This is a genomic window from Streptomyces sp. NPDC046859 (genome assembly GCF_040645135.1).
Lineage (GTDB): Bacteria > Actinomycetota > Actinomycetes > Streptomycetales > Streptomycetaceae > Streptomyces.
Map to the genome: position 1 here is coordinate 279,727 of NZ_JBEYXR010000008.1, position 48,178 is coordinate 327,904.

A 48,178-nucleotide genomic window follows, 5' to 3' on the forward strand; every position below is an offset into this window, starting at 1 on the left:
TAGTAGTGGAGGAGAAGGGGGATGCGCAGCCGTTCCGGCAGGGACTGCACCAGCAGCCGGACCGAGGGGTCGGCCTGTTCGGGGTGCGGGGCGACGGCCGCCTCGGTGGTCGCGCGGCGCACGGCCCGGCGTTCCCGCTCCAGCTTGCGCCAGTGGTCGCGGACCAGGTTGGCCGCGGTGACGTAGAGGAAGCCACGCGGCTCCTCCACCCGGCTCCAGCGGGCCCAGAGCCGTGTGAAGGACTCCGACGCGATCTCGTGCGCCGTCTCGTCGTCGTCGACCAGCCGGCGGCACCAGCCGGCCAGACGGGGGTAGAGGGCGGCGAACAACTCGGACGCCGCCTCGTCTCGGGACCGTTTCAACGCTCTCCATGGTCGGGCCGGCGACCTGGTCCGGTGGCCGGGGTGTCACGGGGGAGGATGCCGGTACGGCCGCGCGCGTTGCGCGTCCGTACCGGTGTCCCGCCGCGCCGGGTCAGGGGGACGTGGAGCTCAGCACCGCGAACACGATCACGTTGTCGCGGTACTCCTGTCCCTCCTTGGGCCCGCCGCAGGTGATCAGCCGCAACTCGGGCCGGTCGACGTCCCCGTAGACGTCGTCGGCGGGGAACCTGGCCTTGGCGACGGTGCGGACGGAGCTGACGGTGAACCGCGCGGTGCTGCCGTCCGCCCGGCGCGCCTCGATCCGGTCCCCCGTGCGCAGCCGCACGAGGTCGCGGAAGACGCCGTCGCCGTAGCCGCCCACGGTGACATGGCCGAGGACGACCGACGGGCCGACCTCACCGGGGGTGGGCGAGTGCCGGTACCAGCCCGCGCGGTCGTGGGCCGTGATGGGCGGCACCTCGACGGTGCCGTCCTGCTCCAGCCCCAGCCGGATCAGCGGGGTGTCGACGTCGATGGCGGGGATGCGCAGCCGGACGGGGGCCGAACGCCCCAGGGCGCGTGCGGGGTTCGCGGTCGCGTCGGCGGACCGGTCGCCGGTCTGCCGGGTGCCCCGCGTCCGGCGGGCGGGCGCGCTCGCGGGCTCCGGGGCCCCGCCGCCGCACCCCACCAGGACCGAGGCGAGCGCGGCCGTGCCGAACGCGCGCCGGGACAGCGGCGTCATGCGCCGTGCGTCCGCCGGCGCCGGACGACGAACGTCGCCGCGCCTCCGGCGAGGAGCACCGCGGCCGCGCCGCCTCCGACCAGGCCGCCGGTGGCGGTCCCGGACGACGTGCCGGCCACGCCCGTGTCGGGCGCTCCGGACGGGCGGACGGCGACCTGGCCGCGCTCCGCCGGCACCGCGGACGGTGCCCGGGTCGGTTCGGCGGTGGAGGGCACGGGGGAGGCCGCCTCGTCCGCGGGGCGGGTCGAGGGCACCGGCGAGGCGTCCTCCGACGCGCGGGTCGGCGCCGGGCTGGGGGTGGAGCTGTCGGCGAGGGCCGGGGCGGCGCTCGCCAGCAGGGCGGTGCAGGTGAGGGCCAGGGCACTGAACACGGTTCGGCGCATCGGGTCGCTCTCTTTCGTCGTTCGCCCGGCGGAACGTCGGGCGGGTGGTGACGGGTCGAGCGGAGAGACGACGCGGCCCCCGGCCGGGTTGTAAAGAGATGGCAAAGCCGCGCGGGAGGGGGTCTCCTGGAACCCGGTCCACCCGCACCCGGCCGGGCGGCAGGCGGCGGGCGCCGGGAATTCCCTTGCCGCACCCGGAGGTTGACCGGTCACGTCCGCCGACGAAGGAGAACGCCATGCCCGAGACCCCCGCCGAGCAGCCCGGCCGGGTGCGTGAACTCCGGCTCGTGGTCACGGCCGACGACTACGACGAGGCGCTGCGCTTCTACCGGGACGTGCTCGGCCTGCCCGAGCAGGCGGCGTTCTCGTCCCCGGACGGCCGGGTCACCATCCTGGACGCGGGCCGGGCCACCCTGGAGCTGACCGACCCGCACCACGCCGAGTACATCGACGAGGTCGAGGTGGGCCGGCGGGTCGCCGGACACGTCCGGGTCGCCTTCCAGGTGGACGACTCCCCGGCGGTCACCGCCCGGCTCGCCGCGGCCGGCGCCGAGGTGCTGGCCGAGCCGACCCGGACGCCGTGGAACTCCCTGAACTCCCGCCTCGAGGCACCGGGTGCCCTGCAGCTGACGTTGTTCACGGAGCTGGGCGCGGCGGCGGAGGGACCGGCAGAGGGTGATTCCTCCCAGCCGTAGCCCATTCGCCCGTTTTGGTGATAATTGAGGCATGGATACGGCGACGCTTGAACTGGCGGCCACCGGGACCGAGGTCCTGCGCTGGATCGCCGCTCTGGCAGGTGGGATTTTCATCTCCGGCGCACTGGTGTGGGCGGTGCAGTTCGGCATGCGGGTCCGCGACAAGGAGTCTCCGCGGCCCACCCCCGAGGAACAGACGCGCCTCCCCGAGACCGGTGCCGTCCACGAGATCCGTGAGGTGCGTGAGCCCGACGAGGTGCCGCACGCGCAGGACGCGACCCGTCTCCTGCCGCACGAGCTGCATGCCGCGAGCAGCAGGCGCAGCGAGGACCAGCACCGCAGGCGCTGGGATCCGGGCCACAGCGGGTCCTTCGGAGGCGGTGGCATCGGCCACCGCTGACCCCCCGCAGGTCAGGAGGGGTCCGGGGCGAGGGCCAGGGCCAGGACCACGAAGAAGTCCACGGCCACCATGATCACCGACCAGACCGGCGCGTACGGCAGGAACAGGAAGTGGGCGACCATGCCGAGCGACGCCAGGAAGATTCCGGTGATCCGGGCCCACCAGGCGCCCTTCAGGATGCCGTAGCCCACGCACACGGCGACCACGCCGAGGGCGAGCAGGACCCAGCCCCAGGTCGTGAGGTTCGCCTCGAAGACGTACTGGCCGACCTGGGTGTAGACGTCGTCGGCGGCGAGGGCGGAGATGCCCTGCAGGATGGCGAGCACGCCGTCGACCAGCATCAGCACACCGGCGAAGACCAGCCCGCCGGTGAACCAGTCGGACGCGCGGCCGGTCCCGGCCGCCGGGGCGGGCCGTGCCGTCCGGGGCGCGGACAGACCGGTGGAGCTGTGGGCCGCGTCGGTGGCGTGCGCCTGCGATGGCTGCTGCTGCTGGGTCATGGCTGCCGTACCCCACTTCTCGCGGTGTCCGCGATCGGTCGTCGAACGGGTGCTGCGGTCGGTACGACGATCCGGGCGCCCCGGGCCGCCCACCAGGGGGCACGGGCCGATCGGGTGACGGCCGGGGTGCGGGCGGACCCGTCCCGCCCTTCACTTGAGGAACCGACGGAATCCCCAGGAGTCGTCATGCACTCTCCCCGCACCCCGCGGACGCGGACCGCCGTCCTGCTGACGGCCGCCGCGCTCACCGCCGTGACCCTCACCTCGTGCTCGGACGACGGCACCCCCTCCTCGGTGGCCAGCAAGGCGGCGTCCGCGGTCGCCTCGGCGACCGCGGAGGCGGGCCGCGCGCTGGACGAGATCAAGGGCGGGGTGGACGCCAAGGACGCCGTACGGGTGGGCGACACCACGACGGACGCCGACGGCCGTGCGAAGGCCGAGATCACGGTGAAGAACACCACCGGTTCGACGAAGTCCTTCGCCGTGCAGGTCGACTTCGAGGACGAGGACGGCAAGCTGCTGGACGCGGCGGTGGTGACCGTGTCCGACGTGCCGGCGGGCGCGACGGGCAAGGGCACCGCTCGCAGCACCCGCGACCTCAGCGGCCAGGTGCGCGCGGAGGTGGCGCGGGCGGTGCGCTACTGAGCGATGCCCCGCACGGACGTCCGGGAGCCGGCGCCGTCAGCCGGCGACCATGATGTCGATCTGCTCGCTGGTCGCGGAGACCCCGTTCAGCGTGGCCGTGGCCTGGAGGCGGCCCGGCCCGGCGGGCAGGGCGACGCCCGGCACGCACGACCAGGTGCCGTCCGGCGCGGCGGTGGCCGAGCAGACCTCCTGCTCCAGCGCGTCCAGCACGGTGACCTGGGCGCCCGGGTAGGCGATGCCGGAGGTCTCGGGCGAGCCGACCAGTGCCACGCCGGAGTCGGGGCGGGACAGGGTGGGGGCGGGCAGGCCGACCGTCACGGCGCAGCCGCCGCGCTGGTGGACGGTCCCCTTGGCGTCCCGCAGGTCCAGCGTGCAGTCCGGGAGCCGGGTGCCGGGTTCGGCGTCCGGGGACACCGTCAGCACGAAGGGGAACGTACGGCCGTGCCAGGCGCCGGCGGCGGCCGCCCCCTCGAAGGCGTACGAGGCGCTGTGGCCCCCGGCGGCCACCGCGCCCCGGTAGCCGATGTCGGTGAACGGCACACCCGTCACCCGTGTGCCGGCCGGTGCCGTCAGCGTGAGCACGCTGCCCGCCCCGAGGGGCGCGCCCTCGTAGCCGCCGACGTGGACGATGCCCGCGTGGCTGGGCTCGATGGTGGCGCTCGCCCACAGTTCGTGGCCCACGGGGTCGGGCGAGCCGCCGGCCGCCTGCGCCGTGCCGGGCGGGCCGGACGCGAGCAGCGCGCCGGCGGCGGCCAGCGCGCCGAGGATCGTCGTCTTCCAGGTCCTGCTCATCGTCGGGGGAGCTCCTCACATACCTCGGCGGTACCCCGCCCTCGCCCGCGATTCTCGTGGCCGGGGCCCCGCCCGGCCCGCGCTCGGCGGCCGGACGGGGCCGGAGGGACGACAGCTACCACCCGTCCGGGCGCGGCGGGCGCTCCTACACGAGCCAGGCCGTCGTGTCCGGGGCGAGCCGGCCCGACTCCAGCGGGGCGCTGGTGAGCAGCACCTCCCCCGGCGGCAGGTCGATTGCCTCGGCGGAGAGGTTGGCGACGCAGCGCCAGCCGTCGGAGCGCGCGAAGTGCAGCACCCCGGCCGGGGCGTCCGGGAGCCACCGCAGCTCCTCGCCGTCCAGGAGCTTGCGGCGCAGCCGCAGGGCCCGGCGGTACAGCTCCAGGGTCGAGTCCTCCACCCCGTCCTGGGCCTCGACGGCGTAGGCGGCGAAGCACTGCGGCTGCGGCAGCCAGGCCCCGCCCGCGCCGAAGCCGTACGAGGGGCCGGTCGTCGTCCACGGCAGCGGCACCCGGCAGCCGTCGCGGCCCTTGCGCACCCGTCCGGTCTGCTCCCACACCGGGTCCTGGAGGACTTCGACGGGCAGGTCGGCCACCTCGGGCAGCCCGAGCTCCTCGCCCTGGTAGAGGTACGACGAACCGGGCAGCGCCAGCATGAGCAGAGTGGCGGCGCGGGCGCGGCGCAGGCCGGCCGCCTCGTCGACCTCGGGGGCGTGCCCACCGGACAGCAGCCAGGCGTTGTCGTCGGTGCCGGGCGGCAGCATCAGCCGGGAGGTGTGCCGGACGACGTCGTGGTTGGACAGCACCCAGGTGGCCGACGCGCCGGCCGAGCGGGCGGTGGCCAGCGAGTCGGTGATGATCCGGCGCAGCTCCTCGGCGTCCCAGCCGGCCTGGAGGTACTCGAAGTTGAACGCCTGGCCGAGCTCGTCCGGGCGGGCGTACAGGGCGCGGCGGGCGCTCGGGTTCACCCAGGCCTCGGCGACCGCCATGCGGGGCGGGCGGTAGGAGTCGAGGATCTTGCGCCAGTCGCGGTAGATCTCGTGGACCTCGTCGCGGTCGTAGAAGGGGTGGCTGCCGGGCGGCAGGTCGGGGAGCGCGTCCTCGCGGCTCAGCTGGGGCGTGCCGAGGTCGCGCAGCGGTTCGTCCAGGTCCTTGGCGAGGGCGTGGGCGACGTCGACGCGGAAACCGTCGACGCCCCGGTCGGACCAGAACCGCAAGGTGGTCCGGAAGTCGGCGCGGACCTCCTCGTTCTCCCAGTTGAGGTCCGGCTGCTGAGGGGTGAACAGGTGCAGGTACCACTGCCCGTCGGGCACCCGCTGCCAGGCGCTGCCGCCGAACACGGACTGCCAGTCGGTGGGCGGCAGTTCGCCGTGCGCGCCGCGTCCGTCGCGGAAGACGTAGCGTTCGCGGGCGGCCGAACCCGGTCCGGCGCGCAGGGCCTCCTGGAACCAGACGTGCTGGTGCGAGGTGTGGTTGGGGACCAGGTCGACGATGACCTTCAGGCTGAGGCGGTGGGCCTCGGCGACGAGGACGTCGAAGTCGTCCAGGGTGCCCAGGCGCGGGTCGACGTCCCGGTAGTCGGCGACGTCGTAGCCGCCGTCGGCCAGCTCGGACGGGTAGAAGGGGCTCAGCCACAGGGCGTCGGCGCCGAGGGCGGCGATGTGCCCGAGGCGCTGGGCGACGCCCTTCAGGTCCCCGAGCCCGTCGCCGTCGCCGTCGGCGAAGCTGCGCGGGTACACCTGGTAGATGACGGCCTGGCGCCACCAGTCGGGGTTGCTGGGCGAGAGGTCGGGCGTGGAGGTGCGGACGGTCACGCGGTCTCCTCGTGGACGGGTACGGCGACATCGCTAACACTGTCCACTTGGCCCGAAAAGCGAACACCGCGCAGAGCGGATCGAATCATTCCTCCTGTGACGAGATCGTGATGCCCGTTTGAACTTCCCTTGCGTTTCCGCAGGTTGACACGAGTGATCCGCCCCAAGACGATGTGCTCACGCTGTGGCGCATGTGACCAGTGGGCCCAGTGTTTTCTTCTTCGACCACTCTCCACCCCACGAGGGGATACGCATGTCCATAGCGAGACGTGTCACCGCACGGCGCCTGCTGGGGGCGGGCGCCGCGTCGCTCGCCCTGTGCGCCGCCACCGTCGCCTCCGCCTCCGGCGCCTGGGCCCACGGCACGGGCGGGGACGGCTGGAACTCCGGCGGCAGCTACCGGCCCGGCACCGGCGCCGGCACCCGGACCGCCACCGACCGCTGCGAGTTCTCGCTCGACGGCACGCACTTCACGGCCTCCGTGAAGGTCGACGACCAGAACCTGAAGGTCACCGGCGACGGCAAGGCCCACATCACCGTGCGCGCCGCCGCCGACGCCACGACCTGCACCGCCTCGCTCGCGTCCTACCTCGCCCACGGCTCGACCTTCGCCACCTCCGGCGAGCAGGTCTTCGTCGACTTCGACACGGTCACGGTGAAGCCGGGCGCCACCGACACCCTCGACATCGCCGTCCCGGACGCCGGCTGCTTCGCGCAGATCGACCTGTACCGCGGGGCGGTGAAGTTCGACGGGAAGCACGACGCGAACGACGGCTTCGAGCACGGGGACCTGCCCAAGGGCCCGGACCGCCCGGTCATCAAGGACAAGCTGATCGCGGCCTGGAACGGCGGCACGAAGGACTGCACGGCCGAACCGCCGGCCACCGAGGAGCCCCCCGCCACCGAGCCCCCGGCCACCGAGCCCGGCACGCCCTCCGAGCCGGCGCCGTCCACCCCGGCCGACGAGACGGCCCCGCCCGCCTCCGAGACGCCCGGTGACGAGTCGCCGGCCCCGGAGCCGTCCGGCTCGACCTCCGCTCCGGCGCCGAAGCCCCAGGGGGGCGGCGGTGACCTCGCGCAGACCGGTGGCAGCAGTGCGACCGGCCCGATCGCGCTCGGTGCCGTGGTGCTGGTCGCGGGCGGCGCGGCGTTCGTCGTCGCCTCCAAGCGGCGCCGCTCGGCCCGCTCCTGAGCGAGGACGCCGACGGGGGCCCGGGGTTCACCGCCTCGGGCCCCCGTGCAGGTGCGTGAGGGGGCGCCGACGGACCGTCAGGCGCCCGCGACCGTCTCCAGATAGAGCTTCACGAAGCGGTCCACGTCCACGTCGAGAGCCACGTCCACCAGGGACTGCTCGCGCAGCCCGGCGTGGATCTCGGACTCTCCGGGGCGGAGGCGCCGGTCCACCAGGGTCTGGCCGCGGGTGGGTCCGGGCGCCAGGGAGACCTCCACCGGGAGCAGCCGGCTGGTGAGGCCCGCCGGGTCCACGACCGTGCAGACCGCGCCCGCGTCCCCGATCCCGCCGGCCTCCGGGTCGCCGTCGACGTCCGGTGCGGCGGGCCGGTGCGCGAGCAGGTCCCCGGCGAGCCGGGCGCCCGGCTCCGCGCTCTCCCGCAGCCGGCGGACGTCGGCGCCCGGCACCACGACCCGCTGGAAGACGTCGAGGCCGTACATGGTGATCGGCACCCCGGCGGTGAGCAGGATCGCCGCGGCCTCCGGGTCGTGCCACACGTTGAACTCCGCCACCGGCGTGGCGTTTCCGCAGGCCACCGCGCCGCCCATGAACACGATCCGCTCGATGTTGTCCGTCACCCCGGGGTGGGTGCGCAGCAGCAGGGCGATGTTGGTGAGAGGCGCCGTCGGGATGAGGGTGACCGGGCGCGGGGACGCCAGGATCTCCCGGCGCAGCAGATCCACCGCGCCGATGCCGGCCGGGGCGCGGGTCGGGGCGGGCAGGTTCATGTCGCCCATGCCGTCGTCGCCGTGCACGTGCCGGGCCGAGCGGGACGGCTCGATCAGGGGGCGGGCGGCCCGCGGGCGACGGGGATCTCCGGGGCGCCGGCCACCTCCAGCACGGTCAGGGTGTTGCGCACGACGCCGTCCACGTCCGTGTTGCCGGCCACGCAGGTCACCGCGCGCAGGTCCAGCCCCGGATGGCGTACCGCGAACAGCAGCGCGAGGGCGTCGTCCACGCCCGTGTCACAGTCGATGATCACCGGGATCGGCCGGCCGTCGTTCGTCACGGCGGGTCTCCTTCTGGAGCAGTGCGGTGGCGGGCCCTACGAACCGACTTTACGGTGTCGTACAGGTGGAGTGCGTCGCCGTACGGCGTCGCCACGCGGACACGCGTGCGCGGCGTCGTACGGCTTCTCCGCTGTCCGGGACTCCTCCTCGGTCGTCCGGGACTCCCTCCTCGTTCTGCCGCCGGCGCCCGGGCACGCGCCGCGTCACCCGGACGGCCCGGCGCGCTGGTGGGACAGGGCCCGCGGTGGTGCTTTGGGAACACGTGCCGATCTTGAGCGCGTCCCTCACCCCAGCCCAGGGAGGCCCTGCGATGCCCCGTCCCCCGGCCCGTGCACTCGTCGCCCCGGCGCTCTCGGCCGCCGCCCTGCTGACCGCCTCCGCGTGCGCCCTCACCGGTCAGGAACAGGCCGCGCCCCCGCCCGTGAACGTCCCCGCCTCGCAGTCCCCGGCCGCCGCCCCGACTCTCACGGAGGCTCAGGCCAGAGCCGCGCTCGTCACCGAGGCCGACCTCGGGGCGCCGTGGGTGCCCACCCGGGGCTTCGCGACCTGGCGGGAGGCCATGCTGAAGGCGACGGCCGAGCCCGCGGCGTGCGGGGCCCTGCTCGACGCGCTGTACGCGGAGGATTTCTTCGGCCCCGACGCCCTCACGCGGGCGGCGGTCGCGCTGGACGACGAGTGGGGCGACGCCCAGCTGCGCTACCAGGTCGTCGTCCACCGCCCGGGCGCCCTGGACCAGGCGCTGCGCCGGCTCGGCGAGCTGCCGCGGCGGTGCGGGTCGTTCACCGCCACCGCGGCGGGCGGTCCGCTGTCCGTGGAGGTCAGGGCGGTCGGCCTGCCGGAGATGGGGGACGCCCGGCAGGCCCTGCGGATCGTCGTCGGCGCCGTCTCCGAGTACGAGGACGCGCCGCGGCTCACCCTGGACGTGGCCGCCGTCCGGGTGGGCGACGACGCGATCACCGTCACCAACGGCAGCCTCGGCGAGGTGCCGTCCGACGCCACCCTGACCGCCGTCGAGCTGGGCACGAGGCGCCTGGAGGAGGTCAGGAAGCGGGGCCGGGCCACGGTCTGAGCCGGACCGCGCACCCCCGAGGGGGTGTCTCGCCGCTCATGCCGGCTCCCGGCGCTCGCTGATCCGGCCTGATCGGGAGGACCCGACCTGGGCCATGCGCTCCACGGCGTCCTTGGCCTCCGCGAGACCCGCGCCGGTGATCTCCCGGTAGACCTTGATCGCCTGGATCTTCTTGTCGTCCCGGAGCAGCGCCGCCACCTCGGCCAGGCGCGGGTCCTCCTCCCGCAGCCCGAGGTGCCCGAGGACCAGGTCGAGCTTGTGCTCGATCCGGGCCGCGCGCCGCTCCGCCCGGGACATCCGGCTCTGCACGCTGAGCAGGAGCAGGACGCAGGCGGCCACCGCGAAGATCACAGCCATCGTCTCCATGCCGTGGAGGACGGCGCCGGGGCCGCCGGGGTTCACTCGGTGTCGAAGCGCAACCGGTGGGCCACCACGTCCTGGGAGACGTCGAGGGCGGTACGGCCCTGCGCGAACGCGTGCGCCCGCAGCCGGGCCAGTGCCTCGTCCGTTCCCACGGAGAGCTGGGCCATGATCATGCCGGTGGCCTGGTAGAGCGGGTCGTGGTCGGCGGCGAGGCCGCCCAGCCACACCTCCTCGCCCTGCTCGTCCGGGGTGTGCGGAAGCGCCATCAGGGCCAGCGTCAGCATTCCGGCGAGCAGCCGGGCCGTGCGCAGGTCCCGGCCGGACAGCTCGCCGGGGGTGTCGCCGTAGAGGTCGAGGGTGCCGACGCACACCTGGGCGTCGCCGAGCGGCAGGGAGTACACCGCCCGCACTCCGGCCGCCGTGGCCAGCTGGGCGAGGACCGGCCAGCGTGCCACGTCCCGCCCGGCGGTCAGATCGCCGGCGAGCACGGGGGCGCGGCTCCGCGCGGCCCACTGGCAGGGTCCGTCGCCCAAGGTGGCCTGGATCTCCGTCACATACGCGGCCCGCGGGCCGGTCGCGCCGAGCTGGACCGGCATCCCGTCGTTGTGCAGCGACACACTGGCGCCCGCCACGGGCAACAGGTCGACGGCGACCCGGCACAGCCGGACCGGCACCTCGCCGGGACCGGCACCGCGCAGGCTCTCGGCGATCGCGTCCGCGGGACGCCGGGGCTCCCGCCCCGGTCCACCACGGTGATCGTCTCTGCGCCGCACGGATGCCTCCCGGTGTGGCAGCGGGCAGCGGTCCGGTGGCTCCCGGCCGCCCACCCCGGACCAGCCCCGACTACCCGGCCCCCATCCCCCGAAACCCCGGACACGCCCGACCGCCCCGGCGGCTGCGAGCGCACCCCGGCCCTCACAACGGCGGCTGCGCCGGGGCCGGGCCCAAGGTGGTGGTGCCGGGGGCCGTGCGGTGGCCGAGGCCGGTGCGGTAGGCGTCCAGGGCCGCCTCGACGCGGCCGGTGCGGCGGAGCAGGTCGCCGAGCAGCCGGCACAGGTCGGCCAGGTCGCCGACCGCGCCCGCGCGTTCCAGCAGGCTCAGGGCGCGGACGTAGTGCTCCTCGGCGGCCTCGGTGTCCCGGGAGTCCTCGGCGATGATGCCGAGCAACCGGTGGGCGGCGGCGGAGTGCAGGGCGCCGCGCTCGGAGCTGAGGTCGCTGAGGACCTCGTGGAGCAGGGCGGCGGCCTCGGCGGACTTGCCGCGCCGGTGCAGCACGTCGGCGAGCTCGACGGCGACCTGGCTCGTGTAGAGGGCGGCGCGCTGGGCCGTCAGCATGGTCTGCGCCTCGCGCATCTCCGCCTCGGCGCGCTCCAGGTCGCCGTTCTGGGCGTAGACGTAGCCGCGCATCCAGTGGCAGTTGGCGAGTTCGGTGCGGATCTGGAGCTGCCGGTACAGCTCGGCGGCCTTCGCGAGGGAGGCGTCGGCCTCGGCGATCCGGCCCTCGGCGAGCAGGGTGCGGGCCACGGACCGGTGCATCCGGGCCACCAGCGCCGGGTCACCGGCCTGCGGGGCGAGGGCCAGGGCGTACTCGGCGGCCTGGGCGGCGCGGGCGTGGGCGCCCATGTCCATGTAGGGCCCGATGACGCTGGCGTACAGCAGCAGGAGGGCGTCCGGGTCGTGCAGTCCGCCGCGGTTGAGCTCGTCGAGCGCGGACTCCAGGAGGTAGACGGCGTAGCGGAGTTCACCGGCGAGGTAGTGGGAGACAGCCCTCCCGCGCACGGCCGGGGCCCGGGCGGGCAGCGGCGACCCGGCTGCCGTGAGCACCTGCTCGGCCTGCTCGAAGTGGCCGCGCGCGACGTCCAGTTCACCGGCGTCGAGGCCGCAGTCGCCGAGCCCGATCAGGGCGGCGGCCCGCTCCTCGGCGAGGCCGTGGCCCGTCGCCTCGGCGAGCAGGCCGGTGAACTGACCGGCCGCCGCGTCGGTGTCGCCGGTGGCGAGGACCCGCTGGGCCTCGGTGAGCCCCAGGCGCAGATCGGTGACGAGGTGGGCGGGGCGGCCGGTGGCCAGCTCCTCGAAGGCGATCCCGAGCCGGTCGGCGATGTGCCGCAGCGCCTCGTCGGAGGCGCGCACCCGTCCGGCCTCCAGGGTGGAGATGTAGGCGGGGCTGTACGCCGGTTCGGCCAACTGCCGCTGGGTCAGGCCCCGGTCGGCGCGCAGCTGCTGCACCCGGCGCCCGATGGTCCCCGGGTCATCACGGTCCGACACACTCAACTCCCCCTGGCGCCCTTGCCGTTCCACTCCCACAGCCCCTAGGTTAAACCGCGTATTAAACGTGGTTAACCCTTGGCTGTTGCGAGGTCGCCGTGCAGCAACGCACCAGCACCACCGAGCGCTACACCCGGGGCGTCGCCGCCGCCGTGGTCGCCGTGACGACCCTGATCCTGGCGGCCAACGCGGGCCCGGCGAGAGCGATGGAGCCGAAACCGGCACAGCAGCGCGATCAGCATGTCATTCCGCCGGCCCCCGTGCGGTAGGTCTCACGGAATCACCACCGGCCCGGCCCCCGGTTCTCACCCGCTGACCTGGAGCTGCCGCAGTTGCCGGTGCACGTTCTCCAAGGCGCCCTGCCGACGGCCCGGCACCCGGCTGCGCAGCTCCACCAGGACCGGGCCGAGTTCCCGGGCGAGCGCCGGGTCGTCGATCCGGTGCCACTGGTGGTGGGCGTGGTCGACCGCGGACTCCACCGCGGGCGCGTCCGGGGACTGTCCCGCGGCCAGCCGCGCCGAGGCGACCGTCAGCCAGGTACGGCAGCTGCGTACCGGGTCGCCCGCCAGCATCGCCAGGTCCGCGCGGACCTCGATCCAGTGCAGGGCCTGCTCGGAGACGGGGCCGTGGGTGTGCACGGCCGTCTGCTCGTGCCGGGCGGCCAGCGCGTCCGCCTCCGCGTGCCGCCCGGCCCGCACGGCCTCGGAGATCGCGGTGTGCGGGTCGCCCGGCGCGGGCGCAGACGCGGTCAGCACGATGTCGACGCCCACCCCGGCCTCCGGCGCGATCCGCTCCAGCGCCTGCTCGTGGAGCCGGTCCAGCGGCGGCCGGAGTCCGCTGCGCAGCAGCGTGGCCACCGCCTTCATGTACGCCGGACCGGCAGGTGCCCGGCGGCCGGGCGGCGGGGCGATCCGGCCGAGGACGGTGGTGCCGCGGCCGCAGTCCAGGGGGTGGGCGCGCAGCCACTCCCAGGTCTCGGCGTCGGCGTGCAGATCGAGGAGGAGGGACGTCGACCCCGGCGGGCGCAGGCGCAGTTCGTCCCGGAACCAGTGCCAGGGAAGCCCCGTGTAGCGGACCGTGGCCGGTGTCGAGCGGGCCAGCGCGAGGTGCGGCAGGCGCTGGCGCCGGTCCAGGTGCAGCTGGCCGGTGACGAACACGGTGAGCGGGCCGGGGGAGACGGCGGCGGCCCGCAGCCGGGTCAGGACGGCCTGCGGCTCCAGCGGGTCGGCGAGCTCGACGACGTTCGCGGTGCCGGTGCCGGACAGCACGGGGGGCGGCACGGCGGCCAGGACCGGGAGCACGGTGGCGGCGTCCACCAGACGCCCCCGGCCGGCCGGAGCGGCGGCGAGCAGCAGCACTGTTCCGGGCATCGGTCCCTCCCCGTCCCCCGTCGATCACGTACGGCAGCACCGTAACCGCTCTGCGTGTGTGAAGGGGATCTCAGGGTGGCGAACGTCCGTCCCCCGGCTGCTCCTTCCCTGCCGGGGGGAGACGCCGGACCGCGAACACCGTGGTGTCGTCGCCGAGATGCCCGCCGCTGTGCCGCAGCGTGCTCTCCCGGACGAAGTCGACCAGCCGTCCCGGCTGTGCCAGCCCGGGGTCGGCGGCGACGGCCTCGGCGACCGTGCCGGCCAGCGGGAAGAAGGCGCCGCGCCCGTCCCGTGCCTCGGTGACCCCGTCGGTCGTCATCAGCAAGGTCTCGCCGTACCGCAGGGGCGCCCGCAGTACCGGCGGCGGCCCGGCGGCCGGGTCGAGTTCGCTCAGGCCGACCGGGAGGCGGGCGTGCGGCCGCAGCGCCCGTACCCCGTCGGGGCCGACGACGAGGGGGCTGTCGTGCCCGAGCACGAGGGCCTCGATGGTCTCCGGCTCCGCGTCGGGGAAGCCCACCAGGACGACCGTCGCGAACCGGTCGCCGTCCGCCCGGCCGAGCGCGGCCCTCATCCGCACGTGCCGCTGGAGGCGCACCTCCAGCCGGGTGGCGATCGTCGGCAGGTCCGGCTCGTGGTAGCCGGCCTCCCGGAACGTGCTGAGCAGCGCGGCGGCCACCTCCACCGCGCCGAGCCCCTTGCCCTGGACGTCGCCGAGGATCACGCGCGTGCCGTGCAGCCCGGTCTGGATGTCGTAGAAGTCGCCGCCGACCCGGGCCTCGCTGTCGGAGGCGAGATAGACGGCCGCGTGCTCCAGCCCGCCCCAGCCGGGCGGCAGCGGGCGCAGCACGGTGCGCCGGATGGTGGCCGCCACGTCCTCGATGTGCAGCATCCGCTCCTCGCCGCGCACCCGCACCACACAGGCCAGCGTGGCGAGGACACCGCCGAGGGCGGCGAGGATCAGGTCGGGCAGATCGGCCTGGAACTGGTGCGGCAGCAGCGCGTCGGCGGCGATGTACGTCAGGGGCGCGAGCACGGCGTACACGGCCGTCCCCCACACCCCGCAGATCGCGGCCGCGGTGCCGGGCACCAGCACGATCCAGGACAGGATGCGGAAGTCGCTGCTCGTGCGGAAGTCGACGGCGACGATGCCGACGAGCAGCAGCAGCGGCGGCACCCAGGCCACGCTCCTGCCCCGCACACGAAGGGGCCGCGCCCGGTGCGTGTCACCCAGCGGGCTGACCTCACCGTCGCTGACGGCCCTCATGCGCCTCAGCGAAACACGACGTCCGGCGTGCCGCATCCGGTACCCGGCCGGGTGGCATCGGGCCGGCGCGCGACGCCGACTTGCCAGGCCGGCGCCCCAGGTGTGCTCTGGAGGACGGGGGCGGAGAGGAAGGAGTGCTCTCATGGCTCATGCGGCACCCGCGTCCCGGCGGCGCACGACGAGCACACGCCCGTCCACCGATGTCCTCAGCCCGCGCGCGCACCGCGTCGCGAGCGTGGCCGTCCCGGTCGGCCTCGGTCTGATCTACGGCTACTGGGTCGCGGCGGACCGCCGTGCCGGCGGCGAGATCACCGGCTGGAACCTGCTCCTGGGCTTCGTCTCCGCGGTGGTGTTCATTCTGTTGTTCGTCGTCATCCGGGCCGTCTCCGGCCAGATGCGGCGCGAGATGCACGCGATCATGTGGGCCGCCTTCACCGGCTGCGCGGTCGGCTTCCTGTACAGCCAGACCGGCCACAGCGTCGTCAGGTCGTCCCTGATGGGGCTCGCGTTGGGCGCCGCCTGCTTCGTCGTGCTGTTCTACCGCTACTACACGCACGAGGACGCCGAGGGCAGGCGGACCTCCTGAGCGCGCACCCGGTGCGGCCCCGGCCGCGCGCCGGGGCCGCACCGCTTCCCCGACCCGTGAGACACCCGTTCGGGTGAACGCTCCGCCGGAGAGGGGAACCCTGCGCCCGGATGCAGGCGCCCGGCGGGCGCCCCGGGTCGCGCGGCCTTTCGCTTGAGGGGTGTCCACCCGGCTGCGCGACGGTCTGTCGGCAGCGCTGATCGCGCTGTCGTGCCTCCTCCTGCCGTTCGGCGCGTCCGCGGCCTGGGCCGCGTACGGGCTCGCCGACACCGGCCGCTACGTCACGGCCATGGCGCCGCTCGCCTCCGACCCGGCCGTGCGCGGCGCGGTCGCCGACGCCCTGGGCACCGGGATCATGCGCGAGGTCGACCGGCGGCTGGCCGGCGCGCCCGCGGCGCCCGCGCCCGGCACGGTCCGCCCCTTCGTCCGGGACGCGGCGGACTCCTTCACCCGCACCTCGGCCTTCCGTGCCGCCTGGGACGCCGGAAACCGGGCCGTGCACGACGCCGTCCTGGACGCCCTGCGCGACGGCCGCCCGGGCCCCGTCACCGTCGATCTGGCGCCGATCACCGCCCAGGTCAAACAGCGGCTGCTGGACGACCACGTGACCGTCGCCCGGCACATCCCGGTCGAGCACACCGAGGTGCCCGTGCTCGGCGCCGACGAGCTGGCACGCCTGAGGAAGGGGTACGACGTGCTGGAGGTCGCCGGGTTCTGGCTCCCCGTCGCCGCCGCGGTCCTCGCGGTGGCCGGGATCGCCGTCGCCGCCTGCCGCCGCCGCGCGCTCACCGCGGCCGCGCTCGGTTCGGCGCTGGGCGGCGCGCTCCTGGTCCTCGCCGTGGCCCTCGGCCGCCGGCTCACGCTCGCCGACCTGCCCGAGGCCGCCCACCGTCCGGCCGCCGAAGCCGTGTACGACGCGCTGACCCAGCCGCTGCGCTCGGTGTCCTGGTCACTGGTCGCCCTGGGCCTGGCCGTGGCCCTCGCGGCCCGGCTCACCGGCTACCTGGCCCGGCGCCGCCGGGTGGCCGCCCGGCCCGCCACCGACCCCGCCCGCCCGCCGGCCCGCGCCCGGATCTGACGGGACCCCGGGGACACCCGGTGCTCCTGGCACACCGGCATCCCACCTCGTAACGTCGTCGCTGTGACAGAGCGGGGGAACCAGAACGGACGCGGACGCCACACGGCCGGACGGTGGCCCGCCGCCCTGCTCCTGCTCGGCGTCAGCGTCGTCGTCGCCTGCCGGGCCGCCGACGCCGACGCCCTGACCCCCCTCCCGCAGCTGCTGGCCTTCCTCCCGTGGCTGCTCGTGCCCACCGTGACCGCTCTGCTGCTCGCCCTGCTCGCCCGCTGGTGGACCGGCCTGGTCGGGGCGGTCGCGCTGCTCGGCCTGCTGGCCTGGTTCATCGAGCCGTACGGCAGGAGCCACCGGCCGGACGGCCCGCCGCTCGCCTCCGTGCGCGTCCTGACCTCGAACGTCGAGTTCGGGCAGGCGGCCGACGCGCTCGCCGCCGCCGTCCGCCGCGAGAAACCGGACGTCGTGTTCGTCCAGGAGTGCGAGCAGACCTGCGACGCCGTCCTCCGCCGGGAACTCGCCTCCGCCTATCCGCACCGGGTGGCGGAGGTGGCCGCCGGGTCCCACGGCTCGGTGCTGCTCAGCCGTTTCCCGCTCGCCCCCGCCGGGGGCGTCGACGGCACCATGGCCATGCCGGGCGCCGTCGCCGACGTCCGCGGGCAGCCGGTACGGCTCCAGCTCGCGCACCCCATGCCGCCGCTGCCCGGCCGGATCGGGCCCTGGCGCCGCGAACTCGGGCGGCTGCGCGACCTCGCCGAAGGACGCGGCCGCACCCCGCTCGTGCTCGCCGGGGACTTCAACGCCTCCCAGGACCACGCGGCCTTCCGCCGCGTCCTGGACACCGGTCTGCAGGACGCGGCCCGGCTCGGCGGCCACGACCGCACCCCGAGCTGGCCGGCGCGCACGGCACCCGCGTTCGGCACGCAGATCGACCACGTGCTGCTCTCCCGGGACTTCTCCGTGCGCGCGACCCGCTTCCTCGACCTGCCCGGCACCGACCACCGCGCCCTGCTCGCCGACGTCACCCTGCACCGCCGGCCGGACTGAACACATGAACGCGGCCGCCCCGTGCAGGAGGGCGGCCACGTCATGTGGGGGGTGGTGCGTGGGGGAACCGCCCTACCGGCGGGCTCCCTTGTCGAGGGCCTTGTCGAGCGCGGCCGCGAACCCGTTGGCCCACAACTGCTCGACCCGGGCCCGCTCGTTGGCGTCCGGCAGGGAGTTGGTGCACGACGGGCCGGGGCCGCCGCCCGACATCAGCTCGCTGCACGGACCCTGGTAGTGGTCCGGCAGCCCGAGGACGTGGCCCGTCTCGTGCGTGGTGACGCGGGTGGAGTCGTACTGCTGGTTCTGCCGGTAGTCGAGGAAGACGTAGCCGTTCCCGTGCCCGTCCGTCGAGGCGTACGAGCCCCGCGCATCGTTGCCCTCGCGGTACGTGAAGTCGGCGTTCGAACCGGACTGGAGCTTGACGTTGGAGACCGAGCTGTTCCAGATCTGGGCGCTGCGGGCTATCTGCGCGCTGAACGTGGGCGCGCGCGAGGCGTCGTAGACGACGGTGACCGCCGCGGCGGCCGTCGGACGGGCCGCCTGCTTCTCGGCGACCGACTTCAGCACGGCCTGGAAGAAGGCCTTCGAGGCGTCGGAGTCGGCCGTACCGGCGACGAAGCCGGCCTGGACGGGAGCCGGGGCCGCGGTCGCCGGGGCGACCGTGCCGAGGCCGAGGGCCGCGACACCGAGAGCGGCCGCCGCCGTCGTACGGGCGGACAGGACGAAGGACATGCGCATCGATGACTCCTAGGTGGGGGGTGAGTCGTCAAGGCGAGTGTCCGCGTCCGAAAAGCCGCTGTGATGATGGCAATCGGCGATAGCACGGCCCTATCGGAGCCCCGATTCGCCGTGTTCGAAGGGGGTTTGGGTGGCTGGTGAAACCAGTCCTTCCGCTTTAGTCTCCCAGGCCATGGAGCTCGAGGTGAGACACCTCCGCGCGCTGTGCGCGATAGCCGACACCGGCAGTCTGCACCGGGCCGCGCGGCAACTGGGCGTCGCCCAGCCATCGTTGAGCACACAACTGCGCCGCATCGAGCAGGAGCTGGGCGGTCCGCTGTTCCTGCGGGCCCGCACCGGCTGCCGCCCCACCCCGCTGGGCCGGCTGGTCCTCAGCCGCGCCCGCCCCCTCGTGACGGAGATGCGTGCCCTCGTCACCGAGGCCCGGGCCGCCGCGATGGGCGGCACCGCCCTGCGGGTCGGCTCGACCGCGAGCAAGGCCCTGGCGGGGTGGCTGCGCCGGCTGCGCGGCCACGGCCAGGACCCCAGCCTCCACATGAACGTCTCCCCCAACGCCCTGCTGCGCATGGTCGCCGACGGGCAGCTGGACGTGGCCTTCGTGCACGAGGTGGAGGGCTGCCCCCTGCGCATCCCGCCGGAGCTGCGGCTGCGCGTGCTGATGGCACGCGAGCCCCAGTTCGTGTCCCTGCCCCCCGACCACCCGGCCGCCGCCCGGCGCGAGGTCGACCTGCGCGACCTCGCCGGCGACCGCTGGATGGTCGACCCCACGGTGGACGGCGAATGGGACGCCGTGCAGCGGATGTTCCGCGCGGCCGGGGTCAACCCGCGGGTCCTGCACGGCGACTACTACACCGCCGACGCACTGGTGGCCACCGGCGAGGTGGTCGCCGTCTGCCAGCCCACCCACGCCGACAGCCCCGCCATCGCGGTACGCCGGCTGCGCGGTGACCCCCTCGGCGTACGGCTGCTGCTGGCCGCCCGCACGGAGACCGACCTCGACGGGGTCTATCCCGCGCTGGAGGAGGCCTACTGGGAGGCGGCCCGGCAGGCACCCGCGTACCGGGAGTGGCTGGAACACGACGGCGAACGGCGCCCACCGCGGGTGCCGGCGCTCCCCTGACCGGCGTCAGACGCCGATGTCGCGCCCGTCCTGGCGCCACACCGCCACGACCGCGGGCCGGTTGATCCGGCCCGGTCCGTCGGGCCAGGCGCTCAGCGGCTTCTCGGCCGTCGCCCCGTCGATCTCGCCCGGATGCTGCACGGAGACGAGCACGCGCCGGTCCTGGACGAGCGGGCCGCAGGTCTCCGCGCCGTTCGGCATCGTCAGGAACTGCTTGAGCTCGCCGCGCCGCTCCCCGCGTGTGGCGACGCCGAAGAGGCCGTCGTGGTGGCCGAGGGCGTTGCCGTCCGTGGAGATCCACAGGTTGCCGTAGGAGTCGAAGGCCACGTTGTCCGGGCAGGAGATCGGCGAGACCTCGTCCTTCGGGAACCCGGCGAAGTAGGTGGCCGGGTCGTCCGGGTCGCCGGCCACCAGGAACAGCGACCAGGCGAACCGCTCGCTGTCGGCCCGGTTGCGGTGCTCGGTCAGCTCCAGGATCTGGCCGTGCTTGTTGGCGACGCGCGGGTTGGCCTCGTCGGGCTTGGGGTTCGACCCGACGCCCCGGTTGCTGTTGTTGGTCAGGGCCACGTACACCTTGCCGGTGTGCGGGTTGGGCTCGATGTCCTCGGGCCGGTCCATCTTGGTGGCGCCGACCTTGTCCCCGGCGAGCCGCGTGAAGACGAACACCTCCTCCGCGCTCATTCCCTCGACGTGCGAGACGGCCCCGTGCGCGGTGGCGGTGGCCAGCGGGATCCACTCACCGCCGCCGTCGAACTCGCCGTCCGCCGGGAGCTTGCCGGTCCCGTCGATCTCGATGGCGGGGGAGTCACCGGTGAGCCGGGCGACGTACAGCGTCCCCTCGTCCAGCAGGGACAGGTTGTGCTCGCGGACGGCCCGGCTCGAACCCTTCCGCATCCGCTTGCTGCCGACGAACTTGTAGAAGTAGTCGAAGCGCTCGTCGTCACCGGAGTACACGACCGGCCGCCCGTCGTCGGTCAGCCGCACGGTGGCGCCCTCGTGCTTGAACCGGCCCAGCGCGGTGCGCTTGCGCGGCGCGGAGGCCGGGTCGTACGGGTCCAGCTCGACGACCCACCCGAAGCGGTGCGGCTCGTTCGGCTCCTGGGCCACGTCGAAGCGCCGGTCGAACCGCTCCCACTTGCGCTCGGTCGCGCCGCTGCCCAGCCCGTACCGCTTGTCGGTCGCGCGGGTGGCGTGGGCGAAGTACTGGTTGAAGTTCTCCTCGCCGTGCAGGGTGGTGCCCCACGGGGTGACGCCGCCGGAGCAGTTGTTGAGGGTGCCGAGCACCTTGGTGCCGGTGCGGTCGGCGGAGGTCCTCAGCAGCTCGGACCCGGCGGCCGGACCCGTCACCCGGAACTCGGTGGTCGCCGTCACGCGCCGGTTCAGCGGGTGCCGGGGCACCGGAGTGAGCTTCCCCGACCGGCGGTCCTCCTCCACCACGACCGCGGACAGCCCGTGGGCCGCCCAGGCGACCTCGACCTGCTGCCGGGTCGGGTTCTCGGGGTCGTAGCCGCGGAACATGAGCACCTCGTCGGTGTACTCGTGGTTGGCGACGAGGATCTGCCGGTGGGGCTCGCCGTGCAGCGGGAGCAGGGCGAGGAAGTCGTTGTTGTAGCCGAACTGCTTCGCCTGCGCCTCCGCGGTCTGGCGGTCCGGGTCGAAGGCGGGCGCACCGCGCAGGATCGGCTCGCCCCAGCGGATGACGACGTTCTGGGCGTACCCGTCCGGAATCGTCACGGTGTCGGCGGTGTTCGGTGCGACGGGCGTGAACCGCAGCCCGCGCGCACCCTGGGCGCCGGGCCGGGAACCGGTCGCCGTGGCGGCGCTCGCCCGCGGCGCGGAGACGGTCGCGGAGGCCCCGACCGCGGCGGCCGCGGTGACGACGGCGGCGGCCCGCATCACGGTACGGCGGCTGAGGGCGTCGGCGACGACGTCCCCGACGTACGGGTTGGAGGTGGTGTTCGGGACCTCGTGGAAACAGGCGTCCCCACACCGGAAACGGCAGGTCAGGGCCGCTCTGGCACCGTGGTGCGCGGCGCCGTCGACGCTGATGATCGGCAACTGGATACGCATGGCTGCTGGTACTCCCCTTGCTTCCCCTTGAGATGCGGCGTGGGGGACGCTAGGGGCGCGTACGAGCGGCAGCGGGGCGCGAGCATGAACGAGGAGTGAACCGAGGGTGGCTGTACGAGACGCCGGCGCGCGGCTCGATGCGACCTTGACGGACGGATGAGCCTGTGTTCACCCCTCCCCAAGATCACCACCTGGGGCCGCTAACCTTACGTGTCCGTCCTGGCCAGGGATCTACGGGCATCAACTCACGCGAAGGGTTGCGCACATGGGCATTCTCACTCTCCTGCGGAACGCGTTCGGCCGATCACGCAAGGGGCAGACCGCTGAGGCGGAGGGTGCGACTCCTTCGCGGGAACCGCAGCCGACCGCCCCCACGACGGTCCCGGAACCGCGCTCGGCAGAGCCGACGGCGACGACTACTACGACGACGGCTACGGCTACGGCGACGGCGGCAACCGCGGAGCCGACGGCGGAGTCGGACGACAACGAGCACGACCTGGTCGTGGCGGCCTTCGACAACGTCACGGTCCCCAAGCAGTCGCCTCCGGCGGAGCGGGAGCCCGCGAAGGAGGAGCAGCCGAAGGCCGCGGAGCCCGAGCCGGCCGCAGAGCCCGAGCCGGCCCCTGAGCCGGTGGCGGTGACGCCGAAGGCGGAAAAGCCGGCCACGGAGCCGGAACCGAAGGCCGAGAAGCCCCCGGTCGAAAAGCCGAAGGCCGAGAAGCCGAAGGCCGAGAAGCCGAAGGCCGAGAAGCCGAAGGCCGAAGAGCCGAAGGCCGAAGAGCCGAAGGCCGAAGAGCCGAAGGCCGAGAAGCCCCAGGTTGAGAAGCCCCAGGTCGAGGAGCTGAAGGCTGAGGAGCTGAAGGCCGAAGAACCGAAGGCTGAAGAACCGAAGGCCGAGGAGCCCCAGGTCGGGAAGCCGAAGGCCGAGGAGCCCCAGGTCGAGGAGCCGAAGGCCGAGAAGCCGAAGGCCGAAGAGCCGAAGGCCGAAGAGCCGAAGGTGGAAGAGCCGAAGGCCGAGAAGCCGAAGGCCGAGGAGCCCCAGGTCGAGAAGCCGAAGGCTGAGGAGCCGAAGGCCGAGAAGCCGAAGGCGGAGCCTGAGGCGCCGAAGGTCGAGGAGCCGGAGCCGGTAGCCGAGGTGACTCCTGAGCCCGAGCCGGTCGCCGAGACGGCCCCGGAGCCCGAGCCCGAGGCGGAGGCACCGAAGGCGGAGGAGGAGCCGGAGCCCGTCAAGGAGACGCGGCCCGTGGAACCCGCCGCAGCCGCCGCAGCCGCCGCAGCCGCCGACGGCGAGGAAGCCCCACAGGGGCCACCGGCAGTCGACGACGAAAGCGTCACGGGTGGTGCGGGTGGGAGCACCGAGGCCGAAGGCGAAGCCAAGGCCGAGACCGGGGCCGGGGCCGAGACAGCCGTACCCACCAACCTCCGCACCGCCTACGAAGCGGCAGCCGCCACCCTCACCACCCACCACCTCACCGGCACCCGCGCCAAGGTCTACCTGGTCCTCGACCGCTCGGCCTCCATGCGCCCGTACTACAAGGACGGCTCCGCCCAGGCCCTCGCCGAGCAGAGCCTCGCCCTCGCCGCCCACCTCGACAGCTCCGACCCGACGGTCCACGTCGTCTTCTTCTCGACGGAACTCGACGGCACCGGCGAGCTCACCCTCACCGAGCACGAGAACAAGATCGACGAACTCCACGCCGGCCTCGGCCGCATGGGCCGCACCAGCTACCACGTCGCCGTGGAAGAGGTCGTCGCCCACCACGCCAAGACGGCCCCCGACACCCCGGCCCTGGTCGTCTTCCAGACGGACGGCGCCCCCGACGCCAAGACCCCGGCCAACCAGGCCCTGACGGACGCGGCGAAGAAGCACCCGAACGTCTTCTTCTCGATCGTCGTCTTCGGAGACCCCGAGCAGAAGGCGTTCGACTACCTCCGCAAGCTCAAGACGGGCAACACCGCCACGTTCTTCGCCGGCGAGTCCCCCCTGGAGCTCACGGACGAGCAGCTCTACGACGGCATTCTGGCGTCCTGGCGCCCGTAGAGGCCCCAGGAGCGCCACACGGAGACCAGAACACCCGAGCCGCCCGGTTCCCACCCCTCAGAACGGGAGACGGGCGGCTCGGCCATGTCGGCTACGATTTCAAGGTTCGAAAGTGACGGCAGCGGCCGCGAAACCCGGCACCCGTCACGCCGCGTAACGACCTGGGAGCAGCCCGCGATGGCTCGACACCTCATCACCAGCGCCCTTCCGTACATCAACGGGATCAAGCACCTGGGCAACATGGTGGGGTCCATGCTCCCGGCGGACGTGTACTCCCGGTACCTCCGCCAGCGTGGCCACGACGTCCTGTACATCTGCGCCACCGACGAGCACGGCACCCCGGCCGAGCTCGCCGCGAAGGAGCAGGGCCTCCCGGTGGCGGAATTCTGCGCCCAGGCGCACGACGCGCAGAAGGCGGTCTACGACGGCTTCTCGCTGGCCTTCGACCACTTCGGCCGCAGCTCCAGCGCGGAGAACGTCGAGATCACCCAGCACTTCGCCCGCAAGCTGCACGAGAACGGCTTCATCGAAGAGCGCGCGATCCGCCAGGTCTACAGCCCGGCCGACGGCCGTTTCCTCCCGGACCGCTACGTCGAGGGCACCTGCCCGCACTGCGGCTACGACAAGGCCCGCGGCGACCAGTGCGAGAACTGCACGCGCGTCCTGGACCCGACCGACCTGATCGAGCCGCGCTCGGCGATCTCCGGCTCCACGGACCTGGAGGTCCGCGAGACCAAGCACCTCTTCCTCCTCCAGTCCAAGCTGCAGAACGAGGTCGCGGAGTGGGTGAGCCGCCACGACGGCGTCTGGCCGCACCTGGCCTCCTCCATCGCCCACAAGTGGCTGACGGAGGGCCTGCACGACCGGGCGATCACCCGTGACCTGGACTGGGGCGTGCCCGTCCCGGCGGACACCTGGCCGGAGCTGGCGGCCGAGGGCAAGGTCTTCTACGTGTGGTTCGACGCCCCGATCGAGTACCTGGGGTCGACGAAGGAGTGGGCCGACCAGGACCCGGAGAACCGGGACTGGAAGTCGTGGTGGTACGACGTCGACAACGACGTCCGCTACACGCAGTTCATGGCGAAGGACAACGTCCCCTTCCACACCGTGATGTTCCCGGCGACCGAGCTGGGCATCCGGGAGCCGTGGAAGAAGGTCGACTTCGTCAAGGCGTTCAACTGGCTGACGTACTACGGCGGCAAGTTCTCCACCTCGCAGAAGCGCGGTGTCTTCACCGACCAGGCGCTGGAGATCCTGCCCGCCGACTACTGGCGCTACTTCCTGATCGCCAACGCCCCCGAGTCGGACGACGCGTCCTTCACCTGGGAGCACTTCACCGCGACGGTGAACAAGGACCTCGCCGACACCCTGGGCAACTTCGTCAACCGCGTCCTGTCCTTCTCGAAGAAGCGCTTCGGCGAGGAGGTCCCGGCGGGCGGCGAGCCCGGCGAGGCGGAGACGAAGCTGGGCGAGCAGATCGCGGAGCTGCTGGCCGAGTACGAGTCGCACATGGAGTCGCTGCAGTTCCGCAAGGCGGCGGCGGCCCTGCGGGCGCTGTGGTCGGCGGGCAACTCCTACCTGGAGGAGAAGGCTCCCTGGCTGGAGATCAAGACCGACAAGGACGCGGCGGCGCTCACGCTGCGCACGGCGATGAACCTGATCCACCTGTACGCGGTGGTGTCGGAGCCGTTCATCCCGACGTCGTCGAAGGCCATGCGTGAGGCGTTCTCCCTGCCGGACGACACGGCGACCTGGGTCACCCCGGAGGAGGCCAGGTCCCTGACCACCGTCCCGGTCGGCACCCCCTTCATCGTCCCGCCGGTCCTCTTCGCGAAGCTGACGGACGACGACCTGGAGCTCTACAAGGAGCGCTTCGGCGGCGAGTAGACCGACGCCGGCCATCCGACGAAGCCGGCCCACGCCTCCGCCCCGAGCGCGAGGCGGGGGCCGGCTTCTGCGTACTTGGAGTCACGGACGTGCACGGTGCCAGGGGTGAGGGCGAGCTCGACGCAGGAGTTGCCGTCCGTGCCGCTGCTGTAGCTGCTCTTGAACCACACCAGCTCGGCAGGGGTCTCGCGGGTCATGTCTCTCCCAGCAGTTTCTCGATGAAGGCCAGCGACTCCCTCGGAGGGAGCGCCTGCGCCCGGATCGTGCCATACCGCAGCTCAAGGATGCGCAGCTGTTTCGGATCCTCGGTCGGCCGCCCGCTGAACGCCCCGTCGGAGCGTCCCAGCGCGGTACCGTCCGGGAACTTCAGCAGCTCGATCCTGCCGTCCACGCCTGGGTGAGCATCCGTGTTCGTCGGCATGACCTGGAGCGTGACGTTGTTCAACCGCCCCACCTCCAACAGACGTTCGAGCTGCCGTCGCCACACCATTGTGCCCCCGACCTCCCGGCGTACCGGTGCCTCTTCCAGGACGAAGTGCAGCGACGGCGCCGGGTCCCGTTCGAAGACGGACTGGCGGGCCAGTCGCGCGGCCACCATGCGGTCCACGTCGTCCACCGAGTAGGGCGGCTGGGCCGCCTCCATCAGGGCCCGGGCGTGCTCCGGAGTCTGCAACAGCCCGTGCACGCTGTTGCACTCGTACACCCCGATCTCCACCGCCCGCGCCTCCATCTGCGCCAGGTCCCGCACCTTCTTCGGGTACCGGACCTTGGCCACGTCCTCCTTCATCGCCGCGAGTAGCCCGCCCGCCCCCAGCACCTCGTCCGCCCTGTCCAGATACTCCTGCCGCGGAATCCGCTTGCCGCTCTCGATCTTGTAGACGAGGTCCTCGCCGTATCCGACCGCCTTGCCGAACTCCCCGGCCCGCATCCCCACCGCCTCGCGCCGGAGCTTCAGCTGCCGTCCCACGGTGGCGACCACGGCCACGCCCCACTCGTCGTCCGGGTCCACCTCCCACCCCGGTTCGTCGGCCTCCGTCCTCAGCATGCGTACCCCTCCGTCGTACCGCCTCGTACCAGCCACGCCCTACCCGTACGCAACGCCCCGACAGGCCCGGACAGCACCGGACAACGACCGGACAGTCACCGTACGCAACCATGGCGTCACTCCCCACGGTAGGTGCGGTCGGCCACTCTGAGTGACGTGAATCAGAAGCTCGCCGCCCCCGAACACGCCATCCGCAACTTCAGCGTCCTGCTGTCCCCCACACCCCGGGGCGCCCGCCTCGCCCGCCTGCTCGCCACCCAGCAACTGCTCGCCTGGGGCCTGCCGTTGGACCCGGCCCAGCTCATCGTGGCCGAACTGGCGAACAACGCCGCCACCCACGGACGCGTCCCCGGCCGGAACTTCCAACTGCTCCTCTACGTGGTCGGCGGGACGCTCCGCATCGAGGTCACGGACACGCGCGGTGACCAACTTCCCCGCCGTCGGCCCACCGACCCGGTCGCCGAATCGGGCCGCGGTCTGACCCTGGTCGCCGCCCTCGCCGACCGCTGGGGCGTCGCCCGCGGCCTGCCACCGCGCAAGACGGTCTGGGCCGAACTCACCTTCGGCACCGCGCAGTCACCGCAACCTGACCGCCCGCACTCCGGTCCCTCTGCACCACCCGCGGGGGAGAAAGCACCCCACCAGACCCCAACCCTCCCTCCCGCCGGACCAACTCACTCCGGCGAGTGAATTCGCCCCCCTTCCGGTCCCTGGCGCCGCCGGCCCCAGAGCCACGCACCCCGCTCCAGACCTGCGACGGCTGCGACCGTCGCCACACCAACGGGGGATCTTGGAGAAGATTTGCCCAACCACTCGGCAACGATCGGACCCCACCGCCACCACCACCCCCGTGACGACCGTATGGTTTTCGCCATGGCAGTCCCAGAGGTCATTCCGATCGCCTACGAGCCCCACGGCCGCACCGAGGCGATCGGCTGTTACGAAGACGGGCAGTTCATGGGGTCCGTCACCTACGCCTTCCCCAAGGGCTTCGAGCTCGGTCCCGGCTGGGAAGAACAGAAACGCCTCTACGCGGTACTGCACACCTTCGACACCGACGGCACGTACCGCGACTCGGAGATCTGGTGCGCGGGCACCTGGGCCGAGCAGCAGCGCGACCCGGCCGGCCCGGACTCGGTGCTCTCCCGGGCCCGCGTCCACCTCGCGACCCGGCTGCGCAGCCTCCCGCGGCGCACGTACACGGACATCGCCGTGCGGCCCTTCCAACTCACCTTCGACAACGTGCTGTTCGGTCTGGTGACCGGGGAGGACGAGGGGGAGGGCTGGGCCGAGCTGTACCCGGACCACCTGGGGTTCGGCGAGCCGTGGGACGGCTCGTACGACACCTGATCGAACGTCTGATCCGACCCTGTCGCCTACGATGGCAGGCCTACAGAGGGGGGTCTTCTCATGGCGCTGTTCGGCAACGCGCACACGATCGACCAGGGGCAGGCGCAGCAGGACTACGCGCGGCTGCTGGGCCACGGCGAGCAGGTGCACGCCGCGTACCTGCTGATACGCGACACCATCCTGTTCACCGACCGCCGGCTGATCCTGGTCGACAAGCAGGGCATCACCGGCAAGAAGGTGGAGTACCACTCCATCCCGTACCGCAGCATCACGCACTTCGCGGTGGAGACGGCCGGCACGTTCGACCTCGACGCCGAGCTGAAGATCTGGGTCTCGGGCAACTCCGTCCCGATCGAGAAGACGTTCACCAAGGGCGTCGACATCTACGAGGTGCAGGCGATCCTGACGCAGTTCGTCGCCGGGTAGGACCATAATCGGCGGATCATGATCCCGCACCGCCGCCATCTGACCACCGACGTCCTCACCGTGGGCGCCCGCTACGCGCTCGTCCTGGCCGGCGAGTGCGCCGTACGCGCCCACGGGCTCGGCCCCGCCCCGCAGCGGGAGACACCCCCGCGCGAGGTGGGCGCGGAGCCGCTGGAGTTGCCGGGCGGGGACGACGGCTGGGCCCGGCGCCGCCGCCGGCCGCGCCGGCCGCGTCCGGTGGAGGTCGCGACGCAGGCCGCCGAGCCCATGGACCGGGTCGCGGCCGTGCTGCGCGCCGGTCTCGCAGAACGCGGCTGGGAGGTGCGGCCGGTGGAGACCGACCCGCTGTCGGCGCGGTTGCTCGTCACCGACCCGGACACCGGTGAGGAGCGCACGGTCGACGTCGTCAAGGAGACCTTCTGGCGGCCTCCGGTCACCACCGACCTGGGTCCGGCGCTCGCCCTGGAGGACGTCATCGGCACGAAGGTCCGCGCCCTGGCCGACCGCGGCACCGCCCGGGACGTCGTCGACGTGTACCTGGCCGCGCCCGGCTGGAGCTTCCCCGACCTGGAGGAGCAGGGCCGCCGGCACGCCTGGGACGCGTTCGACCCCGCCGACCTGCAGTCCCGCCTGGAGGCGACCGACCTCCTGGACGACCGGGAGTTCACCGCCCGGGGGCTCGCCGAGGGCACCGTGCCGGCGCTGCGCCGCTGGATCCGGGCCTGGGCCGACGACATCGCCGAACGCCTGCTGGAGGAGGAGGCCCTCCGGCCGCCCCCCGAGGAGTGAGCCGGGCTCTGCGCGAAGGGCGGTGGCCCGGAACCGTTCCCGGTTCCGGGCCACCGCCCTTCGTGTGTCCGTCTACTTCGGCTGGGGCTTGATCACCGCCAGGTGCAGCTCCCTCAGCCGGGCCTCTTCCAGCTCTGTCGGCGCGCCCATCATCAGGTCCTGGGCGTTGCCGTTGAGCGGGAAGGCGATCGTCTCGCGGATGTTCGGCTCGTTGGCGAGGAGCATCACGATGCGGTCGACGCCGGGGGCGATGCCGCCGTGCGGCGGGGCGCCGAAGCGGAAGGCGCGCAGCATGCCGGCGAACTTCTCCTCGACCGTCTCGCGGTCGTAGCCGGCGATCTCGAACGCCTTGAGCATGATCTCCGGCTCGTGGTTCCGGATGGCGCCGGAGGACAGCTCGACGCCGTTGCAGACGATGTCGTACTGCCAGCCGAGGATGTCCAGCGGGTCCTGGGTCTCCAGGGCCTCCAGACCGCCCTGCGGCATGGAGAACGGGTTGTGCGAGAAGTCGATCTTGCCGGTCTCCTCGTCCTTCTCGTACATCGGGAAGTCGACGATCCAGCAGAAGCGGAAGACGTCCTCCTCGAAGTGGCCGGCGCGCTTGGCGGCCTCGACGCGGACCGCGCCCATGATCTTGGAGACCTCGTCGAACTCGCCCGCGCCGAAGAACACCGCGTGGCCAGGGGCCAGCGCGAGGCGCTTGGTCAGCTCGGCGACGTTGTCCTCGGTGAGGAACTTCGCGATCGGGCCGGTCAGCGAGCCGTCCTCCCCGACCCGCACCCACGCCAGGCCCTTGGCGCCCTGGGAGACCGCGAAGTCGCCGAGCTGGTCGAAGAACTTACGGGGCTGGGCGGAGACGTCCGGCACCGGCAGCGCGCGCACGTGCTTGCCGGCGAACGCCTTGAACTCCGAGCCCTCGAAGACGTCGGTGATGTCGACGAGCTCCAGCTGGGCCCGCAGGTCCGGCTTGTCGGAGCCGTACTTCAGCATCGCCTCGCGGAACGGGATGCGCGGGAACGGCGACGTCACATGCCGGCCGCCACCGAACTCCTCGAACAGCTCGGTCATCAGCTGCTCGATCGGCTGGAAGACGTCCTCCTGCTCGACGAAGCTCATCTCGACGTCGAGCTGGTAGAACTCGCCCGGCGAGCGGTCGGCGCGGGCGTCCTCGTCGCGGAAGCAGGGCGCGATCTGGAAGTAGCGGTCGAAGCCCGAGATCATCAGCAGCTGCTTGAACTGCTGCGGCGCCTGGGGCAGGGCGTAGAACTTGCCCGGGTGCAGGCGGGAGGGGACGACGAAGTCGCGGGCGCCCTCGGGGGAGGTCGCGGAGAGGATCGGCGTCGCCATCTCGTTGAAGCCGAGGGCGACCATCTTCGAGCGGATCGAGGCGATGACCGACGACCGCAGCATGATGTTCTTGTGCATGCGCTCGCGGCGCAGGTCGAGGAAGCGGTACTCCAGGCGCCGCTCCTCGTTGACCCCGTCCTCGGCGTTGACCGTGAACGGCAGCGGGGCGGCGGCGCCGAGCACCTCGACCTCGCCGACCTCGACCTCGATCTCACCGGTCGGGAGGTCGGGGTTGACGTTCTCGGGGCCGCGGGAGACGACCTTGCCGTCGACGCGGATCGTGGACTCCTTGGAGACCTTGTCCAGGGTCTCGTAGGACGGGGTTCCGGGGCGGGCCACGAGCTGCGTGATGCCGTAGTGGTCGCGCAGATCGATGAAGAGGATGCCGCCCAGGTCGCGCCGATTGTGCAGCCAGCCACTCAGTCGGACGTCGGTGCCGACGTCAGAGGAGCGGAGCTCGCCGCAGGTGTGGGACCTGTACCGATGCATCGTCGTTCATCCAGTCTTCGCGGATCGGGGGCGTGGTTCCCGTGAAGGAGAGGCTTTGTTTCACGTGAAACTCCACCCCAGCCTACCGGGCAGCCCGTGATCGCCTCCCCACCGTTTTCCCGCGTCCCCGGGCCCCGACCGGCCGACAGGCCCGCACGGCTTCGGTGGCAGTGTGCGATCAGCTCTTCTTACAGTGGGGCCATGCGCACTGGTGAGGCCCTGCCCGCCGTGGAGGAGGTCCTCACCGTCCTCGCGACGGGGCTGTGGCACTGGGACACGGACACGGGGCTGGTCACGGTCGACGCGGAGGCGGCACGGCTGCTCGGGCTGCCCGCCGAGGCCCGCACGCTCAGCCAGGCCCAGGTCCGCGCGCGCCTGCACCCGGTGGACTGGAACGAGATCACGTCCGTGATCCAGCTGGCGGTGGCCGAGGGCACGCTCGGCGAGGTGCGCGTACGGATCATGGACGACCGGGGGAGGGTCGTCCGGGTCGGGCGCAGCCGCTTCCACGCCGCCTTCGACAGGGAGAAGCGCGCGTACGAGGTGACCGGCTCCCTTCAGGAGGTCACCGAGCCGGCGCCGGGCACCTCCGCGAAGCGCACCGCCGTCACGGGTGACTGGCGGCGCTCGCGGGAGGCGTTCCTGCTGGACGCGGGCCGGGCACTGGCCGAGGCACGCTCGACGTCGGAGGTGCTGCGGGTCGCGGCGGGCCTGGCCATGCCGGGCTTCTCCCCGGACGGGCTCGCGGTGTTCGGTGTGACGGGCGACCGGCTGACGGTGATCGGCCACCACGGCCAGGAGCCCGGCGACGAGAACCCCTTCAAGGGGCTGACGCTGGACTCGGACTACCCGGCCGCCGAGGTCGTCCGTACCGGCCGCGCCGTCTATCTGTCCTCCCCCGAGCAGTACAAGGAGCGCTATCCGGCGACCTGGCCGCTGGCCGCGCACTTCGACCGGCGGTCCTGGGCGTTCCTGCCGCTGATCGTGGCCGGCCGCACGATGGGGGCCTGGATGGCCGCCTTCGCCTATCCGGTCGCCTTCACCCCCGACGAGCGCTCGGTGCTCACGACGGTGGCCCGCATGCTCGCCCAGGCCCTTTCGCGGGCCGAGGCCACCGAGTCCGCGCGTGAGCTGACGGACGGTCTCCAGCGGTCCATGCTGCCCCGGCTGGGCCACGAGATACCGGGCATGGCCGTCGCCGCGCGCTATGTCCCGACCGGCGGCGGGCTCCAGGTCGGCGGCGACTGGTACGACATGATCCCGCTGCCCGGCGGGCCGTCCTCCGGCGGCGGCCGCTTCGCCCTGGTCATCGGCGATGTGCAGGGCCACGACGTGCGGGCGGCCGGGCTGATGGGCCAGCTGCGGATCGCCCTGCGCGCCTACGCCTCCGAGGGGCACCGCCCCGACGCGGTGCTGTCGCGCGCCTCCCGTTTCCTGCACGGCATGACGTTCGGATCCCCCGACGACGACCCGGCCGCGCTGCGCTTCGCGACCTGTCTGTACGTGGAGGTCGATCCGGCGACCGGTCTGCTGGAGATCGCCCGGGCCGGGCACCCGGACCCGGCCGTCCGGATGGCCGACGGCACGGTGCTGAACCGCCCGACGGCCGGCGGCCTGCCGCTCGGCATCGACCCGGACGCCGACTACCCGACCACCACGATCGCCCTGGACCCCGGCGAGACCATGCTGATCTGCACGGACGGCCTGATCGAGACCGGCGGCCACGACCTGGACACCGGCTGGAGCCGTATCCGTACCGTCCTGGCGGACCACGACGGCGATCTGGAGGAACTCGCCGACGCGCTCGTACAGGCCGTCCACGGCCCGTCCTCGCACCACACCACCGGGCCGCTCGCCGACCGGCGCGAGGACGACATCGCGGTGCTGCTGCTGCGCCGGCGGTGCGAGGGCACGGCCGGCACCCGGGCCGCCGCGCACGCCGCGGTCCGCCGCACGATGATGGCGGTGGCACAGGCGGAGCCGGAGCACGTGGCGGTGGCCCGCCAGCAACTGCGGCAGCTGCTGCACGACTGGCCGGTCCAGGACCAGGTCGACTCGGCGGTGCTGCTGCTGTCGGAGATGCTGACCAACGTCCTTGTGCACACGGACGCGGACGCCCTGTTCCTCGCCGAGGTGCTGGGCGGGCCGGGGGGCCGCCGGCTGCGGGTCGCGGTGTCCGACACCTGCGACGATCTGCCGCACATGCGCCGGCCCGGGGAGCTGGCGTCGTCCGGGCGGGGCCTGGTCCTGATCGAGCTGCTGGCCCACGCGTGGGGCGTGGACCCCCGGGGCGAGGGCAAGAGCATCTGGTTCGAGCTCTACGAGTCCGGCGGCGGCGACGGTTCCGGGACGGCGGTGGCGCCGGGCGGGTCGGGGCGGGCGTAACGCTCCCTCAGTTCGTGGGCGACGCCGGTGGCGGCGGCCGTCAGGGGCACGGCGAGCAGCATGCCGAGGATGCCGGCCACGGACGCGCCCGCGGTGATCGTCACCATGACGACGGCCGGGTGCATCTGGACCGTGCGGCTCTGGATCACCGGGGTCAGCACATGCCCCTCCAGTTGCTGCACGGCGAGCACGATGCCGAGGACCCACAGCGCGATGACGAAGCCCCGGTCGGCGAGCGCGACCAGGACGGCGACGGCACCGGAGATGAAGGCGCCCAGGTAGGGGATGTACGCCCCGATGAAGACGAGCGCGCCCAGGCCCACCGCGCCCGGCACGTCGAGGATCAGCAGGCCGACGGTGATGCACAGGGCGTCGATGAGGGCGATGAGAGTGGTCCCGCGCATGAACCCCTCGACGGCTTGGAAGGCCCGCCGGGCCATGGCCACGGTGAGGTCGCCGCTGTGCCGGGGCACCAGGGAGCGCAGCGCGCCGGCGGCCCGGTGGGAGTCGCGCAGGAAGAAGAACACCAGCAGCAGCGCGAGCACGCCGATCGCGATGGTCTCGCCGACCACGCTGACCCCGCTGACGACTCCGGAGGCGGCGGTCGAGCCGAACTTGGAGAGCAGTTCGCGGGAGTTGCCGGCGAGGTCGTCGAGCGAGGTCCCGGCGGGTCCGAAACGCGCGGTGAGGTCGCGCCCGGCCTGTTTGAGCGAGGCGACGATCTCGTCTCCGCTGTCCACGACGGCGGCGGCGACGATGTAGACGGCTCCGCCGACCACGGCCACCACGGCGACACAGGTGAGCCCGGCGGCCAGGGAGCGGTTCATGCCCGCCTTGACCAGCCGCCGGTGCAGCGGGCCGAGCAGCGCCGTCCCGAGCAGCGCGAGCAGCACGGGCACGACCGCCGTGCTCAGCTCCACCGTCAGCCGGATGCCGACGTAGACGACTCCGGCGACGAGCAGGACGACGGCGCACCAGGCGGCGAGCCGCCGGACGGGCTCGGGCAGCAAGGGAGGGGGAGCCTGCACGCCTCAAGCGGATCATGCGCGGGCCCGGGTGTCGTGCGCGGGCGAGCCGGGCGGGTGAAAAACGGCGCGAGGCCCGCGGCCGCACCCTCTCGGTGCGGCCGCGGGCCTCGTGCCGCATCCGTCAGTCCTGCGCGGGTCCGGCGGCGCTCATGCCGTGCACCGCGGGGACGGTGCCCAGGCGGCCCTTCTGGAAGTCCTCGAAGGCCTGCATCAGCTCGTCCTTGGTGTTCATCACGAACGGGCCGTAGTGGGCCATCGGCTCACGGATGGGCTGTCCGCCCAGGAGCACGACCTCCAGGTCGGGCGTGTGGGAGTCCTGCTTCTCGTCGGCGCGGACGGTCAGCGAACCGCCGGCGCCGAAGACCGCGGTCTGGCCCAGGTGGATCGGCCGCCGCTCGGCACCGACCGAGCCCCGCCCGGCGAGCACGTACGCCAGCCCGTTGAAGTCCTCGCGCCACGGCAGGGTGATCTCGGCGCCCGGCGCCACCGTCGCGTGGATCATCGTGATCGGCGTGTGCGTGATGCCCGGTCCGGCGTGCCCGTCCAGCTCACCGGCGATGACCCTCAGCAGCGCGCCGCCGTCGGGGGTGGTGAGCAGCTGGACGTTGCCGCCGCGGATGTCCTGGTAGCGCGGGGCCATCATCTTGTCCCTGGCCGGGAGGTTGACCCACAGCTGCAGACCGTGGAAGAGACCGCCGGACATGACGAGGGACTCCGGCGGAGCCTCGATGTGCAGGAGGCCCGAGCCCGCGGTCATCCACTGGGTGTCGCCGTTGGTGATCGTGCCACCACCGCCGTTGCTGTCCTGGTGGTCGAAGATCCCGTCGATGATGTAGGTGACGGTCTCGAAGCCGCGGTGCGGGTGCCAGGGGGTGCCCTTGGGCTCGCCCGGCGCGTACTCCACCTCACCCATCTGGTCCATCATGATGAACGGGTCCAGATGACGGTAGTTGATCCCGGCGAACGCGCGGCGCACCGGGAAACCCTCACCCTCGAAACCGCTCGGCGCGGTCGTGACGGTGAGCACAGGACGGGCCACGGCCTCCGCGGGCGCGGCGACGCGGGGCAGCGTCAGCGGGTTCTCGACGGTCACTGCAGGCATGTCGGTACCTCCTTGTGCGGCCAGTTTAGTTGAGCGTTGAACTTTCTGCCACCCGGAACGCACAAAGCCCGGAGGGCATTCCCTCCGGGCGCTTGATCCGGGAAAGCGGCTCAGTGTGACAGCGCGAGCCGGGTGGCCGCGCCGGGATCCCCCGCTCCGGCCCACCTGGTCCGGTGTGTTCTAGCCGTACATGCGGCGCATGGCGAACTCGACCATCTGCTCGACGGCCTTCGCGTCGAAGACCATGCGGTGCTCGCCCTCCATGTCGAGGACGAAGCCGTAGCCGGTCGGCAGCAGGTCGATCACCTCGGCGCCGGTGATGACGAAGTACTTGGACTCCTTGCCCGCGTACCGGCGCAACTCCTTGAGCGAGGTGAACATCGGGATCACCGGCTGCTGGGTGTTGTGCAGGGCGAGGAAGCCCGGGTTGTCACCGCGCGGGCAGTAGACCTTCGAGGTCGCGAAGACCTGCTGGAAGTCCTCGGCCGTCACCTGACCCGTGGTGAAGGCGCGCACCGCGTCCGCGAGCGAGGGCGGGGACGGCTCGGGGTAGAGCGGCGACTGCTGGCCGTACCCACCGACGCCACCGGCCATGGGCTGCTGCGGCGGGGCGTACTGCTGCTGCGCGGCTCCCCCGTCCATGGGCTGGCCGTATCCATACATGCGCGCAAGCGTACCCAGCCCCGCCGGGCGCGTGGACCGGTACGGCCACCACGGTCGATCCGGTGGGACCTGTCACAGATCCGGGATCGGGGTTGCGTCTTATTACTGACGGGTAGCATCATCGTAGCTACTTGCTGGTACGTGATCTAGCGCGAGGATCCAGTGCCTCGCCGACCCGCTACGGAGCCGTGACCATGGGGCACTACAAGTCGAACCTCCGCGACATCGAGTTCAACCTCTTCGAAGTACTCGGACGCGACAAGCTGTACGGCACGGGTCCGTTCGAGGAGATGGACGTCGAGACCGCGAAGAGCATCCTGGAGGAGCTGACCCGCCTCTCCGAGAACGAGCTCGCGGAGTCCTTCGCCGACGCCGACCGCAACCCGCCGGTCTTCGACCCGGAGACCAACACCGCGCCCGTCCCCGCGTCCTTCAAGAAGAGCTACCAGGCCTTCATGGACTCCGAGTACTGGCGTCTCGGCCTGCCCGAGGAGATCGGCGGCACCACCGCGCCCCGCTCTCTCATCTGGGCCTACGCCGAGCTGATCCTGGGCGCCAACCCGGCGGTGTGGATGTACTCCTCGGGCCCCGCCTTCGCGGGCATCCTCTTCGAGGAGGGCAACGAGGTCCAGAAGCACATCGCGCAGATCGCCACGGAGAAGCAGTGGGGCTCCACGATGGTCCTCACCGAGCCGGACGCCGGCTCGGACGTGGGCGCCGGCCGCACCAAGGCCGTGCAGCAGGAGGACGGCTCCTGGCACATCGAGGGCGTGAAGCGCTTCATCACCTCCGGTGAGCACGACATGTCGGAGAACATCCTCCACTACGTGCTGGCCCGCCCCGAGGGCGCCGGCCCCGGCACCAAGGGCCTGTCCCTCTTCCTCGTCCCGAAGTACCTCTTCGACTTCGAGACCGGCGAGCTGGGCGAGCGCAACGGCGTCTACGCCACGAACGTCGAGCACAAGATGGGCCTGAAGGCGTCCAACACGTGCGAGATGACGTTCGGCGACAAGCACCCCGCCAAGGGCTGGCTGATCGGCGACCGGCACGACGGCATCCGCCAGATGTTCCGCATCATCGAGTTCGCCCGCATGATGGTCGGCACGAAGGCGATCTCCACGCTGTCGACGGGCTACCTCAACGCGCTGGAGTACGCCAAGGAGCGCGTCCAGGGCCCCGACCTGGCGAACTTCATGGACAAGAGCGCGCCCAAGGTCACCATCACCCACCACCCCGACGTGCGCCGCGCCCTCATGACGCAGAAGGCGTACGCGGAGGGCATGCGCGCCCTGGTGATGTACACCGCCTCCGTCCAGGACGCCATCCAGGTCAAGGAGGCGAACGGCGAGGACGCCAAGACCGAGCACGCGCTGAACGACCTGCTCCTGCCGATCGTCAAGGGCTACGGCTCCGAGAAGGCCTACGAGCAGCTCGCCCAGTCGCTGCAGACCTTCGGCGGCTCCGGCTTCCTGCAGGAGTACCCGATCGAGCAGTACATCCGGGACGCCAAGATCGACACCCTGTACGAGGGCACCACCGCCATCCAGGGCCAGGACTTCTTCTTCCGGAAGATCGTCCGCAACCAGGGCGCGGCCCTGAACTCGCTCGCCGAGGACATCAAGAAGTTCCTGGCGGTCGGCGAGGGCGGCGAGGAGCTGGCAGGCGCCCGCGAGCACCTGGCCAAGGCCGCCGTCGAGCTGGAGGCCATCGTCGGCCTCATGCTCACCGACCTCGCGGCCACCGAGCAGGACGTCAAGAACATCTACAAGGTCGGCCTGAACACCACCCGCCTGCTGATGGCCTCCGGTGACGTCGTCGTCGGCTACCTGCTGCTCAAGGGCGCCGCGGTCGCCGCCGAGAAGCTGCCGAACGCCTCCGCCAAGGACAAGGCGTTCTACACCGGCAAGATCGCGGCGGCGAAGTTCTTCGCGGCCAACGTCCTGCCCGGCGTGACCGGCGCGCGCAAGCTCGCCGAGGGCATCGACCTGGACCTGATGGAGCTGGACGAGACCGCCTTCTAGGACCGGCCCGCGCGGGAACGGCTCACCGGCAACGGGCCGTTCCCGGCACTCACGGACAATCCACATCGCCCGCACGAGGGCCCGCTCCCCTTCCCCGGGAGCGGGCCTTCGCACGTCGTTAAGGTGAACCCATGAGCGCACCCCCCCGCTTCGACCGCGGCCACACCGACGACCTGATGTCCTTCCTCGTGGCGAGCCCGTCGCCGTACCACGCCGTGGCGAACACCGCCGAACGGCTCGAGAAGGCCGGCTTCCGCCAGGTCGCCGAGACGGACGCCTGGGACGGGTCGAGCGGCGGCAAGTACGTGCTCCGCGGCGGCGCCATCGTCGCCTGGTACGTCCCCGAGGGCGCGGCACCCCACACGCCGTTCCGGATCATCGGCGCCCACACCGACTCCCCCAACCTGCGCGTCAAGCCGCTGCCCGACACCGGCGCGCACGGCTGGCGCCAGGTCGCCGTCGAGATCTACGGCGGACCGCTGCTCAACTCGTGGCTCGACCGCGACCTCGGCCTCGCCGGCCGGCTCACCCTGCGGGACGGCTCGACCCGGCTGGTGAACGTCGACCGCCCCCTGCTGCGCGTCCCCCAGCTCGCCATCCACCTCGACCGCGCGGTCTCCACGGACGGCCTCAAGCTCGACAAGCAGCGCCACCTGCAGCCCGTGTGGGGCCTCGGCGACGCCCGCGACGGCGACCTGATCGCCTTCCTGGAGGAGACCGCCGGGATCGCCCCCGGCGAGGTCACCGGCTGGGACCTCATGGTCCACCCCGTCGAGCCCCCCGCCTACCTGGGCCGCGACAAGGAACTCCTCGCCGGACCCCGGATGGACAACCTGCTCTCCGTCCACGCCGGCACCGCCGCGCTGACCGCCGCGGCCGGCTCCGGCGCCGAGCTGCCCTGCATCCCGGTGCTCGCCGCCTTCGACCACGAGGAGAACGGCTCCCAGAGCGACACCGGCGCCGACGGACCGCTGCTCGGCGGCGTCCTGGAACGCTCGGTGTTCGCCCGCGGCGGCTCGTACGAGGACAAGGCCCGCGCCTTCGCCGGCACCGTCTGTCTCTCCTCCGACACCGGCCACGCCGTCCACCCCAACTACGCCGAGCGGCACGACCCCACGCACCACCCGCGCGTCAACGGCGGCCCCATCCTCAAGGTCAACGTCAACAACCGCTACGCGACGGACGGTTCCGGCCGTGCCGTGTGGGCGGCGGTCTGCGAGAAGGCGGACGTCCCCTTCCAGTCCTTCGTGTCCAACAACTCCATGCCGTGCGGCACCACCATCGGTCCCATCACCGCCGCCCGGCACGGCATCCGCACGGTCGACATCGGCGTCGCGATCCTCTCCATGCACAGCGCACGGGAGTTGTGCGGTGTCGACGACCCGTGGCTGCTCGCGAACTCCCTGGCGGCCTTCCTGGAGGGCTAGTTGGGACGGGCGCCGCATGGACGCCCCCGGCCGGGGTACCCGGAGGTCCGGGCCGGAACGTCCGGACCGGACAGGAGGCGACACTCATGGGCCTCGGCGGGTGCATCATCCTCATCGCCGCGGGAGCCATCCTCACGTTCGCGACCGACTGGGAGATGGACGCGGTGAACCTCGACCTGGTCGGGGTCATCCTGATGATCGTGGGCCTCATCGGCGTCACGACCTTCAGCAGCATCGCCCGGCGCAAGCGCGTGGTGGTGCCGCCCGCGACCCCGGTCGTCGGCGAGGACCCCCACCGGCGGGACGGCTACAACGGCGGCTACGGCGTCTGACCGTCCGGCCCCGCGAACACCAGCGGCAGCCGGCCGGCGCCCCCGCCGGCCGGCCGGACGGGGACGTCCCAGTCGCGCCGGTGCAGACGGCAGGCCGGATACGGGACCGAGGGATCGTCGTCGCAGGACGCCACCCTCGCCGAGACGTGCAGGACGCCGGCACCGGCGGACGGGTCGAACACGAGGGTGCGGGAGAGCGACGTCCCCGCACCCTCACCCGTGCGCAGCAGCCGCTGCGGCGTCGCGGACACCAGCAGCCGGGCCGGCGGCCCGTACCGGTCGTCCGGGCGCTGCCCCGCGGGTGCCTCGAAGAGCACGTCCAGCACCACCTCGCCGGGGGCCACTTCCGTCACCGCCCGCCGCGCAGAGCGCTCCGCTCCCCGTACGGCCTCCTCCGGCAGCCGCAGCCGGGTCAGCCGATGCCGGCCCGACTCCACGACCACGACGTCCCCGCCCACCGCCACCGCGCCCGTCGGCTCCCGCAGATCCGTGGCCGGCGTGGAGACCTCGCCGGTCGCCGGGTCGTAGCGGCGCAGCGCGTCGTTGTAGGTGTCGCCGACCAGGACCGAGCCGTCCGCGAGCGCCGTGACGCCCAGCGGATGCTGGAGCAGCGCCTGCCCGGCCGGACCGTCGCGGTGCCCGAAGTCGAAAAGACCGGTGCCGACCGCCGTGCGCACCACACCCCGGCGGTCCACCCAGCGCAGCGCGCTCGTCTCCGCGTCGGCCACCCACAGCCGCTCCCCGTCCGGTGACACGGCGAGTCCCGACGGCTGCGCGAACCACGCCTGGTCCGCCGGGCCGTCGACGAGCCCCTCGTCCCTCGTCCCCGCCGCCACCTCGACGGTCCCCGCCACCGGGTCGTACGTCCACAGCTGGTGGACACCGGCCATGGCGATCCACACCCGCCCGCCGAACAGCGCCACGTCCCAGGGCGAGGACAGGTCCACCTCCCGCGCCGGACCCGCCGTGGCCGCCCCCCGCCACCACTGCCGTCCGGTGCCCGCCACCGTCGTCACCTCGCCGGTCGCGAGGCCGACGCGGCGCAGCGCGTGGTTGACGGTGTCGGCGACGAGCACCGACCCGTCGTCCAGGAGCAGCAGCCCCTGCGGCTCGCTGAACGACGCCGAGCCCGCCGGGCCGTCGGCGAACCCGCGCACCCCCGAGCCGATCCGCCGTACGACGCTCTCCCCGTCCTCGGCGAACTCCACCAGCCGGTGCCGGGAGGTGTCGCTCACCAGGAATCCCCCGCCGGGCAGCGCCACGGCCTTCCCCGGGAAGCGCAGCTCCGTCGGCTGCGGCTCCGGCGGCACGTACGGCCCGGCCCCGCGCCGCAGCGTGCCCTTCGCCGCGTGCTCCGCCTCCAGCTCCGTCACCAGCCGTTCGATGGCCTGTACGTGCCCCTCGCCGGAGTGCTGGGCGACGACGTACCCCTCCGGGTCGATCACGGCGAGCGTCGGCCACGCCCGCACCGCGTACTGCTTCCAGGTCTCGAGCCCGGGATCGTCCAGCACCGGGTGCTCCACCCCGTACCGCTCCACGGCGTCGGCGACGGCCGTGTGCTCGGTCTCGTGCGCGAACTTCGGCGAGTGCACCCCGACCACGACGAGGGTGTCCGGGTGCCCGGCCTCCAGCTCGCGCAGCTCGTCGATGACGTGCTGGCAGTTGACGCAGCCCGCCGTCCAGAAGTCGAGCAGCACGATCCGCCCGCGCAGGTCGGCCAGGCGGTACGAGCGGCCGCCCGTGTTGAGCCAGCCGCCCGCCCCGGCCGGCTCGGGGGCGCGGACGCGGGGGGCGCGCCGGGGTGCGGAGTCGGTCATCTCCCCAGGGTGCCACCGGCCGCGCCGGACTCAGCCCGTCGGCCTACACGCGTGGGTTCCGGGGCGGGCGGCGGGGAAGCCCTCGTGACATGAGATTTCTCGTGCGGGACCGGCTGCTCGGCTTCGGGGACGACTACTGGATCGAGGACGACCGGGGAGAGAAGGTCTTCCTCGTCGACGGCAAGGCCATGCGGCTGCGGGACACCTTCGAGCTGAAGGACGTGCGGGGACGCGTCCTCATCGACATCCACCAGAAGATGTTCGCGCTGCGCGACACCATGGTGATCGAGCGGGACGGCCGGCCGCTGGCGACGATCCGGCGCAGACGGTTGTCGCTGCTGCGCAACCACTACCGGGTGGCGCTCGCGGACGGCAGCACCGAGCTCGACGTCAGCGGCAAGATCCTGGACCGGGAGTTCGCCGTCGAGTACGACGGGGAGTTGCTGGCCGTCGTCTCGCGCCGCCGGCTGCACGTCCGGGACACGTACGGCGTGGACGTCGTGCGCGACGACGCCGACCCGGCGCTGCTGATCGCGGTGGCGGTGTGTGTGATCCACCTCGCGGAGAAGGAGCGCGGGGACGACTGAGGCGCGGCTCAGCGCCGGGGCGGGGCGAGTCCGAGCACGCGGTCCTTCAGGGCCGGGAACTGATCCCGCGTCACCGCGACCCGGCCGGGGTCGAACTCCACGGTGAGGACCTGTTCGCCGGGCCCCGCCTGGGCCAGGACCTCGCCCCAGGGGTCCACCACGATCGAGTGACCGGCCTGGGGAACACCGGCGTGCGTCCCGGCCGTTCCGCAGGCGAGCACATACGCCTGGTTCTCCACGGCACGGGCCTGGGCGAGCAGCGTCCAGTGCGCCCGGCGGCGCTCGGGCCAGCCGGCGGGGACGACGAGGGTCTCGGCGCCGGCGTCGGCGAGGCCGCGGAAGAGTTCGGGGAAGCGCAGGTCGTAGCAGGTGGCGAGGCCCAGCGTGGTGTCGGGCAGCCGGACCGTCACGAGGTCCCGGCCCGCGCCCATCAGGACGGCCTCGCCCTTGTCGAAGCCGAACCGGTGGATCTTGCGGTAGGCGGCGGCCAGGTCTCCCGAGGGGGAGAAGACCAGGGACGTGTTGTAGAGCGGTCCGTCGGGATCGCGTTCGGGGACGGACCCGGCGTGCAGCCAGACACCGGCGTCGCTCGCCGCCTTGGCCATGGCCTCGTACGTGGGTCCTTCGAGCGGTTCGGCCTCGGTGCCGAACTCCTCGTAGGCGAAGGCGCCGGTGGTCCACAGCTCGGGCAGGACGACGAGATCCGCTCCGGCTTGATCTCGTACCAGGGAGGCAACCCTCACCCGGCGCGATTCCACCGATTCGTCCTCATTCACATCGATCTGGAGCAAAGAGGCGCGCACACTACCACCGTCCTGGCATTCGAGCCGTCCACACGGGCCTACGATCGTCACACGAAAGCACTGCCGGGGTGCCTCACAGCAGCGTAACTTTGGGGGTCCCCCCTGTTCGAGCGCAGCCGAGAACGCGGGGGACCGCCGAGACACCCGCCGACAGCCGCCGCCGCCCACTGGCACCGCCGCCAGAACCTGCCCGCGAACCGACGTACCAACCGCCGAGGGGTCCCGTTCCGTGAGTCTGCATCCCACCCTCCAGCCCTACGCCGACGCCTGGACCCACTCCATCGAAGCGATATCCGAACTGGTGACACCGCTCGTCGAAGGGGAGTGGAACCGGCGCACCCCCTGCCCCGGCTGGTCGGTGCGCGACGTCGTCTCCCATGTCATCGGGCTGGACTGCGAGATGCTGGGCGACCCGCGCCCCATCCACACGCTGCCGCGCGACCTCTTCCATGTGACCAACGACCACCAGCGCTACATGGAGATGCAGGTCGACGTCCGCCGTCACCACACGGCGCCGGAGATGACGTCGGAGCTGGAGTACACGATCATCCGCCGCAACCGCCAGCTGCGGAACGAGAGCCGTGACCCCGGCACCAAGGTGCGCGGCCCGCTGGGCGCGGAGCTGACCCTGGAGGAGGCGATGCGCGCGCACGCCTTCGCCGTGTGGGCGCACGAGCAGGACCTGCGCGCAGCGCTGGGCCGCCCCGGGAACCTGGACTCCCCCGGCGCGCTCGTCACCCGGGACGTGCTGCTCGACCGGATGCCGGAGGTCATGGCCACCAAGGTGGACGCGCCCCGCAGTTCGGCGATCGTGCTCGACGTGCACGGCCCGGTGGAGTTCCTGCGCACGATCCGGATCGACATCCAGGGCCGGGGCACCCTGGAGACGGCCCCGGCACTGGGCCCGGCCGCCTCGCTGAGCCTGGACTGGGAGACGTTCGTACGGCTGGCCTGCGGCCGGGTCACGCCGGAGGCGGTGGCGGACCGGGTGAAGACGGAGGGCGACCCCGACCTGACGGCGGCCATCCTGCGGAACTTCACGGTCACCCAGTAGCCCGTCGCGGGCGGCGGGACGCGGCGGGGGCCGAAATCCGCTGTCGCCGCCGCCCCGGTCCCGGCTACCGTCCCCGCCGTGACCGAGACCGACACGCACCCCGCGCACCCTGCCGCCGAGCCGCCACGGCTGACCCGGCTGACCTTCCACGGCCCGCTGTCCGAGCACCGCGCCGGCCGGCTGGTCGAGCGGCTGGCCCGCACGGGTCCCGCCACCGTCCTGGACATCGGCTGCGGCTGGGGCGAGTTGATGCTGCGGGTCCTTCAGGCGGTGCCGGGGGCCACCGGGGTCGGGATCGACCTGAACACGGAGGACCTGGCCCGGGGGCGGCGCGCCGCCGAGGAGCGCGGGCTGGCCGGACGGGCGGAGTTCGTGGAGGAGTCGGCGACGGGGACGTCCCGTGGCCCGGCCGACCTGGTGCTGTGCGTCGGCTCCAGCCAGGCCCTCACCACGCTGGAGCCGCCCGGGCACACCGCCGAGGCGCTGCGGGCGCTGCGCGGCCTGGTCGCCGACGGGGGCCGGGTGCTGCTCGGGGAGGGCTTCTGGCAGCGTCCGCCGGCGGAGGCCGAGCTCGCGGGCATGTGGCCGGGCGCGAGCGAGGCCGACCACCACGACCTGGGCACCCTGCTGGACCTCGCGGTGGAGGCCGGTTTCCGTCCGGAGTGGACGGAGACGGCGGACGCGGGTGAGTGGGAGGAGTTCGAGTCGGCGTACCAGGCGGACGCCGAGGTGTGGCTGGCCGGCCACCCGGACCATCCCCGGGCGGCCGAGACGCGCGAGCGCCTCGACCGGCACCGCGCCCAGTGGATGAGCTATCGCGGCATCCTCGGGCTCGCGTATCTCACGCTGGTGCCCGCGCGGTGACTCAGGCGGGGACGTGCACGGTCTCCACGCGGCTGGCGACCAGGCGTTCCCGCTCGCGGCGGGCGGCGCGTCCGCGCAGGCGCAGGATCTGGCTGACGCCGAGGGCCTGGAGGACGAAGACGGCCGAGAAGGCGATCCGGTAGTCGTCGCCCGTGGCGTCGAGCAGCACACCGACCGCGAACAGCGTCGTCATGGAGGCGATGAAGCCACCCATGTTGGTGATGCCGGAGGCGGTGCCCTGCCGCTCGGGCGGGTTGGCCGGGCGGGCGAAGTCGAAGCCGAGCATGGAGGCCGGTCCGCAGGCGCCGAGGACCACGCACAGCACGACGAGCAGAGCCATCGGTGCCGTGTCGCCGGGCCAGGCCAGGGTCGTCGCCCACAGGACGGCGGTGGCGGCGACCGTGCCGAGGGCGAGCGGCAGCCGGGCGCCGTGGTGCCGGGCGACGACCTGTCCGTAGACGAGGCCGACGGCCATGTTGGACAGGACGACGAGGGTGAGCAGCTCACCGGCGGTGGCGCGGGTCAGTCCCTGCGCCTCGACCAGGAACGGCAGCCCCCACAGCAGCAGGAACACCATCGCCGGGAACTGCGTCGTGAAGTGCACCCACATGCCCAGCCGGGTGCCGGGCTCCCGCCAGGACGCGGCGATCTGGCGGCGGACGTAGGCGGCGCCCTGGTGCGGCAGGGGCTCCGGTTCGTGGCCCTCGGGGTGGTCCTTGAGGAACAGCAGGGTCAGCACGAGCACCACGACGCCCGCGCCCGCGCTGCCCGCGAAGGCCGCGGTCCAGCCGACGCCGTGCAGCAGCCGGGCCAGGACCAGGGTGGAGACGAGGTTGCCCGCCATGCCGACGAGACCGGCGAGCTGGGCGACCAGCGGGCCGCGCCGGGCCGGGAACCAGCGGGTGCCCAGCCTGAGGACGCTGATGAACGTCAGCGCGTCGCCGCAGCCCAGCAGGGCGCGGGAGGCGAGGGCCATGCCGTACGACGGGGAGAAGGCGAAGGCGAGCTGTCCCGCGGTGAACAGCACGGCGCCCATGGCGAGCACCTTCTTGGTGCCGAGCCGGTCGACGAGCAGGCCGACCGGTATCTGCATGCCCGCGTACACGAGCAGCTGGAGGATCGAGAACGTCGACAGGGCGGAGGCGTTCACGTCGAAGCGGTCGGCCGCGTCGAGTCCGGCGACCCCCAGCGAGGTGCGGAAGATGACGGCGACGAAGTAGACGGAGACGCCGATGCCCCAGACGGCGATCGCGCGGCGGCCGCCCAGGGGCGCCCGCTCCGGAGAAGGGCCGCCGGGCAGGCTGGTGGCCGGCTTCATCGCTCCTCCCCCCGCGCGAGGTGGGAGAACCAGTCGATGTGCCGGTGGACCAGCTCGACGGCCGCCCCCGGGTCGCCGGAGCGCAGCGCCGTGAGGATCTCCTCGTGCTCGCTGAGTGTCTTGGCGATCCGGTCGGGATGGGAGTGCATCACGGCGACGCCCATGCGCAGCTGCCGGTCGCGGAGCTGGTCGTAGAGGCGGGAGAGGATCTCGTTGCCGCCGCTGCGGACGATCTCGGCGTGGAAGCAGCGGTCGGTGACGGCGGCCGCGGCGAAGTCGCCTGCGGCGGCCTGGGCCTTCTGCCGGTCGAGCAGTTCCTCCAGGCGGGCGAGGAGCCCGGGGGGAGCGGGGACGGCCTTGCGCGCCGCGTGCTCCTCGACGAGCATGCGCGTCTCCACGACGTCCTTGATCTCCTGCGCGGAGACCGGCAGGACCAGGGCGCCCTTCTTCGGGTAGAGCTTGAGCAGCCCCTCGGCCTCCAGTCGCAGCAGCGCCTCGCGGACCGGGGTGCGGGAGACACCGACGGCGTCGGCGAGCTCACCCTCGGTGAGGAGCGTGCCGCCCTCGTAGCGGCGCTCCAGGACGCCCTGTTTCACATGCCGGTAGACGCGGTCGGCTGCGGGCGGCTGCTTCACGGGGGCGGGCGGGGCGGTAGGCATGCCCACAGCATAGATACAACACGTACGCAAGGGCAGAGCGGTCCACGATACGGACCCGTCCGGTGGAATCTCCCGGCAAAGAAGCGCCGTCCGGGCCAGCGGCGGCACAACCATGTGTGCTACTTACGTGTCACACACGTGCGGCCCCACTTTCTTCCCCTCCAACTCGGCCGCACCGCAGGGGCATAAGACGTAATCGGGGTAAATCAGTTGATAACTGCACACAAGGGCATGCGTGTTCGCAGGGCCGCCGCCGTCGTCCTCACGACCGGCGCGGTCCTCGCCTCCGGCGCCCTCACGGCGGCGCCCGCGCAGGCCGTCACCACGCCCTCGATCAATGCCAAGGGCGGGTTCCTGATGAACAGCGCCAACGGCCAGACGCTCTTCTCGAAGTCGGCGGACACGAAGCGGCTGACCGCGTCCACGACGAAGGTCATGACCGCGAAGGTGGTCCTGTCGCAGTCGAACCTCAACCTCGACACCAAGGTGACCATAAAGAAGGAGGTCAGCAACTACATCGTCGCCAAGGGGGCGTCCTCCGCGAACCTGATCGTCGGTGACAAGGTCACCGTCCGTCAGCTGCTGTACGGGATGATGCTCAAGTCCGGCTGCGACGCCGCGATGACGCTCGCCGACAAGTTCGGCACCGGCACCACGGTCAACGCCCGCGTGAAGTCGTTCATCGGCAAGATGAACACCATGGCCAAGAGCCTGGGCATGACGAACACGCACTTCGACTCGTTCGACGGCATCAGCAACGGCTCGAACTACTCGACCCCGCGCGACCTGACCAAGCTGGCCCGCAGCGCGATGGGCTCCTCGACGTTCAAGACCGTCGTCAAGACGAAGTCCTACACGGCGAAGACCATCACCAAGACCGGCTCCACCCGCACGATGGCGGCGTGGAACAACACCAACACCCTGCTCGGCTGGAACGGCACGCTCGGCGTGAAGACCGGCTCGGGCACCGAGGCGAAGTACTGCCTCGTCTTCGCGGCCACCCTCAACGGCGAGTCCGTGATCGGCACCGTGCTCACCGCCTCCTCGGAGGCCAACCGCACGGCGGACGTGAAGAAGCTCATCACCTACGGCTACGCCAGGATCAGCTGACCTTCGGCGAGCAGCGAGAGGGCCCGGCGGCGCTTGACCACGTGGGGGCAGATGCCCATGTCGATGTCGCGGGGCATGACGCGGCCGGGCACGGGTTCCT

Annotated in this window: 47 protein-coding genes and 1 pseudogene (1 of these 48 cut by a window edge); 24 read left to right on the forward strand and 24 right to left on the reverse strand. The window is 72.7% G+C overall.

Features of this window, described 5'->3' with window-relative positions:
- The 3 genes from ABZ899_RS15355 to ABZ899_RS15365 all read right to left on the reverse strand — a co-directional run.
- Window positions 1–362: the 5' portion of a sigma-70 family RNA polymerase sigma factor gene (locus ABZ899_RS15355; protein ID WP_361345687.1), read on the reverse strand. The gene continues 130 nt to the left of window position 1, outside the view; 362 of the gene's 492 nt are visible here — the first part of the coding sequence; it begins with the start codon at window positions 360–362; the stop codon falls past the left edge of the window.
- Between the two features lie 112 nt (window positions 363–474).
- Complete coding sequence (locus ABZ899_RS15360; protein ID WP_361345689.1) at window positions 475–1,104, reverse strand: class F sortase; 630 nt, start codon at window positions 1,102–1,104, stop codon at window positions 475–477.
- Window positions 1,101–1,487 (reverse strand): sortase-dependent protein, encoded by a 387-nt coding sequence (locus ABZ899_RS15365; protein WP_361345690.1) that lies wholly within the window; start codon window positions 1,485–1,487, stop codon window positions 1,101–1,103. Before ABZ899_RS15365 ends, ABZ899_RS15360 begins: the two co-directional genes overlap by 4 nt.
- A gap of 236 nt (window positions 1,488–1,723) precedes the next feature.
- Here ABZ899_RS15365 and ABZ899_RS15370 point away from each other — a divergent pair, with 236 nt between their 5' ends.
- Together ABZ899_RS15370 and ABZ899_RS15375 are read left to right on the forward strand one after the other, a co-directional pair.
- Window positions 1,724–2,182 carry a VOC family protein gene (locus ABZ899_RS15370; RefSeq protein ID WP_361345692.1) on the forward strand — a complete coding sequence of 153 codons (459 nt, stop codon included), beginning with the start codon at window positions 1,724–1,726 and terminating at the stop codon, window positions 2,180–2,182.
- A 31-nt stretch (window positions 2,183–2,213) separates the two neighbouring features.
- Complete coding sequence (locus ABZ899_RS15375; protein ID WP_361345693.1) at window positions 2,214–2,582, forward strand: DUF6479 family protein; 369 nt, start codon at window positions 2,214–2,216, stop codon at window positions 2,580–2,582.
- Between the two features lie 11 nt (window positions 2,583–2,593).
- On the opposite strand, the gene ABZ899_RS15380 is transcribed toward ABZ899_RS15375, so the two are convergent.
- Window positions 2,594–3,082 (reverse strand): hypothetical protein, encoded by a 489-nt coding sequence (locus ABZ899_RS15380; protein ID WP_361345695.1) that lies wholly within the window; start codon window positions 3,080–3,082, stop codon window positions 2,594–2,596.
- A 186-nt stretch (window positions 3,083–3,268) separates the two neighbouring features.
- Between ABZ899_RS15380 and ABZ899_RS15385 the strand changes: the two genes are divergently transcribed.
- Window positions 3,269–3,727: an FxLYD domain-containing protein gene (locus ABZ899_RS15385; RefSeq protein WP_361345697.1), complete on the forward strand. Its 459-nt coding sequence runs from the start codon at window positions 3,269–3,271 to the stop codon at window positions 3,725–3,727.
- A gap of 36 nt (window positions 3,728–3,763) precedes the next feature.
- Here ABZ899_RS15385 and ABZ899_RS15390 read toward each other — a convergent pair whose 3' ends face one another.
- Window positions 3,764–4,519: a carboxypeptidase regulatory-like domain-containing protein gene (locus ABZ899_RS15390; RefSeq protein WP_361345699.1), complete on the reverse strand. Its 756-nt coding sequence runs from the start codon at window positions 4,517–4,519 to the stop codon at window positions 3,764–3,766.
- Window positions 4,520–4,664: 145 nt separating this feature from the next.
- Window positions 4,665–6,329, reverse strand: coding sequence for an alpha-amylase family glycosyl hydrolase (locus ABZ899_RS15395; RefSeq protein ID WP_361345701.1), 1,665 nt, complete (start codon window positions 6,327–6,329; stop codon window positions 4,665–4,667).
- Between the two features lie 253 nt (window positions 6,330–6,582).
- Between ABZ899_RS15395 and ABZ899_RS15400 the strand changes: the two genes are divergently transcribed.
- Window positions 6,583–7,521 carry an LAETG motif-containing sortase-dependent surface protein gene (locus tag ABZ899_RS15400; RefSeq protein WP_361345703.1) on the forward strand — a complete coding sequence of 313 codons (939 nt, stop codon included), beginning with the start codon at window positions 6,583–6,585 and terminating at the stop codon, window positions 7,519–7,521.
- Window positions 7,522–7,598: 77 nt separating this feature from the next.
- On the opposite strand, the pseudogene ABZ899_RS15405 reads toward ABZ899_RS15400, so the two are convergent.
- Window positions 7,599–8,569 (reverse strand): annotated as a pseudogene (locus ABZ899_RS15405) (nucleoside hydrolase).
- Window positions 8,570–8,880: 311 nt separating this feature from the next.
- Here ABZ899_RS15405 and ABZ899_RS15410 point away from each other — a divergent pair.
- A complete protein-coding gene (locus ABZ899_RS15410) occupies window positions 8,881–9,639 on the forward strand; it encodes a hypothetical protein (protein WP_361345705.1) in 759 nt (252 codons plus the stop codon).
- Between the two features lie 36 nt (window positions 9,640–9,675).
- Here ABZ899_RS15410 and ABZ899_RS15415 read toward each other — a convergent pair whose 3' ends face one another.
- From ABZ899_RS15415 to ABZ899_RS15425, 3 genes are all read right to left on the reverse strand, one after another.
- A complete protein-coding gene (locus tag ABZ899_RS15415; protein WP_361345804.1) occupies window positions 9,676–9,996 on the reverse strand; it encodes a ribosomal protein L7/L12 in 321 nt (106 codons plus the stop codon).
- A 41-nt stretch (window positions 9,997–10,037) separates the two neighbouring features.
- Window positions 10,038–10,775 (reverse strand): GAF and ANTAR domain-containing protein, encoded by a 738-nt coding sequence (locus tag ABZ899_RS15420; RefSeq protein WP_361345707.1) that lies wholly within the window; start codon window positions 10,773–10,775, stop codon window positions 10,038–10,040.
- 142 nt (window positions 10,776–10,917) lie between these two features.
- Window positions 10,918–12,267: a tetratricopeptide repeat protein gene (locus ABZ899_RS15425; RefSeq protein ID WP_361345709.1), complete on the reverse strand. Its 1,350-nt coding sequence runs from the start codon at window positions 12,265–12,267 to the stop codon at window positions 10,918–10,920.
- Window positions 12,268–12,365: 98 nt separating this feature from the next.
- On the opposite strand from ABZ899_RS15425, the gene ABZ899_RS15430 reads away from it, so the two are divergent.
- Entirely contained in the window at window positions 12,366–12,536 is a 171-nt protein-coding gene (locus ABZ899_RS15430; RefSeq protein WP_361345710.1) for a hypothetical protein, read from the forward strand.
- A 36-nt stretch (window positions 12,537–12,572) separates the two neighbouring features.
- On the opposite strand, the gene ABZ899_RS15435 is transcribed toward ABZ899_RS15430, so the two are convergent.
- Together ABZ899_RS15435 and ABZ899_RS15440 are read right to left on the reverse strand one after the other, a co-directional pair.
- Entirely contained in the window at window positions 12,573–13,637 is a 1,065-nt protein-coding gene (locus ABZ899_RS15435; RefSeq protein ID WP_361345712.1) for a hypothetical protein, read from the reverse strand.
- Window positions 13,638–13,707: 70 nt separating this feature from the next.
- Window positions 13,708–14,901 (reverse strand): PP2C family protein-serine/threonine phosphatase, encoded by a 1,194-nt coding sequence (locus tag ABZ899_RS15440; RefSeq protein ID WP_361345714.1) that lies wholly within the window; start codon window positions 14,899–14,901, stop codon window positions 13,708–13,710.
- Window positions 14,902–15,043: 142 nt separating this feature from the next.
- On the opposite strand from ABZ899_RS15440, the gene ABZ899_RS15445 reads away from it, so the two are divergent.
- From ABZ899_RS15445 to ABZ899_RS15455, 3 genes are all read left to right on the forward strand, one after another.
- Window positions 15,044–15,487: a hypothetical protein gene (locus ABZ899_RS15445; RefSeq protein WP_361345716.1), complete on the forward strand. Its 444-nt coding sequence runs from the start codon at window positions 15,044–15,046 to the stop codon at window positions 15,485–15,487.
- Window positions 15,488–15,647: 160 nt separating this feature from the next.
- Window positions 15,648–16,565: a hypothetical protein gene (locus ABZ899_RS15450; RefSeq protein ID WP_361345718.1), complete on the forward strand. Its 918-nt coding sequence runs from the start codon at window positions 15,648–15,650 to the stop codon at window positions 16,563–16,565.
- 63 nt (window positions 16,566–16,628) lie between these two features.
- Window positions 16,629–17,606 (forward strand): endonuclease/exonuclease/phosphatase family protein, encoded by a 978-nt coding sequence (locus ABZ899_RS15455; protein WP_361345720.1) that lies wholly within the window; start codon window positions 16,629–16,631, stop codon window positions 17,604–17,606.
- A gap of 72 nt (window positions 17,607–17,678) precedes the next feature.
- Here ABZ899_RS15455 and snpA read toward each other — a convergent pair whose 3' ends face one another.
- On the reverse strand, window positions 17,679–18,344 hold the full coding sequence (snpA, locus tag ABZ899_RS15460; protein WP_361345721.1) for a snapalysin: 666 nt from the start codon (window positions 18,342–18,344) through the stop codon (window positions 17,679–17,681).
- Between the two features lie 172 nt (window positions 18,345–18,516).
- On the opposite strand from snpA, the gene ABZ899_RS15465 reads away from it, so the two are divergent.
- A complete protein-coding gene (locus ABZ899_RS15465) occupies window positions 18,517–19,464 on the forward strand; it encodes a LysR family transcriptional regulator (protein ID WP_361345723.1) in 948 nt (315 codons plus the stop codon).
- Between the two features lie 6 nt (window positions 19,465–19,470).
- On the opposite strand, the gene ABZ899_RS15470 is transcribed toward ABZ899_RS15465, so the two are convergent.
- Entirely contained in the window at window positions 19,471–21,534 is a 2,064-nt protein-coding gene (locus tag ABZ899_RS15470) for a PhoX family protein (protein WP_361345725.1), read from the reverse strand.
- 265 nt (window positions 21,535–21,799) lie between these two features.
- On the opposite strand from ABZ899_RS15470, the gene ABZ899_RS15475 reads away from it, so the two are divergent.
- Together ABZ899_RS15475 and metG are read left to right on the forward strand one after the other, a co-directional pair.
- Window positions 21,800–23,575, forward strand: coding sequence for a VWA domain-containing protein (locus ABZ899_RS15475; protein WP_361345727.1), 1,776 nt, complete (start codon window positions 21,800–21,802; stop codon window positions 23,573–23,575).
- A gap of 177 nt (window positions 23,576–23,752) precedes the next feature.
- On the forward strand, window positions 23,753–25,462 hold the full coding sequence (gene metG / locus ABZ899_RS15480) for a methionine--tRNA ligase (RefSeq protein ID WP_361345728.1): 1,710 nt from the start codon (window positions 23,753–23,755) through the stop codon (window positions 25,460–25,462).
- Here metG and ABZ899_RS15485 read toward each other — a convergent pair.
- Window positions 25,435–25,659 (reverse strand): DUF397 domain-containing protein, encoded by a 225-nt coding sequence (locus ABZ899_RS15485; protein ID WP_361345730.1) that lies wholly within the window; start codon window positions 25,657–25,659, stop codon window positions 25,435–25,437. The two genes, metG and ABZ899_RS15485, sit on opposite strands and share 28 nt — an antisense overlap.
- Window positions 25,656–26,507: a helix-turn-helix transcriptional regulator gene (locus tag ABZ899_RS15490; protein WP_361345732.1), complete on the reverse strand. Its 852-nt coding sequence runs from the start codon at window positions 26,505–26,507 to the stop codon at window positions 25,656–25,658. Before ABZ899_RS15490 ends, ABZ899_RS15485 begins: the two co-directional genes overlap by 4 nt.
- A 156-nt stretch (window positions 26,508–26,663) precedes the next feature.
- On the opposite strand from ABZ899_RS15490, the gene ABZ899_RS15495 reads away from it, so the two are divergent.
- The 4 genes from ABZ899_RS15495 to ABZ899_RS15510 all read left to right on the forward strand — a co-directional run bounded on the left by ABZ899_RS15495 (window position 26,664) and on the right by ABZ899_RS15510 (window position 29,072).
- Window positions 26,664–27,197, forward strand: coding sequence for an ATP-binding protein (locus ABZ899_RS15495; protein ID WP_361345734.1), 534 nt, complete (start codon window positions 26,664–26,666; stop codon window positions 27,195–27,197).
- A 183-nt stretch (window positions 27,198–27,380) separates the two neighbouring features.
- Window positions 27,381–27,857, forward strand: coding sequence for a hypothetical protein (locus ABZ899_RS15500; protein ID WP_361345736.1), 477 nt, complete (start codon window positions 27,381–27,383; stop codon window positions 27,855–27,857).
- Between the two features lie 60 nt (window positions 27,858–27,917).
- Entirely contained in the window at window positions 27,918–28,283 is a 366-nt protein-coding gene (locus ABZ899_RS15505) for a PH domain-containing protein (RefSeq protein ID WP_055621131.1), read from the forward strand.
- Between the two features lie 18 nt (window positions 28,284–28,301).
- Entirely contained in the window at window positions 28,302–29,072 is a 771-nt protein-coding gene (locus tag ABZ899_RS15510; RefSeq protein ID WP_361345738.1) for a nucleotidyl transferase AbiEii/AbiGii toxin family protein, read from the forward strand.
- Window positions 29,073–29,144: 72 nt separating this feature from the next.
- Here ABZ899_RS15510 and aspS read toward each other — a convergent pair whose 3' ends face one another.
- Window positions 29,145–30,908: an aspartate--tRNA ligase gene (gene aspS / locus ABZ899_RS15515; RefSeq protein ID WP_361345740.1), complete on the reverse strand. Its 1,764-nt coding sequence runs from the start codon at window positions 30,906–30,908 to the stop codon at window positions 29,145–29,147.
- Window positions 30,909–31,109: 201 nt separating this feature from the next.
- Between aspS and ABZ899_RS15520 the strand changes: the two genes are divergently transcribed.
- The gene (locus ABZ899_RS15520) at window positions 31,110–33,293 is read left to right on the forward strand and encodes a SpoIIE family protein phosphatase (RefSeq protein WP_361345742.1); all 2,184 of its coding nucleotides are present in this window, start codon (window positions 31,110–31,112) and stop codon (window positions 33,291–33,293) included.
- Here the strand turns inward: ABZ899_RS15520 and ABZ899_RS15525 are convergent.
- The 3 genes from ABZ899_RS15525 to ABZ899_RS15535 all read right to left on the reverse strand — a co-directional run bounded on the left by ABZ899_RS15525 (window position 33,227) and on the right by ABZ899_RS15535 (window position 36,086).
- Window positions 33,227–34,321: an AI-2E family transporter gene (locus ABZ899_RS15525; RefSeq protein ID WP_361345744.1), complete on the reverse strand. Its 1,095-nt coding sequence runs from the start codon at window positions 34,319–34,321 to the stop codon at window positions 33,227–33,229. The genes ABZ899_RS15520 and ABZ899_RS15525 overlap by 67 nt on opposite strands.
- Window positions 34,322–34,442: 121 nt before the next feature.
- The gene (locus ABZ899_RS15530; RefSeq protein ID WP_361345746.1) at window positions 34,443–35,423 is read right to left on the reverse strand and encodes a pirin family protein; all 981 of its coding nucleotides are present in this window, start codon (window positions 35,421–35,423) and stop codon (window positions 34,443–34,445) included.
- A 180-nt stretch (window positions 35,424–35,603) separates the two neighbouring features.
- Window positions 35,604–36,086: an SseB family protein gene (locus ABZ899_RS15535; RefSeq protein ID WP_361345748.1), complete on the reverse strand. Its 483-nt coding sequence runs from the start codon at window positions 36,084–36,086 to the stop codon at window positions 35,604–35,606.
- 194 nt (window positions 36,087–36,280) lie between these two features.
- Here ABZ899_RS15535 and ABZ899_RS15540 point away from each other — a divergent pair, with 194 nt between their 5' ends.
- The 3 genes from ABZ899_RS15540 (at window position 36,281) to ABZ899_RS15550 (ending at window position 39,866) form a co-directional block, all read left to right on the forward strand.
- Window positions 36,281–38,107: an acyl-CoA dehydrogenase gene (locus tag ABZ899_RS15540; protein WP_361345750.1), complete on the forward strand. Its 1,827-nt coding sequence runs from the start codon at window positions 36,281–36,283 to the stop codon at window positions 38,105–38,107.
- Window positions 38,108–38,238: 131 nt separating this feature from the next.
- On the forward strand, window positions 38,239–39,534 hold the full coding sequence (locus ABZ899_RS15545; protein WP_361345751.1) for a M18 family aminopeptidase: 1,296 nt from the start codon (window positions 38,239–38,241) through the stop codon (window positions 39,532–39,534).
- 86 nt (window positions 39,535–39,620) lie between these two features.
- Window positions 39,621–39,866 carry a hypothetical protein gene (locus tag ABZ899_RS15550; protein WP_361345753.1) on the forward strand — a complete coding sequence of 82 codons (246 nt, stop codon included), beginning with the start codon at window positions 39,621–39,623 and terminating at the stop codon, window positions 39,864–39,866.
- Here the strand turns inward: ABZ899_RS15550 and ABZ899_RS15555 are convergent.
- The gene (locus ABZ899_RS15555; RefSeq protein ID WP_361345755.1) at window positions 39,854–41,683 is read right to left on the reverse strand and encodes an NHL domain-containing thioredoxin family protein; all 1,830 of its coding nucleotides are present in this window, start codon (window positions 41,681–41,683) and stop codon (window positions 39,854–39,856) included. The genes ABZ899_RS15550 and ABZ899_RS15555 overlap by 13 nt on opposite strands.
- A gap of 89 nt (window positions 41,684–41,772) precedes the next feature.
- Between ABZ899_RS15555 and ABZ899_RS15560 the strand changes: the two genes are divergently transcribed.
- Window positions 41,773–42,270 (forward strand): LURP-one-related family protein, encoded by a 498-nt coding sequence (locus ABZ899_RS15560; RefSeq protein WP_361345756.1) that lies wholly within the window; start codon window positions 41,773–41,775, stop codon window positions 42,268–42,270.
- A gap of 8 nt (window positions 42,271–42,278) precedes the next feature.
- On the opposite strand, the gene ABZ899_RS15565 is transcribed toward ABZ899_RS15560, so the two are convergent.
- The gene (locus ABZ899_RS15565) at window positions 42,279–43,073 is read right to left on the reverse strand and encodes a carbon-nitrogen family hydrolase (protein ID WP_361345758.1); all 795 of its coding nucleotides are present in this window, start codon (window positions 43,071–43,073) and stop codon (window positions 42,279–42,281) included.
- Between the two features lie 229 nt (window positions 43,074–43,302).
- Between ABZ899_RS15565 and ABZ899_RS15570 the strand changes: the two genes are divergently transcribed.
- Window positions 43,303–44,127, forward strand: a complete 825-nt coding sequence (locus ABZ899_RS15570; protein WP_361345760.1) for a maleylpyruvate isomerase family mycothiol-dependent enzyme — start codon at window positions 43,303–43,305, stop codon at window positions 44,125–44,127.
- Window positions 44,128–44,205: 78 nt separating this feature from the next.
- Entirely contained in the window at window positions 44,206–44,991 is a 786-nt protein-coding gene (locus ABZ899_RS15575) for a class I SAM-dependent methyltransferase (protein WP_361345762.1), read from the forward strand.
- A 1-nt stretch (window position 44,992) separates the two neighbouring features.
- Here the strand turns inward: ABZ899_RS15575 and ABZ899_RS15580 are convergent, their stop codons facing one another.
- Together ABZ899_RS15580 and ABZ899_RS15585 are read right to left on the reverse strand one after the other, a co-directional pair.
- Complete coding sequence (locus tag ABZ899_RS15580; protein ID WP_361345764.1) at window positions 44,993–46,309, reverse strand: MFS transporter; 1,317 nt, start codon at window positions 46,307–46,309, stop codon at window positions 44,993–44,995.
- On the reverse strand, window positions 46,306–46,968 hold the full coding sequence (locus ABZ899_RS15585) for a GntR family transcriptional regulator (RefSeq protein WP_361345766.1): 663 nt from the start codon (window positions 46,966–46,968) through the stop codon (window positions 46,306–46,308). Before ABZ899_RS15585 ends, ABZ899_RS15580 begins: the two co-directional genes overlap by 4 nt.
- A 231-nt stretch (window positions 46,969–47,199) precedes the next feature.
- Between ABZ899_RS15585 and ABZ899_RS15590 the strand changes: the two genes are divergently transcribed.
- Window positions 47,200–48,078: a serine hydrolase gene (locus ABZ899_RS15590; protein WP_361345768.1), complete on the forward strand. Its 879-nt coding sequence runs from the start codon at window positions 47,200–47,202 to the stop codon at window positions 48,076–48,078.
- Window positions 48,079–48,178: the final 100 nt, after the last annotated feature.

Bases quoted from the DNA above. Each gene is read 5' to 3' on its own strand.
- ABZ899_RS15360 (WP_361345689.1), bottom strand. From the start codon at position 1,104: ATGACGCCGCTGTCCCGGCGCGCGTTCGGCACGGCCGCGCTCGCCTCG.
- ABZ899_RS15365 (WP_361345690.1), bottom strand. From the start codon at position 1,487: ATGCGCCGAACCGTGTTCAGTGCCCTGGCCCTCACCTGCACCGCCCTG.
- ABZ899_RS15370 (WP_361345692.1), top strand. From the start codon at position 1,724: ATGCCCGAGACCCCCGCCGAGCAGCCCGGCCGGGTGCGTGAACTCCGG.
- ABZ899_RS15375 (WP_361345693.1), top strand. From the start codon at position 2,214: ATGGATACGGCGACGCTTGAACTGGCGGCCACCGGGACCGAGGTCCTG.
- ABZ899_RS15380 (WP_361345695.1), bottom strand. From the start codon at position 3,082: ATGACCCAGCAGCAGCAGCCATCGCAGGCGCACGCCACCGACGCGGCC.
- ABZ899_RS15385 (WP_361345697.1), top strand. From the start codon at position 3,269: ATGCACTCTCCCCGCACCCCGCGGACGCGGACCGCCGTCCTGCTGACG.
- ABZ899_RS15390 (WP_361345699.1), bottom strand. From the start codon at position 4,519: ATGAGCAGGACCTGGAAGACGACGATCCTCGGCGCGCTGGCCGCCGCC.
- ABZ899_RS15400 (WP_361345703.1), top strand. From the start codon at position 6,583: ATGTCCATAGCGAGACGTGTCACCGCACGGCGCCTGCTGGGGGCGGGC.
- ABZ899_RS15410 (WP_361345705.1), top strand. From the start codon at position 8,881: ATGCCCCGTCCCCCGGCCCGTGCACTCGTCGCCCCGGCGCTCTCGGCC.
- ABZ899_RS15415 (WP_361345804.1), bottom strand. From the start codon at position 9,996: ATGGCTGTGATCTTCGCGGTGGCCGCCTGCGTCCTGCTCCTGCTCAGC.
- ABZ899_RS15435 (WP_361345712.1), bottom strand. From the start codon at position 13,637: ATGCCCGGAACAGTGCTGCTGCTCGCCGCCGCTCCGGCCGGCCGGGGG.
- ABZ899_RS15440 (WP_361345714.1), bottom strand. From the start codon at position 14,901: ATGAGGGCCGTCAGCGACGGTGAGGTCAGCCCGCTGGGTGACACGCAC.
- ABZ899_RS15445 (WP_361345716.1), top strand. From the start codon at position 15,044: ATGGCTCATGCGGCACCCGCGTCCCGGCGGCGCACGACGAGCACACGC.
- snpA (WP_361345721.1), bottom strand. From the start codon at position 18,344: ATGCGCATGTCCTTCGTCCTGTCCGCCCGTACGACGGCGGCGGCCGCT.
- ABZ899_RS15465 (WP_361345723.1), top strand. From the start codon at position 18,517: ATGGAGCTCGAGGTGAGACACCTCCGCGCGCTGTGCGCGATAGCCGAC.
- ABZ899_RS15470 (WP_361345725.1), bottom strand. From the start codon at position 21,534: ATGCGTATCCAGTTGCCGATCATCAGCGTCGACGGCGCCGCGCACCAC.
- ABZ899_RS15475 (WP_361345727.1), top strand. From the start codon at position 21,800: ATGGGCATTCTCACTCTCCTGCGGAACGCGTTCGGCCGATCACGCAAG.
- metG (WP_361345728.1), top strand. From the start codon at position 23,753: ATGGCTCGACACCTCATCACCAGCGCCCTTCCGTACATCAACGGGATC.
- ABZ899_RS15485 (WP_361345730.1), bottom strand. From the start codon at position 25,659: ATGACCCGCGAGACCCCTGCCGAGCTGGTGTGGTTCAAGAGCAGCTAC.
- ABZ899_RS15490 (WP_361345732.1), bottom strand. From the start codon at position 26,507: ATGCTGAGGACGGAGGCCGACGAACCGGGGTGGGAGGTGGACCCGGAC.
- ABZ899_RS15500 (WP_361345736.1), top strand. From the start codon at position 27,381: ATGGCAGTCCCAGAGGTCATTCCGATCGCCTACGAGCCCCACGGCCGC.
- ABZ899_RS15505 (WP_055621131.1), top strand. From the start codon at position 27,918: ATGGCGCTGTTCGGCAACGCGCACACGATCGACCAGGGGCAGGCGCAG.
- ABZ899_RS15510 (WP_361345738.1), top strand. From the start codon at position 28,302: ATGATCCCGCACCGCCGCCATCTGACCACCGACGTCCTCACCGTGGGC.
- aspS (WP_361345740.1), bottom strand. From the start codon at position 30,908: ATGCATCGGTACAGGTCCCACACCTGCGGCGAGCTCCGCTCCTCTGAC.
- ABZ899_RS15520 (WP_361345742.1), top strand. From the start codon at position 31,110: ATGCGCACTGGTGAGGCCCTGCCCGCCGTGGAGGAGGTCCTCACCGTC.
- ABZ899_RS15530 (WP_361345746.1), bottom strand. From the start codon at position 35,423: ATGCCTGCAGTGACCGTCGAGAACCCGCTGACGCTGCCCCGCGTCGCC.
- ABZ899_RS15535 (WP_361345748.1), bottom strand. From the start codon at position 36,086: ATGTATGGATACGGCCAGCCCATGGACGGGGGAGCCGCGCAGCAGCAG.
- ABZ899_RS15540 (WP_361345750.1), top strand. From the start codon at position 36,281: ATGGGGCACTACAAGTCGAACCTCCGCGACATCGAGTTCAACCTCTTC.
- ABZ899_RS15545 (WP_361345751.1), top strand. From the start codon at position 38,239: ATGAGCGCACCCCCCCGCTTCGACCGCGGCCACACCGACGACCTGATG.
- ABZ899_RS15550 (WP_361345753.1), top strand. From the start codon at position 39,621: ATGGGCCTCGGCGGGTGCATCATCCTCATCGCCGCGGGAGCCATCCTC.
- ABZ899_RS15555 (WP_361345755.1), bottom strand. From the start codon at position 41,683: ATGACCGACTCCGCACCCCGGCGCGCCCCCCGCGTCCGCGCCCCCGAG.
- ABZ899_RS15560 (WP_361345756.1), top strand. From the start codon at position 41,773: ATGAGATTTCTCGTGCGGGACCGGCTGCTCGGCTTCGGGGACGACTAC.
- ABZ899_RS15580 (WP_361345764.1), bottom strand. From the start codon at position 46,309: ATGAAGCCGGCCACCAGCCTGCCCGGCGGCCCTTCTCCGGAGCGGGCG.
- ABZ899_RS15585 (WP_361345766.1), bottom strand. From the start codon at position 46,968: ATGCCTACCGCCCCGCCCGCCCCCGTGAAGCAGCCGCCCGCAGCCGAC.
- ABZ899_RS15590 (WP_361345768.1), top strand. From the start codon at position 47,200: ATGCGTGTTCGCAGGGCCGCCGCCGTCGTCCTCACGACCGGCGCGGTC.